The sequence below is a fragment of the Spirochaetia bacterium 38H-sp genome (assembly GCA_039023545.1).
GTDB lineage: Bacteria > Spirochaetota > Spirochaetia > Winmispirales > Winmispiraceae > Rarispira > Rarispira pelagica.
Genome location: JBCHKQ010000003.1, coordinates 173,015 through 230,685, shown reverse-complemented (window position 1 = coordinate 230,685; position 57,671 = coordinate 173,015). Strand labels below are relative to the sequence as shown.

Annotated in this window: 52 protein-coding genes and 1 tRNA gene (2 of these 53 running past the window's edge); 21 read left to right on the top strand and 32 right to left on the bottom strand. The window is 40.6% G+C overall.

Going from position 1 to position 57,671, the window contains the following annotated elements; translation table 11 throughout:
• The 10 genes from WKV44_07815 to WKV44_07770 all read right to left on the bottom strand — a co-directional run.
• Window positions 1–629, bottom strand: the 5' portion of a protein-coding gene (locus WKV44_07815; GenBank protein ID MEM5948449.1) for an IclR family transcriptional regulator C-terminal domain-containing protein. It extends 139 nt beyond the left edge of the window; only the first 629 of its 768 coding nucleotides appear in the window; it begins with the start codon at window positions 627–629; its stop codon lies beyond the left edge, outside the window.
• A gap of 267 nt (window positions 630–896) precedes the next feature.
• The gene (locus tag WKV44_07810) at window positions 897–2,156 is read right to left on the bottom strand and encodes a polysaccharide lyase family 7 protein (protein MEM5948448.1); all 1,260 of its coding nucleotides are present in this window, start codon (window positions 2,154–2,156) and stop codon (window positions 897–899) included.
• A gap of 197 nt (window positions 2,157–2,353) precedes the next feature.
• Entirely contained in the window at window positions 2,354–4,468 is a 2,115-nt protein-coding gene (locus WKV44_07805) for a polysaccharide lyase 6 family protein (protein MEM5948447.1), read from the bottom strand.
• 133 nt (window positions 4,469–4,601) lie between these two features.
• Complete coding sequence (locus WKV44_07800) at window positions 4,602–5,387, bottom strand: hypothetical protein (GenBank protein MEM5948446.1); 786 nt, start codon at window positions 5,385–5,387, stop codon at window positions 4,602–4,604.
• A 132-nt stretch (window positions 5,388–5,519) separates the two neighbouring features.
• Window positions 5,520–6,479: an MBL fold metallo-hydrolase gene (locus WKV44_07795; GenBank protein ID MEM5948445.1), complete on the bottom strand. Its 960-nt coding sequence runs from the start codon at window positions 6,477–6,479 to the stop codon at window positions 5,520–5,522.
• Window positions 6,476–7,648: a DUF1566 domain-containing protein gene (locus WKV44_07790; GenBank protein ID MEM5948444.1), complete on the bottom strand. Its 1,173-nt coding sequence runs from the start codon at window positions 7,646–7,648 to the stop codon at window positions 6,476–6,478. The genes WKV44_07795 and WKV44_07790 overlap by 4 nt, the downstream gene beginning before the upstream one ends.
• Before the next feature lie 79 nt (window positions 7,649–7,727).
• Window positions 7,728–8,849 (bottom strand): hypothetical protein, encoded by a 1,122-nt coding sequence (locus WKV44_07785; GenBank protein ID MEM5948443.1) that lies wholly within the window; start codon window positions 8,847–8,849, stop codon window positions 7,728–7,730.
• Window positions 8,850–9,269: 420 nt separating this feature from the next.
• Window positions 9,270–11,501, bottom strand: a complete 2,232-nt coding sequence (locus WKV44_07780) for a GGDEF domain-containing protein (GenBank protein MEM5948442.1) — start codon at window positions 11,499–11,501, stop codon at window positions 9,270–9,272.
• A gap of 135 nt (window positions 11,502–11,636) precedes the next feature.
• Complete coding sequence (locus tag WKV44_07775; protein MEM5948441.1) at window positions 11,637–12,713, bottom strand: D-alanine--D-alanine ligase family protein; 1,077 nt, start codon at window positions 12,711–12,713, stop codon at window positions 11,637–11,639.
• Between the two features lie 202 nt (window positions 12,714–12,915).
• The gene (locus WKV44_07770; GenBank protein MEM5948440.1) at window positions 12,916–14,418 is read right to left on the bottom strand and encodes a UDP-N-acetylmuramoyl-L-alanyl-D-glutamate--2,6-diaminopimelate ligase; all 1,503 of its coding nucleotides are present in this window, start codon (window positions 14,416–14,418) and stop codon (window positions 12,916–12,918) included.
• Window positions 14,419–14,454: 36 nt separating this feature from the next.
• On the opposite strand from WKV44_07770, the gene queD reads away from it, so the two are divergent.
• The 4 genes from queD to WKV44_07750 all read left to right on the top strand — a co-directional run bounded on the left by queD (window position 14,455) and on the right by WKV44_07750 (window position 17,270).
• A complete protein-coding gene (queD, locus tag WKV44_07765) occupies window positions 14,455–14,838 on the top strand; it encodes a 6-carboxytetrahydropterin synthase QueD (GenBank protein ID MEM5948439.1) in 384 nt (127 codons plus the stop codon).
• Complete coding sequence (locus tag WKV44_07760) at window positions 14,795–16,486, top strand: DNA adenine methylase (GenBank protein ID MEM5948438.1); 1,692 nt, start codon at window positions 14,795–14,797, stop codon at window positions 16,484–16,486. The genes queD and WKV44_07760 overlap by 44 nt, the downstream gene beginning before the upstream one ends.
• 128 nt (window positions 16,487–16,614) lie before the next feature.
• Complete coding sequence (locus tag WKV44_07755) at window positions 16,615–16,773, top strand: hypothetical protein (protein MEM5948437.1); 159 nt, start codon at window positions 16,615–16,617, stop codon at window positions 16,771–16,773.
• Entirely contained in the window at window positions 16,737–17,270 is a 534-nt protein-coding gene (locus WKV44_07750; protein MEM5948436.1) for a hypothetical protein, read from the top strand. The genes WKV44_07755 and WKV44_07750 overlap by 37 nt, the downstream gene beginning before the upstream one ends.
• Window positions 17,271–17,344: 74 nt before the next feature.
• Here the strand turns inward: WKV44_07750 and WKV44_07745 are convergent, their stop codons facing one another.
• Window positions 17,345–18,631, bottom strand: a complete 1,287-nt coding sequence (locus tag WKV44_07745; protein ID MEM5948435.1) for an NAD(P)/FAD-dependent oxidoreductase — start codon at window positions 18,629–18,631, stop codon at window positions 17,345–17,347.
• A 205-nt stretch (window positions 18,632–18,836) separates the two neighbouring features.
• A complete protein-coding gene (locus tag WKV44_07740) occupies window positions 18,837–20,132 on the bottom strand; it encodes a DUF401 family protein (GenBank protein MEM5948434.1) in 1,296 nt (431 codons plus the stop codon).
• Window positions 20,133–20,189: 57 nt separating this feature from the next.
• On the opposite strand from WKV44_07740, the gene ilvB reads away from it, so the two are divergent.
• Both ilvB and ilvN read left to right on the top strand, forming a co-directional pair.
• Window positions 20,190–21,905 carry a biosynthetic-type acetolactate synthase large subunit gene (gene ilvB, locus WKV44_07735; protein ID MEM5948433.1) on the top strand — a complete coding sequence of 572 codons (1,716 nt, stop codon included), beginning with the start codon at window positions 20,190–20,192 and terminating at the stop codon, window positions 21,903–21,905.
• Window position 21,906: 1 nt separating this feature from the next.
• On the top strand, window positions 21,907–22,419 hold the full coding sequence (gene ilvN / locus WKV44_07730; GenBank protein MEM5948432.1) for an acetolactate synthase small subunit: 513 nt from the start codon (window positions 21,907–21,909) through the stop codon (window positions 22,417–22,419).
• 106 nt (window positions 22,420–22,525) lie between these two features.
• Here the strand turns inward: ilvN and WKV44_07725 are convergent.
• The 5 genes from WKV44_07725 to WKV44_07705 form a co-directional block, all read right to left on the bottom strand.
• A tRNA-Val gene (locus tag WKV44_07725) sits at window positions 22,526–22,599 on the bottom strand.
• 2 nt (window positions 22,600–22,601) lie between these two features.
• Complete coding sequence (locus WKV44_07720) at window positions 22,602–23,039, bottom strand: response regulator (protein MEM5948431.1); 438 nt, start codon at window positions 23,037–23,039, stop codon at window positions 22,602–22,604.
• Between the two features lie 3 nt (window positions 23,040–23,042).
• Window positions 23,043–23,507, bottom strand: a complete 465-nt coding sequence (locus WKV44_07715; protein MEM5948430.1) for a chemotaxis protein CheX — start codon at window positions 23,505–23,507, stop codon at window positions 23,043–23,045.
• 3 nt (window positions 23,508–23,510) lie between these two features.
• The gene (locus WKV44_07710; protein MEM5948429.1) at window positions 23,511–24,914 is read right to left on the bottom strand and encodes a CheR family methyltransferase; all 1,404 of its coding nucleotides are present in this window, start codon (window positions 24,912–24,914) and stop codon (window positions 23,511–23,513) included.
• 11 nt (window positions 24,915–24,925) lie between these two features.
• Complete coding sequence (locus tag WKV44_07705) at window positions 24,926–27,319, bottom strand: chemotaxis protein CheA (GenBank protein MEM5948428.1); 2,394 nt, start codon at window positions 27,317–27,319, stop codon at window positions 24,926–24,928.
• Window positions 27,320–27,436: 117 nt separating this feature from the next.
• Between WKV44_07705 and WKV44_07700 the strand changes: the two genes are divergently transcribed.
• Both WKV44_07700 and WKV44_07695 read left to right on the top strand, forming a co-directional pair.
• The gene (locus WKV44_07700; GenBank protein MEM5948427.1) at window positions 27,437–27,919 is read left to right on the top strand and encodes a hypothetical protein; all 483 of its coding nucleotides are present in this window, start codon (window positions 27,437–27,439) and stop codon (window positions 27,917–27,919) included.
• A gap of 282 nt (window positions 27,920–28,201) precedes the next feature.
• On the top strand, window positions 28,202–29,176 hold the full coding sequence (locus WKV44_07695; GenBank protein ID MEM5948426.1) for a dihydroorotate dehydrogenase-like protein: 975 nt from the start codon (window positions 28,202–28,204) through the stop codon (window positions 29,174–29,176).
• A 95-nt stretch (window positions 29,177–29,271) separates the two neighbouring features.
• Here the strand turns inward: WKV44_07695 and WKV44_07690 are convergent, their stop codons facing one another.
• From WKV44_07690 to deoC, 7 genes are all read right to left on the bottom strand, one after another.
• The gene (locus WKV44_07690; protein ID MEM5948425.1) at window positions 29,272–29,847 is read right to left on the bottom strand and encodes an MBL fold metallo-hydrolase; all 576 of its coding nucleotides are present in this window, start codon (window positions 29,845–29,847) and stop codon (window positions 29,272–29,274) included.
• A gap of 81 nt (window positions 29,848–29,928) precedes the next feature.
• A complete protein-coding gene (locus WKV44_07685; protein ID MEM5948424.1) occupies window positions 29,929–31,752 on the bottom strand; it encodes an endo-1,4-beta-xylanase in 1,824 nt (607 codons plus the stop codon).
• 244 nt (window positions 31,753–31,996) lie between these two features.
• A complete protein-coding gene (locus WKV44_07680; protein MEM5948423.1) occupies window positions 31,997–32,941 on the bottom strand; it encodes an ABC transporter permease in 945 nt (314 codons plus the stop codon).
• Window positions 32,938–34,089, bottom strand: coding sequence for an ABC transporter permease (locus tag WKV44_07675; GenBank protein MEM5948422.1), 1,152 nt, complete (start codon window positions 34,087–34,089; stop codon window positions 32,938–32,940). Before WKV44_07675 ends, WKV44_07680 begins: the two co-directional genes overlap by 4 nt.
• Complete coding sequence (locus WKV44_07670) at window positions 34,086–35,612, bottom strand: ABC transporter ATP-binding protein (protein ID MEM5948421.1); 1,527 nt, start codon at window positions 35,610–35,612, stop codon at window positions 34,086–34,088. The genes WKV44_07675 and WKV44_07670 overlap by 4 nt, the downstream gene beginning before the upstream one ends.
• Window positions 35,613–35,750: 138 nt before the next feature.
• On the bottom strand, window positions 35,751–36,740 hold the full coding sequence (locus tag WKV44_07665) for a BMP family ABC transporter substrate-binding protein (GenBank protein ID MEM5948420.1): 990 nt from the start codon (window positions 36,738–36,740) through the stop codon (window positions 35,751–35,753).
• Window positions 36,741–36,970: 230 nt separating this feature from the next.
• On the bottom strand, window positions 36,971–37,642 hold the full coding sequence (gene deoC / locus WKV44_07660) for a deoxyribose-phosphate aldolase (protein ID MEM5948419.1): 672 nt from the start codon (window positions 37,640–37,642) through the stop codon (window positions 36,971–36,973).
• A 97-nt stretch (window positions 37,643–37,739) separates the two neighbouring features.
• Here deoC and WKV44_07655 point away from each other — a divergent pair, with 97 nt between their 5' ends.
• The 3 genes from WKV44_07655 to WKV44_07645 all read left to right on the top strand — a co-directional run bounded on the left by WKV44_07655 (window position 37,740) and on the right by WKV44_07645 (window position 41,547).
• Window positions 37,740–38,573, top strand: a complete 834-nt coding sequence (locus WKV44_07655) for a hypothetical protein (protein MEM5948418.1) — start codon at window positions 37,740–37,742, stop codon at window positions 38,571–38,573.
• A 70-nt stretch (window positions 38,574–38,643) separates the two neighbouring features.
• The gene (locus tag WKV44_07650; protein ID MEM5948417.1) at window positions 38,644–39,675 is read left to right on the top strand and encodes an AI-2E family transporter; all 1,032 of its coding nucleotides are present in this window, start codon (window positions 38,644–38,646) and stop codon (window positions 39,673–39,675) included.
• Between the two features lie 183 nt (window positions 39,676–39,858).
• On the top strand, window positions 39,859–41,547 hold the full coding sequence (locus tag WKV44_07645; protein MEM5948416.1) for a glutamine--tRNA ligase/YqeY domain fusion protein: 1,689 nt from the start codon (window positions 39,859–39,861) through the stop codon (window positions 41,545–41,547).
• A 164-nt stretch (window positions 41,548–41,711) separates the two neighbouring features.
• Here the strand turns inward: WKV44_07645 and WKV44_07640 are convergent, their stop codons facing one another.
• Entirely contained in the window at window positions 41,712–41,978 is a 267-nt protein-coding gene (locus WKV44_07640) for a cupin domain-containing protein (protein ID MEM5948415.1), read from the bottom strand.
• 234 nt (window positions 41,979–42,212) lie between these two features.
• Here WKV44_07640 and WKV44_07635 point away from each other — a divergent pair, with 234 nt between their 5' ends.
• A complete protein-coding gene (locus tag WKV44_07635) occupies window positions 42,213–43,055 on the top strand; it encodes a zinc metalloprotease HtpX (GenBank protein ID MEM5948414.1) in 843 nt (280 codons plus the stop codon).
• Window positions 43,056–43,075: 20 nt separating this feature from the next.
• On the opposite strand, the gene WKV44_07630 is transcribed toward WKV44_07635, so the two are convergent.
• The 4 genes from WKV44_07630 to trpS all read right to left on the bottom strand — a co-directional run bounded on the left by WKV44_07630 (window position 43,076) and on the right by trpS (window position 46,104).
• Window positions 43,076–43,387, bottom strand: a complete 312-nt coding sequence (locus tag WKV44_07630) for a DUF1820 family protein (protein ID MEM5948413.1) — start codon at window positions 43,385–43,387, stop codon at window positions 43,076–43,078.
• Between the two features lie 59 nt (window positions 43,388–43,446).
• Entirely contained in the window at window positions 43,447–44,115 is a 669-nt protein-coding gene (locus WKV44_07625) for an RNA methyltransferase (GenBank protein MEM5948412.1), read from the bottom strand.
• Between the two features lie 210 nt (window positions 44,116–44,325).
• Window positions 44,326–45,042 carry an HAD family phosphatase gene (locus WKV44_07620; GenBank protein MEM5948411.1) on the bottom strand — a complete coding sequence of 239 codons (717 nt, stop codon included), beginning with the start codon at window positions 45,040–45,042 and terminating at the stop codon, window positions 44,326–44,328.
• A gap of 3 nt (window positions 45,043–45,045) precedes the next feature.
• Window positions 45,046–46,104 (bottom strand): tryptophan--tRNA ligase, encoded by a 1,059-nt coding sequence (gene trpS, locus WKV44_07615; protein MEM5948410.1) that lies wholly within the window; start codon window positions 46,102–46,104, stop codon window positions 45,046–45,048.
• Window positions 46,105–46,253: 149 nt separating this feature from the next.
• On the opposite strand from trpS, the gene WKV44_07610 reads away from it, so the two are divergent.
• Window positions 46,254–46,940, top strand: coding sequence for a hypothetical protein (locus tag WKV44_07610; protein MEM5948409.1), 687 nt, complete (start codon window positions 46,254–46,256; stop codon window positions 46,938–46,940).
• A 38-nt stretch (window positions 46,941–46,978) separates the two neighbouring features.
• Here WKV44_07610 and arsB read toward each other — a convergent pair whose 3' ends face one another.
• Window positions 46,979–48,037 (bottom strand): ACR3 family arsenite efflux transporter, encoded by a 1,059-nt coding sequence (gene arsB / locus WKV44_07605; protein MEM5948408.1) that lies wholly within the window; start codon window positions 48,035–48,037, stop codon window positions 46,979–46,981.
• Window positions 48,038–48,107: 70 nt separating this feature from the next.
• Window positions 48,108–48,419, bottom strand: a complete 312-nt coding sequence (locus tag WKV44_07600) for a metalloregulator ArsR/SmtB family transcription factor (protein ID MEM5948407.1) — start codon at window positions 48,417–48,419, stop codon at window positions 48,108–48,110.
• 109 nt (window positions 48,420–48,528) lie between these two features.
• On the opposite strand from WKV44_07600, the gene WKV44_07595 reads away from it, so the two are divergent.
• From WKV44_07595 to WKV44_07585, 3 genes are read left to right on the top strand one after another with little or no spacing between them, the layout of a single operon-like run.
• Window positions 48,529–48,768, top strand: a complete 240-nt coding sequence (locus tag WKV44_07595; GenBank protein ID MEM5948406.1) for a thioredoxin family protein — start codon at window positions 48,529–48,531, stop codon at window positions 48,766–48,768.
• Window positions 48,768–49,148, top strand: a complete 381-nt coding sequence (locus WKV44_07590) for a putative zinc-binding protein (protein ID MEM5948405.1) — start codon at window positions 48,768–48,770, stop codon at window positions 49,146–49,148. Before WKV44_07595 ends, WKV44_07590 begins: the two co-directional genes overlap by 1 nt.
• Window positions 49,141–50,328, top strand: a complete 1,188-nt coding sequence (locus tag WKV44_07585) for a permease (GenBank protein ID MEM5948404.1) — start codon at window positions 49,141–49,143, stop codon at window positions 50,326–50,328. Before WKV44_07590 ends, WKV44_07585 begins: the two co-directional genes overlap by 8 nt.
• A 321-nt stretch (window positions 50,329–50,649) precedes the next feature.
• On the opposite strand, the gene fabV is transcribed toward WKV44_07585, so the two are convergent.
• The gene (gene fabV / locus WKV44_07580) at window positions 50,650–51,822 is read right to left on the bottom strand and encodes an enoyl-ACP reductase FabV (protein ID MEM5948403.1); all 1,173 of its coding nucleotides are present in this window, start codon (window positions 51,820–51,822) and stop codon (window positions 50,650–50,652) included.
• A 313-nt stretch (window positions 51,823–52,135) separates the two neighbouring features.
• Here fabV and WKV44_07575 point away from each other — a divergent pair, with 313 nt between their 5' ends.
• The 5 genes from WKV44_07575 to WKV44_07555 form a co-directional block, all read left to right on the top strand.
• Window positions 52,136–54,007 carry a phage tail tape measure protein gene (locus WKV44_07575; GenBank protein ID MEM5948402.1) on the top strand — a complete coding sequence of 624 codons (1,872 nt, stop codon included), beginning with the start codon at window positions 52,136–52,138 and terminating at the stop codon, window positions 54,005–54,007.
• Window positions 54,008–54,078: 71 nt separating this feature from the next.
• The gene (hflK, locus tag WKV44_07570) at window positions 54,079–55,053 is read left to right on the top strand and encodes an FtsH protease activity modulator HflK (GenBank protein MEM5948401.1); all 975 of its coding nucleotides are present in this window, start codon (window positions 54,079–54,081) and stop codon (window positions 55,051–55,053) included.
• A complete protein-coding gene (gene hflC, locus WKV44_07565; GenBank protein ID MEM5948400.1) occupies window positions 55,050–56,078 on the top strand; it encodes a protease modulator HflC in 1,029 nt (342 codons plus the stop codon). The genes hflK and hflC overlap by 4 nt, the downstream gene beginning before the upstream one ends.
• 69 nt (window positions 56,079–56,147) lie before the next feature.
• Window positions 56,148–56,792 (top strand): hypothetical protein, encoded by a 645-nt coding sequence (locus WKV44_07560; GenBank protein MEM5948399.1) that lies wholly within the window; start codon window positions 56,148–56,150, stop codon window positions 56,790–56,792.
• Window positions 56,793–56,842: 50 nt separating this feature from the next.
• Window positions 56,843–57,671, top strand: partial view of a hypothetical protein gene (locus tag WKV44_07555; protein MEM5948398.1) — the 5' end (the start) only. Its footprint extends 2,021 nt past the window's final position; 829 of the gene's 2,850 nt are visible here — the first part of the coding sequence; its start codon is at window positions 56,843–56,845; the stop codon falls past the right edge of the window.

The window sequence follows — 57,671 nt, the reverse complement described above, 5'->3', positions numbered from 1 at the left end:
TCAAAATCAAATATAGGACAAGAAATACATCTTATTCCTTCTTCATACTCTTCCCTATCTTCGGCATATCCTTTGCTCTTTATATCGTCCAATTCCTGTTTTATAGAATCTATATCTTTCTTTGTATTTACAGTAAAAGATCTTATTTTTATTTTATTTAACATACCTGCAAGGCATTTATCATCCATAAAAGCCAATAAGACCTTACCTATTGCAGTACAATACAGTGGAATATGTTTCCCAACCCTAGAATGCATTCTAAGACTATACTTGGACTCTATTTTAAGAACATAAACAGCTTCTGTACCATCAAGTATCCCTAGATGAACTGTTTCTCCAAGTAGTCTTGATAGTTTCTCACATATCGGTCTCGCCACATTTGTGAGCTCAACATGCTCCAAGCCCCTTGAGCCTACAGAAAACAACTTTAAAGTAAGATACCATAAATCACCATCTCCTTTTTTTACATATCCCAATTGTCTCAATGTCTGCAAAAATCTGTATACTGTAGCTTTTGCCAGTCTTGTTTCTCTTGCAATATCCTCCAGCGTAGCATAGGAAAGCACGGACAATTTTTCCAATATTATAAAAGCCCTATCTACTGCATTTATTTTTTTTATATCACTCATAAATCAAAATACCTCTTAAATTGATTTTGCAACACCCCTTACTCAGCCTGTACCATACTCATTATCACAGACTTATAGTGTCATATTTTATCATTAAAATTTTATAATACATATCAAAAAGATTTTTGTCCATAAAAAATAACTTAAAAATAAGATAAGTAGAGATATAAGGCACTCAAAGATTAAAATAATGTGTAGAATCCCATAGAATTACAGTAATAAGCACTTCCCAGATTCAAATCTAGGAAGTGCAAGATATTACTTTAATCAATCATGAGTTACTTTGAGATATCTTATTCCTACAACACCATAGTCATCAGAAGAATAAGATTTACCTTTCATGGACTGTAGGTAATTACCTGCTTTAAAATAATTACCAGTGGATCCAATACCAGAATAACTTTTAAGCTTTGTAAGAGAACCGCTACTGCTAACCTTATATAAAGTAACTGTCTTGTTTGTAGCTACCAGTTTAAGATGAATCTCATCTCCAAGTGTATAGCTGCCTATATCGTCAGCATTATCGTCTACGACATACCCCATCACATACATTGTAACAGTCCCGGAAGTCTGATCCGCATCACCTCTTACCTGTATGCGGATGATATCATCATAACTGTCATATGTAGAATGTATCTGACCAAAACACAGTTTACCAGAACTTGGCAATCTTGTAATCTTAGCAATCCATTCCATCGTATGTACTTCACTGCTACTTGTAAGATCCCATGAAATTTCATCACTTCCATCACTAGTCATTTCTCTCAATTCTACGCGCGGATTACCTGTTTTGCTAGAAGTGGTAGGATAACCTGCATATGGTCTAAAATAAACCCAAGTCCCATCTGTCCAGAACCAATAAGAACTGGAAAATGTCTGCAAATACGGAGATTTTGTAGTATAATAATCCTGATAATCAGGATCGCTTACAGAGCCAGTAAAACAATTTAATTTCCAATTTTGAAGTCCAAGAACATCATAAGGATATACAGAATCAGAGGTATCACCAGAAGAAGTATCTGAAGAATCCCCAGAAGTACCACTTGAGCTAACCTCAACAAGCTTATAGTAGTTATAAGTCTGACCTCCACTGGAATTTACTCCAACTTCGTCTCCCATATCTTTTAGATAATAAGAGCCGCTCTTTATGTATATCCATCCATCAGAAGCATCGGATTCCACATAGACTGATGCTGTGCTTCCTTCTACTATCCGCTTGCTTGATACAGAAAGATAACTGTCAGAATCCTTTATCTTCCATACATAACCGGACCCTGATGCTATCTTCTCAAACTGCAAAGCCGTAGAAATATCAGATTCTGTAGTCGCAAGCTTACCGCTGGAGTTTAGCTTTGCATACTTACCATCATATGCCTGCAAAACATAATAAGTTGTACCAGAACTAGAACGAGATATCCCTTCTATAATATCATCCGCTACAGAAGAAACACCAATGTTACATCCAACAATAGAAAAAGCTAATAAAATTATACTCGTTATAAGTATTGCATAAAAACCCTTCTTCATGATAATCTCCTTCACTGTTGATATCTATTTTCTCGTAAAGAGAACTCTCTTATTTGACAACAATATAGGCTATATATAAAAGCCTATATGCTGCAGTTTAGATGATTACACATAGCCAAGTTATCTCATATCACATCACCTCCCCTTTCTTTATTTCAAAAATTTCTGTTGGGAAGCAAGATGTAGATCAGAGTACATTATCCCCTTACTCCTACATCATCAGGAGTGAGATATGTTCTATCTCCTGAGACTCCGTATTGATCACATCCGACATCATAAGGAACTGTCCTCATGCCACCTTCTATGTCATCTGTAAGGATAGCACTATAATCACCATAAGCAGAAAAACTATTTGCCAATTTATAAAAAGGAGCAGTCCCCGTAAAAACGGGTTCTATTGTAGTGCTATTATTAGCTGTCGGGATATCTCCTGCACTTGCTCCGGCCTTTGCATATACTATGTTGCCTTCCCAAGTATTAGAAACATCTCCATAGGTGATAGTAACAAGCTGTCCGTTAAAACCCGTAATTATGTTATTGGCAATAGTATTGTTTAGCGGAGGAGCAGAATAATTGACTCCTAGTCCTATTCCCTGAACACAGTCCACAATCGTGTTAAAAGCAATTATGGAGTCCTGCACCTTATAATGATCTCCGCTACCTCCATCTATGATAATAGGCATACGATAGCCTGATGTCCCGGTAAGATTATACATATAGTTGTTATAAACTTTTTGATTAGAGCCATAGATCCTTATACCACCGGTTTCATAGTTGAGTCCATCGGCTTCGGAAGTAGAACCTTCTCCGTAGAAAAAGTTTCCATAGACCTCATGATTGTTACCAAATCTAAGACTAACATTACCATAACAATTTTTAAAAGTATTATACCTAATTGTAACTTTTGATGTTTTTACTGTTATTATCTCATTTTCACCATCACAATCTTCAAAGAGGTTGTATTCCACTATGTTGTTTGTCTCTATATCTCTGGATTCATTATCTCCAAAGGCTATTGCTTCTCTATCGGAGTCAGAACCTGCATATTTTATGTTATAAAAATAGTTATGATGTATCCATGTATTGGTTGCGATACCTGTGCCATCGGATTCGTCATAATATTCTGTTGTTATATATCCGCCCTGACAATCTTTATTTTTAAAATCGTTATAGGCAATCTCAACACTGTCTGTCAAATTTCCTGCAAGAACAATGGTCTTTTTTGCACTTGTTGCAGCAGAATGATCAAAAGAATTATCCAATATCCTTATATTTTTACTCTGAGATATCTTTATAAAAGTATAGGCATCATCTCCTGCAAAATTAAAACCTTGTATTGTAATATACTCACTATTCTTTATGGTAATCCCTTTTGTAAAAGTAGCTCCACCTATAGGATCACACTTTATTATTACCGGGTGCTCTGCAGACGCTATCTTATCAGAAATAGAATATACACTATCAGTAAAAATCCCTGTACCAGTAAAAAGGATTGTGTGTCCTGCCTTCATATTGCTTATTGCAGAATTAAGCTCGGAAACACTAGAAACTATAACTGTAGTATCTTCTATTTCTAACGGTTCCACAGTTGTCGTACCTGATGTGTCATCTGAGCTTGTCCCAGAAGAATCCGAACTACCAGAATCAGAAGGAACACTTCCGTCTCCAGAAGCACTTATGTGGACATCATCAAAATATACAGTATCATTATACATATATAGACCTGCATATTTTGCAATGGGAGAAGAGTCAGTTAGGCTTACATACTCAGTACCATCCACAGATCCCCTGTATTCATCCCCACTGACTATCAACTTTATAGTATAATAGGTATCCTTTGAAAAATTAGCTAACTTATAGCTATCACTTGCTACTTCCGAGTTATTGTATTTTACAAACAGCTTAAGCGTTCCATCAGATTTAAAATGCAAAGCAGCATAGTTTTTAGAATCCATATAACGGGCTATCACTCCGACATAACCGCTAGCTGTTAACTTCACCCTCGCTTCTACCTCAAAGTCCGTAGCAATTATATCATTTCTATATAAAAATGCAGTGCTAGTATCGGTGCCCTGTAAAACCTTGTTATCACCTTCCTCCACAATCTGCCAAGACCCACCAACAGAAGTCCATGTAGAAGGAAGAGAACCAGTAGCATCATCAAAACCATCAGTTATTTCTACCGTATCTCCAGAATCCGATACAACTTCGGACAAAGAGGGATTGTTACAGGAAAAAAATGTAACAAGCATAGCCCACAAGCTCACATAAGCAAACCACCTACTGATTTTGCTATTTTTAAAAAACAACATAATATAACCTCCTAATAAACCTACCCTCCCTGATCAAGCACATTTACAACCAATTTCTAATAACAATGGATTTAGAAAAAATGCGTATGCTCTTAGAGCACACGCATAACCCTTAGGGAGGTATAACTCCACACTAGTTATATATTTCTATATCATCGACATAGGCCTTGGCAGTAGTAACAAGACCACTTTGACCAAACTTAAAGTATGCATTACCAACACCGCCCGTCTGCAAAAGATCGTAGGGGCCATATTGAGTTCCATTAAAAGTTATGTAATACTGACTGTCATCCCACTCAATTTGTATCTCATTCCAATTTTCAAGGTTAAAAACAGCATTAGTCTCATCCACATAGGTAAGATCACCTGTTGGAGCTCCTGTCCTATGCTGCAATTTTAAAGTGCTAGCCTCCAATCGGATGTCTATAACTCTATTGCCACTAGAAGTACCATTATTATACAGTGTAAGATACAGATTCTCCTGTGTCTCATCTTCGGCTGTGTTAGAATTATTTTGCACACCACATTCTGCATCAAGATAAGCATAGAACTTTATCCTTCCTGCAGTATACAGTGTAGCAGTGGATGTGGAGCTTCCCCCATCCAGGATTCTAACGAGCTTGGAGTTACTACTAGCACTAGTATCTCCCAACTGTATGGACTGAGCACCACCATGGGCAGGATAGCCGTCATTGCTAGAGACTACAGTAGCATCAGCAAAACTGCCAGAATAAAAGCCAGTGGGCAAAGTACTTCCCAGAGTATCACTCTCAAAATCAGTACTAAAAGAAAGGGTTAGGCTACTTGTAGTAGTACCAGTAGTATCCGTAGAAGCCTCAGAAGAACCGGTTGTACTGGAACAGGCTGTAAGAAAAAACATTAACAAAGCCATAGAAATAATAAGAATTTTGTGTTTCATAAACACCTCCAAAAATGAAATTATATTTCATTTTAGCACGGATATAGGAGGTGTCAAGTTTTTTGTTTTAAAAAAAGGCCAGGAAAACCCTGGCCTGAGGCTATGGATGATCCGCCGCCGTAGCAGCGAACATTAATATGCACTTTTACTCTTCCCTACATAAAGCTCAAGCATATCTTCTGCAAGCATAATATTGTTTCTAACAGATTCTGGAAAAAGCAGCTTTATATCCTCAAGCTCTACCTTGCGATCAGGAAGATGGGTAAGAACTACTAGCTTTGGAGTTGATTCTTCCACCATACGGACTATTTCTTCACTTGTAGAATGAGACCTGACTTTACTCTCAGGGGACTTTAACTTTTTATTTTTATTAGATTGGTAATTTTTCTTGCTATTGTTTGCCGTGGAGAGAATGCCTCCAGCATCCAAGACCAATATATCAGCATCCTTTGCTAATTGTACAAGACCAGGAGAATAATACAAATCACCGGATATAACCAAGGTTTTTCCATTGGCTTCAAAACGATAAGCAACTGTTTCTATAGTATGGTTAACAGCTGCTGTTTTAATCGTAAAAGACAAGAGAGAAAATTCTTCTCCGCCATGCACTTCTCTGACTTCTGGACGGGATATTTCTTCGATTCTCTGCTTTTTTATAGACGAAAGACGATACAGGAGATCATCCTTGTAAAAAGAAAGAACAAAGTCTACAAGCTCCCCGGTACCTGCTGTCCCTACTACTGCGGAAAGAGAAGATTCTCTACCAAAATAAGAAGAAAGAAAGATAGGAATAAATTCCTGATCATGATCCATATGGTGATGGGTAAAGAAAAAAGCATCTATATCCGAGGTTTTGATACCCAATTTCTTAAGAGTCTCCCAAGTGCCATTACCCATATCAACCAATACAAAATCTGAGCCATTTTCTATAAGCACAGCAGGCTCATTTCTAAACTGGGTTGATCCAGGCCCACCAGAACCAAGTATCCTAAGTTTAAAACCCCCTTCTTCTGCCCAGACACTTAAAGAAGCAAATAGAATAATCAGAAGAGAAACAATCCACCCCCAGTGATTTTTGTCAAATATAATCATCGGATAGTCCTCACACATCTAACATAATTATACACATATTGAACATCACCCTGTGGACCAAAATATTTTGGGTATTCTCTTTTATCACCACTTTTGGGATCACTTCTTACAGCACCGGCACCATGGACATCCATAAGCTGTCCTCTCATCTTACCAAGAGCAGTACCAAAGCAAACATATACTGCCATATTCCCGGGTCTTGGCCCGTCCAATAATGTAGTAGCCGTCCAAAAAAACGGATAATCTCTTTTTCCCCTAGGATCTATAAATGTGGATATATCAAAAACTGGATCTATTGCCGCAGTATTGGTAACAGAAGGGGCTCGGGTATAGTCAACAATACTCTGAAGCTCCTTGGCACTTGGGAGTCTCCAGTCCTTGTAACCTGCGAGCTCAAGTTCCTGTGCATACCTTAGAGCATCTTCCCAGTCCATTCCTCTTCCAGAATCCGCTTTTTGCCACATCAACCCGGTGGCAAGATCGGATATTGTCCCGTCCCCATTGTCAATAAAGCGATTCTTGCCGTAGTCAGGATTTCCTCTGACAAGCCTAAAGTACATCTTATTGGGTTTACCTGTTCTGGGATCATACTTGGGATACCCCTTTATTCTACCATCCACAAAATTTACCCCAAATACGGTCTCAGCTCCTCTCATGGTTTTTCCCACATACTCTGTAGCAGACCAGGTCTGAGCATCTATCTCTCTTTCTCCTTTTTTCACATCCCCTATGGGTTGCTTAAAATATCTTGTATCGATAAACATATCTATAGCTCTGTCCCCCATAACTCTGCCAGAATAGTTTATAAGGGAATACAGCTCTTTTATAGTAGGAATTCTCCAGTCGTCATAGCCACCAAGACGGGATGTTTTTGCTTTTTCTTGAGCTTCATCAAAAGTCATTTTCTCTCCCATATCAGCTTCCCACATAAGACCGGTAACAAGATCCGTAACAGTCCCATCACCGTTATCTTTGTAACGTGGCATATTTTCTCTATAATCCGCATCCTGGCCGTAAAAATCCTTGCCCTGCGAGGGAGCAGAGATCTCTCCTTTATCATCGTACCATTTTGTTATACCTGTATGAACAATAGGATAGTCAAGGGCATATCCATTGCCTACAAGCAAAAACACCACGCTCAACACGGTCATCACTTTTTTTCTTATCATAAATGCTTCCTACCATATGTAAATTAATCATACATAAATAGGCTCCCGAAGCATTGCTTCGGGAGATACAACTATGTCATTAGTTGGAGAACTTAACACGGAACACAACAGGCATGCTTATGGTTGTTGTACTCTCTCCACCGTCAGGAGTCTCAATATCCACTCTGAGAGCAACATCTATTGTTGCATTACTCTGCGCAGTAAATGTAACACCAGGCTTGATTGTGGTTACATTGGTTTTTGTGGAAGCATTGTCACCGGAGAAATTACCATTGGCAATAAGCAGACAGGGCTTTATCATATCGTTGATCTCATAAGCCACGTTGACCATATTGTATATTCTAAGATCCCTGTCCCCTATCGTCACATTATTGTGAGATGTAATGGCAAGCTTATCTATAGCATAGCGGGCGCGAAGCTCTATTGCAGAAAGGCTGTCAGTAGAATCCGCTGCAAGATCAAGCTTACCAGAATAACCAACTACTAGAGTAAGATTATCAACCATAAGAGGCTCTACAAACACACCTAGTCTGGCATTATTCTCTCCATTCATTATGAATGTTGTATTAGTTTTTATAAGACCGTCCTTATTGTATGCTGCTCTTACACCAAAATAATCCCTTATATCATAGTCCGTATAATCATAACCATTGGAATCGGCTGTAGTACCATTTCCTGTAGAAAGGCTGAGTGTAAAATCGCTTATGCTGTAATCTGCAACTGTGGTTATATACCAGGGATTGAGGTGATCTGACTCTGTATCAAGATTAACACCTGCTTCCTTGCCACTACTATATTTTATAGGACCATACTTTAGATCCCAGAGCTGGCCAAAGTTACTTCCATCTTTAGTAACCCTGTTGGCATAGCGATTATCCCAGTTACCTGCTGTAAGTTTAAGATCCCCAAACTTCATCCAACCGTAATAGTCATAGATATAAGGAGCTGTAGTTTTAGAATCAGTTAGAGAGTAGAGATACAACTGGGCATATGCCCCTGCATTCTCATCTTTAAACTCAAATGTCAAAGAATCTGTCCTTGATATGTCACCTAAGCCCATCATTTCTGTTGGTTCCCCATCGACATTCTTGAAAAGCTCGGAACTTGCTCTGGCCTGTAATTTTACCTTGAGATCAGCAGAAAAGCCCAGGGTAGCTACGAGCAACACCAAGATGCCGATACATGCGATTTTTTTTGCCATACACTATCCTCCTAAAAATAAAATATTTCTGTTTCAATAATGAAACATGGTTTCATTATATCACTGATTTTATTCTTGTCAAGGAATTTTAGTTGTTATCTATTTTTATAACTTCCTAATAAAACTAATAAATATGTGATATGAATTATCTCCAGAAGAAAATTGGGATACCACAAAGCAAAGGGAATTTGGGAAACATATAGTTGTACACTTTTATCTGTTTTTGCAATTATACAACTTTGGATTAAATAATATTCTTAAATACAGAAGGTTTTTCAAAATTTACTATGCTTCTTATTTGCCAAAGGCTGGCAGGGCTGCGCCGTTCTCTCCCATCCATCTTAAAGGGCGCAGTCCTGCCGTTCGGTTATTATTTTTTGACATATCCACTTAGTCCCAATATCATGCGTTACAACAAGGCTAATAAGCACTCTTTAGACATGATTGGTATTTTTCTTTAAAAGCTTTTTTGTAAGCATATAGCTCCATGTCTGCTTTATCGATAAGTTCCTCAAGGTCAAAGGCTTTATTGACAAGCATGCTTGCCGTACCATATGAGACAGATAATATGTATGGTTTTCCTGAGTTTCTGTTAAACTCTTCCAGCTTACTGTCAACTCTTTTTGCTATTGCAGAGGCTTCGAATACCTCACAATCAACAGAAAGGACAACAAACTCGTCGCCTCCAAAACGGCCAATTATGTCTGTAGCTCTAAATGTTTTCTTAAGCGTATCGGATACTATCCTTATCGCATAGTCCCCCTCTGCGTGACCAAATGTATCGTTTATATCTTTAAGCCAGTTAAGGTCAAAGAAAAATACTACCACTTGTTTTTTTCTTCTTTTTGCAGAAGCAATAAGATGATCAGATACAGAAAAAAAACCTCTCCTGTTGTATACTCCTGTCTGCTCGTCTGTTATGGATAGTTCTTCAAGTTTTTTATTGGCTTCTATTATCCTTTCTTTTCCCTCATTGACTTCTTTTATGAGCAAACAAGCTTTTATAGCGGAAGAAATGTTTTTATGAATAGAATCAAGAAGTATTTCATCCCGGGGAAGCGGAGAAAAAACAATATAGCCAAAGCACTGGTCACGATATACTATGGGGAAAATAGCCCCTGAAGATCGTACATTATCAAAAAAATGTGAGGGAATATATTCTTCTCTATTAATCAATCTATCTTGAGCAACAATCTGTCCTCTATGATAATCGAATATTACAGTAGCTGTGTCAGGCAAAGTCCATTTTAAATTGCCATCCCATTGCACGGGTCCATTGTAAAGGGCAATAAAACAATCAGATATGGAAAACTCAATAAGCCCCTTTGCCAAAACAGAGCGAAGCTCCGAAAAATCAAGTGAAGCTGCTATATCGTGTACAAAGAAACCAAGACTGACTCTCTCTGTGCGTATCATAAGATTATTTTTATTGGACAATTTCCTATAAAAATCGCTAAAAACAAAGCGGACAATAAATAAGAAAAAATCATATTCCTTAGTGGATAATAAGGAATTTCTTAGCATATCATTTAAAACAGAAAATGTTGCAACTAGAAAAGGCAAAGGGTTTATTTCTCTGGAAAATAAGAACTTCATATACTCTGTCAAAAAATCAGTCATATATTTGCCGGCATTTTCTTTTTGTTTTGCTGCTATTAATGCTTCTTTTAATTCTTTTTTATAAGCATACAGTTCTTCTGGAGAATGACTTGAGAGCGGTTTTATAATAGATATCTCATCTCCCGTTATCCAGTTGGAATCACCTATATATCTTTCTAGTTCTTTATCTTCTCCGCATCCACAAGATTCTCTGGGAATAAAACGCGTTGGGAATACAGAAACTCTCTCCTGTTCTTCTCCTCTGATAAAATTGACAAGTTTGTCAAGAGCAGCATCCATCAATGCTTCAAATGGCTGAGCTACTGTACTCAGTGATGGATAAACATATCTGCTCTCCTCCAGATTATCAAAGCCAATTATTTTTATATCTTCCGGTACTTTTATATCCTTTTCGTATAAAAAGTCCATAACACCAAATGCCATCTCATCATTAGCACAAATTATAGCCTCGGGTTTTAATTTTCTTCTTTCTAAGAGTTCTACTGATGCTTGATATCCACTTTGTCTAAGAAATGTTCCCTGCAACACAAGCTCTTTTCTTGGTTTAAGTCCTGCTTTTTCTATAGTTTCCCAATATGCCTGATATCTTTCTCTTGCTTCAGGATTGGTATCTGGGCCACAAACAAAGGCTATTTCTCTTACATTGTGTTCATAAATAAGATGTTCTACTGCCTGACGTATACCAGCTTTTCCGTCTACCAGGGCAGCAGGATATGGCTCATAAGAGAAGGAAAATGTCGCAATGGGTTTTCCCGATATACTTTTGATAAATTCGGATAAATCTTCTTCCGAGATAAAGGTACCCATACTTGCCCCCAGTAAGATTCCATCTATGTTGGGGCTATTTACCAAAGGGAAAAGCGAATTATACATATACGCATAGGAATAGTTGGGCTTTATTTCATTGGTTATAAAGAAAAGCAAGTTTACATCTTTTTTTTCTGCAGCCTTACAGGCATTTCTCCATATATGATTTTGATAATAATAGTGCAGTTGAGGTATAAAAACAGCTATTGTTAACCTTTTTTTCACTACTATATTATATGTCTACAACTAATTTTTTTCAAAAAGTACATATACTTGCACTTCTTATTTGCCAAAGGCAGGCAGGGCTGCGCCGTTCTCTCCCATTCATCTTAAAGGGCGCAGTCCTGCCGTTCGGTTATTCTATTGGTACTTATAACAAAGATTTTGCTTTTCTGTATGGCGTTTTATGGCAAGTTCTACAAGATGGCTTATGAGGTCTTTGTAGTCCATACCACCTTTTTCTGCCATCATTGCGTACATGCTTCCTGAGGTAAATCCCGGAAGTGTGTTGATTTCGTTTATATAAAAAGCACCGGTCGTCTCGTCAAAGAAGAAATCCACTCTAGCAAACCCGTCTCCCTCTATTGCCCGGTATGCCTTCTTTGCAAGCTGTTGGATAAGACAGTGTTGTTCTTCTGACAAAGCTGCCGGTATCCTGATAGTTACGCTATCCGGGTCATGATACTTGGACTGATAATCATAAAAGGTATGCGTACTTGCTACTTCTCCCGCAGGAAATACTGTTATCTCATCATGCAGCCCCAAGACCGCACATTCTATCTCCCGTCCACTAAGCCCCTGCTCTATCACAAGCTTATCATCATACTTGACAGCCTCCAAACAAGCTTGCTCCAATTCCTGTCTATTGTCTGCTCTAGATATACCCACGGACGAACCACCCCTTGCCGGTTTTACAAAGAGAGGATAGCTTAGCAGCCTCTCTATCTCTATATGCTTTTCCTGCTTAAGCGGCAAATCCTGTTTTCTTATTACCAGATATGGAAGCACAGGAAGTCCCGATTGTATCCACACAGCCTTTGCCCTGTCCTTATCCATACCTATCGCACTGCAAAGGACGCTGGTCCCAACATATGGTATCCCAGAATGTTCCAGAAGCCCCTGCAACGTTCCATCCTCTCCATACGTCCCATGTATCAGGGGAAAGGCACAATACACATCTAAGGCTCTGCTTCCAACATATAGCCCTCTTCCAGGGACAACAGATACCATATTTTCCTCTCTTTCCACTATCGGAAGCTTTTCTGTTTTTCTCTCAGGCTCTTGCTGCAGATACCATACAAGATCATAAGTAACACCTATAAGAACAGGTTCGTATTTTTCTCTATCCAGATGGGCAAGTACTGATGCAGCGGATACGCAGGAAACCTCATGCTCTCCAGAACGTCCGCCGTATATTATTGCAATATTTTGTTTCATGGGCGTATTCTATGAGCTAAAGAAAGGCTTGTCAATCTTTTTTATACCGAACGCAGGGGACGCAGCTGCGTCCCCTGCTGCCTCCGGGCGGAAGAAAATAAAGGCATTTATCCTGTCTGCTTGTCAGGTATTTGCCACAGGCAGGCAAAGCCGTGTCTTTCTACCTGGATTGCCCTGAGAGGCATAGGCTTTGACGTTGGGCTTATATCTTATACCCCATAGAAGCCAGGATTTCTTCTGCGACCTTTGCCTCGTGCCAGGGAATAGTCCCGTCAGCCATTACTATAGATTTCTCATGCCCCTTACCAAGAAGAAGAACAAGGTCGCCCTTTTTCGCAATTCCAAAGGCATGCTCAATAGCCTTCTTTCTATCCGGGATTAGAAACAGGTCTTTACCCTCGCTTTTCTTGGTACAGCCCTCCGCTATGTCGCGCAGTATGCCCATACGGTCTTCCAGTCTAGGGTCCTCATCAGTCAAGATGATGATGTCCGCATAACGGTCCGCAATACTTCCCTGCCAGGGACGCTTTTCTGTATCCCTCTCACCTGCAGAACCAAAGACAGTAATGATTCTGCCGTGCGTAAAACGCTTTACAAAAGGAAACAGGCGCTCAAAAGCTCCAGGAGTATGAGCATAATCAACAATTACGCCAAAGGGTTGTCCACATCTTATCGCCTGCATGCGGCCATCAAGCGACTTAAGCTCCATACTTTTCTCTATGATTGTATCAATAGATTTACCTGTAATCTCCTTACACGCAAGAACAGCTGCCATGACATTATCAGCATTAAACTCCCCAATCAGAGGAAGCCGTATTTTTTTGCTTAGAGAGTTTGTAAGCAGCTCAAGCTCTGTACCCTCAAGACTGCCATGTATATCCTTTGCCCAAAGATCTGCCTTATTATTACCTGAGGCAGAGTAGTACAACCTGCGCGCTTTTGTCTGCTCTGCAAGATATGCAGACTGCTTATCATCCAGGTTGATTATCGCAGCACCATAATCAGGAAGCCGTCTAAAGAGTTCTGCCTTATCAGAAAGATAGTTTTCAAAGCTACCGTGAAACTCAAGATGCTCATGGGTGATATTGGTAAAGACCCCTGCATCAAAGGCAACATCAGCAAGTCTTGCGGTTCTTGGAGAAAGACCATGAGAAGTAGATTCAACAACTGCTATCTCACAACCTTCCAGAAGCATATCATAAAGAGCAGCATGCACAAAAGGCGCCTCCGGTGAGGATTGACGCAGAGGATTGGGCACCGCATCACCTCCCGTGGAGTAGAGCACTGTTGTTATAATCCCACACTTATATCCAAGACTGCGCAGGAGCTGCCATATATAGTAAGAAGTACTACTTTTCCCGTCTGTACCGGTAACACCTATTATTCTGAGCTTCTCAGAAGGCCTGTCATAAAACGCCGCAGAAAACGCAGACATTGCCCGTCTTGCATCAGCAACCTTTATCCAAGCTATTCCTTCTGGAATATTATCCAACCCTCCCTGGTAAACAATAAGAGAAGCACCAGCATCAACTGCAGCACCTATAAAACGCTTGCCATCCGTATGTGTCCCTGGCAGAGCAAAAAAGGCATAGCCTTCCTTTACATCACGGGAGTCATAAGCTATACCTCTTATTACAACAGAACCAGTATTATGTGTCTCAAGCGGATTGAGAACATCAATCAAAGATGATAATAGTTTATGCATGGATATATGCTATCAATACTTTAAAAAGGATACAAGATGAGCGCAATATACCGGGTAAGAGCAGAGGCAAGTTTTGCAGCTGCACATTTTTTGAGCAATTATCACGGCAAGTGCGAGAACTTGCACGGGCATAACTATAAAGTGAGAATATACGCACAGGGAGACAAGCTTGACGAGGGCGGAATGCTCCTTGACTTTGGTATACTCAAGAAAGCCCTGCGAGAAGTAACAGAAGAGCTTGACCACAAAAATCTCAATGACATCGAGTTTTTTAAAGGCAATCCAAGCGCAGAGCTCATTGCAACATATATTTACAATCAAATGGTAATGAAAATTCCCGACACTCCGATATGGAAGGTGGAGGTCTTTGAAACCGATGAAAACCTTGCCATCTACCTTCCTGACGGGGATAAAGAATGAGCCTTACCTTAATACCCAGCTTATAGCATACATAGGCAACAAACGCTCACTGCTTCCATTCCTGGCAAAGATAATATCCCATTATGCCAGAGAAACAGATGCACACAGCTTTATAGATTTTTTTGCAGGAACCGGTGCAGTCTCAAGGCTTGCAAAAAAGATGGGCTTTGTAGTGCATGCCAATGACTGGGAGTTCTACTCATATCTTGCCAACAAAGCATATCTTGAGATAAATACAAGAGAGCTTCCTTATCTTTTTGCAGAAAAAGGCGGTGTAAAGAATGCTATAGATACCATAAACCACATAGCAGAAAAAAAAACACCCGCAGAACCTTATATCAGCAGGCACTATGCACCTGCAAGCATGGAGGCAGATTACAGAACAGAAAGGATGTTCTACACACCCCGCAATGCAAGGTTTATTGATACAGCAAGAGAAATAATAGAAGAATGGTATCCGGGCTGGACTCTGTCGGAAGAACAAAAAAAAGAAAAGAGTCTGTTGATATCACTGCTCAACTATCAAGCGGCAAAACATGCAAACACCTCCGGTGTGTTTAAGGCTTTTCACAAGGGGTTTGGAGGACATGGTAAAGATGCTCTCAGCAGAATTTTGGCTCCCATAAAACTTCCCTATCCCGTATTGGCAGACAGCCCCTACCCCGCATATACATACTGCCAGGATGCAGAGAAACTAGCAGAAAAAATAAGCGCGGACATATGCTACATAGACCCGCCGTATACTATCCACCAGTACGGCAGCAATTATTTTATGCTCAACACAATAGCAAAATGGGACAAACCAGAAGTACCGGAAGAAAAAAAAGAAGACGGAACTCTCAAAGTAAGAGCTGGCATAAGAGAAGACTGGAAAGAAACTCGCTCTGACTACTGCTCCAGAAAAAAAGCAGAAGAAGCTATGGAAAGACTTATAGAAAAAACAGAAGCAAGAACCATCCTCATAAGTTACAATACGGACGGCATAATCCACTACAAAAAGATGCTGGACATACTAGGAAGACACGGAAAAACAGAAATACATCTCACACCTTATGTGAAATACAGAGGAGGAAAACAAAGCATAAACCGCAAAACACATACAACAGAGTACATCTGCGTATTGAGAAAAGGCAGAAAAAGCATAAGCACACCTGATGCAATAGAGAAATATATACTGATGCGGGAAATAAGAGAACTGCTATCCGCAGGTTACAACCCTCAGCTTATCGGACGATTTTTTGACACACAGGAGGATAAGGTGACATTGCACCCCTCATTACCACCAATAAGAACAAAGTCCTTCCACCTGTTTTTGGAAGAACCGGATGACTTATCTTGCCTCAGTATAAAGCAGCTTAAAACAATAAAGAGCAACCTCCAGATATGCATATGTCAGGACAGAGAAGAGGAGCTGTACCATATTATAGATATCTTAAAAAAGGAAACAAAAAAGACAGAGATAACAAAATACACAAGAAGAGCAGCCTGGCTGCTTAAGAAATTTGCATTTAAAAAATATAAAACACAGTTTAAAAATGCGGTAAAACACATAGAAAACCTCATAAAAACAAAACCGGATAAATTTTCAAAGCTCAGCATAATGCTCAAAGAAATAAAAATAACAGCAGAAAAACGCTTTAAAGGCTAGGCTGCCTGTTTATAATCCGATAAACACAAGCTTATCGCCAAAAAAACAACATAGTAGAACCCGTACAAACCGGACAAAATAAAAAAACGTGCTATAATTACTTAATCAAATGAATGCGGAGGTTTGTCATGAAAAAGACAAATCATCTCCTCTGCATCTTGCTAATCCCTATAATTACAACTATAGCGGTATCATGTACCCAAGCAGAATCCAGCACAACAGAAAGCATGTCTTACCCGATAGAAGGCACATGGAAACTCACAACTATAGACAATCATACAACATAGAAACATTTACATACCCAGTAGATATATTTTCAACAGTACCAGGAGCTTCTGACAGCAATAATAACGGGTTTTACGAGTATGATGCGGATGGAGACGGAACGGCAGAAGAACTATGGTATAACATCTTTGTTAAAATTGACAAAGATAGTTTTGATTATTACTTCCAGCTAAACGGCACCGATGAAGGAACAGAAAGTCTTTTTGGCAGCGCAGATCCACTCTCCCTAGTACAAAATGGTTATACATCCTTTGGAGTATACAGAGAGGTAGAAAAAAGCCTAAATGTGGAAAACATATCGGAAAGCGAGCTTGAACTTGTAACACAGGATCAGACATACAAATACAAAATCACCTACCAGGTAACAGCTGGCACACTGACATACGATGAGGAAGAATACGACAGTGCCGGCAATCTTGTGAACGAAATCAGAGTAGAGGGCGTCATGGCAACGGCAGAGGAAAAAGAGGCGATCAAAAATGCTGTTGACCACAATTGATTAGCATTTTCTGCCACAAGGAGGCAGCATAAACCGGCGTTTCTCGCCGGTTTATGCGTTCGGTATAAAGGGTATTACAGTGTTTCCAGAATTCCGCGTGCGGCTCTTATACCGCTTGCCCAAGCAGCTGTTATACCACGACTTGTACCTGCACCGTCACCTGCAAAGAATACGGAGTCTTTTACGCAAAAATATTCGTTCTTAAAGACAGGTCTATTGGCATATAGTTTAATCTCTGGATAGTACATGATTGTACCTGGATGCAAAACTCCAGGGCATATTGTGTCTAGCATTTTGAGAGCCTTCCATATGCTGCGCAAAATCTTTGCAGGCATGGCAAGGCTTATATCTCCGGGTGTACAACCAGCCAATGTAGGTTCAAAGTCATACAAATCGCCGGAAAATGACTCAGCGCGGGAACGCTTTCCCAGCCTAAAATCACCCACGCGCTGCATAATAGGCTTACCTCCCCCAAGCAGCATTGCCTGCTGTCCCAGCATCTCTGCAAAAAGCTGCCCACTCGCAAGAGGCTCCGTGAGGTTTACAGTCCTAAGCATGGCAAAATTGACAAGCCCGTTTTCCCGCGCAACCTTAGTATATGCATGACCGTTAACGCTAAAAAAATCAGAGCCATCCCGTGCCTTATACTTCTCCTTGACAACATACGCCCGCTGGGAATTGGTGCAAAATGTCCGCACCTTCTCAGGAAAGAGAAACTTGGGATCATAATAATCCGCAACAATGGGATAATGCTCCTCTCTAAGCTCCAGTCTAAGCCCTATATCCACAACATTATCGACATACTTAACCCCTATATTATCCATTATATTCTGCAAAAACCTAAACCCCTTGCGACCAGGAGCTACCAGTAGAGAGGAATAATAAAAAGACCTGCCATCTGCTACAACAACCTTCTTTTCATCAGCAGCAATATCCGTAACCTCACATTCTGTAAACACATCAACACCTCTGGCAGAAAGCTCAGATACAAGACGCTTAATAAGCTCAAGCCCTCCATCAGTACCCAGATGAGACTGCCTAACCGTAAGCAAAGAAACACCAAGCTTCTCCGCACGCTTTTTGTACACATCTACATTGCTTATGGTCTTTATCTCCGGCTTGAGATGGGACTCCACAAGAGCAAGATACTCCTCTGCAAGCTCACGATCCCACAACTCTTCCGGAAAACCTATGGGATAAGTAAAGTTCATCTTACAGTCATTCCTGAGCCCGCCAGAAGAAAACTTATCCGCCTCAAGAATAAGAATCCTAAGAGCCGGTCTTTTGTCAGACAGAAAAAAAGCAGCCCCCAGCCCAGCAGGCCCGCTGCCTATAATAACAACATCGTATGTTCCATCCATACCACAATACTAGCCTATAAAAGAAATAAAAGCCATAGGAAAAAGATTACACCGAACGGCGTCCCCGCGACCTGTATGGCAAAAAATAAAAAAGGGTCGCGAGGACTCCTGCCTGCAGCAAAAAAAACACTTAGTAGGGGCAAGCCCTTCTTATGCCGGAGGCAGCGCAAGGATGCTGACGCATCCTTGCGCGTTCGGTTTAAAATTATACCATTGCAAATGCGATTGCAGATATCAGTATGACAGCTGCAGGGCCTATCAGATAACGCAGGTTTTTTATGAGGCTGCTAGAAAAGTATTCGCTACTCACTATAAAACAGATGTGCAGAGGAGAGAGCATCATGCCTATATAACCACTTATATAAGCAAGCATTATGTATGCATCTATTCTATCACCGGGGAGACTGGCTATTATGCCCAAAACAAGAGGAAAGCTTATACCAACAAAGCCAACAGCGATACCCATAACAAGTCCGGAAATCAAAGGTAGAATTATTATGAGAAGATAAGGAGAAATACCAGTCGCAAGGAACTGCTCAGAGATTAGCTGCATAATGCTGCCTTCTCTTGTGGGCACAGCAAGGACAAATCCATATATCTTTATGAGTAAGACAATAAGCATAAAGCTCCAGAGCTTTTTAAACTTGAGTATGCTTTTTATATTGGAGAATCTTATTTTGCTGCGAATTATTAGAATAAGTGCCGACACAATAGTTCCCAGAAGTAAAAAGGCATAGCCCCTGCCGGGAAAAGGCGGAGAAATAAGATATCCTGTGCTGTATGTTGTGATTATTATGATTATTTCCAAGAAGGGGAGCTTGAGCTTATTTGTTTCCTTCAGCATGGAAGAAACAGCTGGTTTTATGCTCTTTCTTACTGGCAGAAGAAGAAATAAAGAACCAGCAAAAACAGATATAAAGGTAAAGACGATATTCTGCCTGCCAAAATCCCATATAGACATGCCGGAGAGGTTTGCCGCAAGCAATACTCCGGGGTATAAAGGAAACCAAAACTCCCATATGTGCCTAAACCAGTAGTTGATTGCAGCTTTCCTTCCGGGGCTTATACTGCTTGCTGCATCAGCTTTTTCTACCATAGGAGCAGAAAAAAGTGCACCTCCAGGCATGGGGAATAAACCTATGCTTGCAGGAAGTATTATAAAACTAGCCAGCCCCGGGAAACTTTTTCTTACAAGAGAAACAAGAGACTCCGCTATACCAGCATCTCTTAACAGATAAGATAAAAACATAACACTAAAAACAGCAGAAAAGAAAAAAAGACTTTCTAGGGAAACCAACTTTTCCGGAATATAAAAGAACAAAAAACCGATAGGACTTATTCTAAACATAAAAATCAATAAAACAATACCAGCAAAAATAGAAACTGTAATATTTTTTAGTAACAAATATATAAATATAATTGCCAAAAAAGAGAGCAATAAAAAAATAGGCGCATAAAATTGATAAAAATTTTCCAAAATAGACCTCTTTTTTGTTGACACATTGATTTTTGATATATATTATTTAGTTTAAACAACACCAGAAAAAAGGACAAGAGTATGGTGACACAACAAAAAACAGGCGCTGAGGTTATTATAGACCTCATTCAGCAACACGGTGTAGAACACATCTTTGGTATTCCGGGTGGTGCGGCAATACCATTGTATGATGCACTTGTGGATTCTTCAATAAAATTTATACTTGCAAGGCATGAGCAGGGTGCAACACACATGGCAGACGGATATGCCAGAGCAAGTGGCAAACCTTCCGTTGCTCTAGTTACATCAGGCCCGGGAGCAACCAATACTGTCACAGGCATACTTACAGCACAGATGGATTCTGTTCCCGTGATAGTGATAAGCGGACAACAGACGAGAGGTAATCTAGGACTGGATGCATTTCAGGAAGCGGATGTATCGGGAATTACCTATCCGGTAGTAAAACATTCTTATCTTATAAAAAATCCCAATGATATTCCAAGAATCGTAAAAGAAGCTTTTCATCTTGCGACAACAGGAAGACCTGGTCCCGTGGTAATAGATGTCCCCAAGGATGTATCAAGCTCTTCTATTGAGCCCAATTATAACGAAGAGCTGCACCTTGCAGGCTACTCCGTACCAGGAGAAGGCGACCTTGATAAAATAGAAGAAGCTGCCAGGCTCATAGAAAAAGCAAGCAGACCTGTTCTTCTGGTAGGTCAGGGAGCCATCATATCAGGAGCAGAAAAAGCCGTAAAATTCCTTGCAGAAAAACTCCAGATACCGGTAACCACTACACTATTGGGAAAAGGAGCATTCCCGGAAACGCATGAGCTAAGTCTTGGGATGCTGGGCATGCACGGTACAGCATACGCCAATATGGCCGTAGATAACTGCGACCTTATCGTATCTATAGGCTCAAGATGGGATGACAGAATAACAGGAGATGTATCAAAATTCTGTGTAGATGCAAAGAAAATCCATATAGACATAGACCCATCTGAAATAAACAAGATAATACAAGTTGACGTTGGGATAGTCGGAGATGCCAAGCACGTTGTAGAAGCGCTTGCAGGACTTGCCAATAAAGGGGATACGTCAACATGGCTGAGGCAGATAAACAGATGGAAAAGACAATACCCTCTCAAATATAAAAAAGAAGGCAAATTAAAGGCACAACACGTCATAGAAGAGCTCTACAAACTTACAGAAGGCAAGGCCATAGTAGCAACAGACGTGGGTCAGCATCAGATGTGGGCAGCACAGTTTTATAAAGTTGACAGTCCCAGAAACTGGCTTTCTTCCGGTGGGGCTGGAACAATGGGTTATGGACTTCCTGCAGCCATAGGAGCACAATTTGCAAGGCCCAACGACACTGTTGTTGCAATAGTAGGAGACGGTGGATTTCAGATGACACTGGCAGAGCTTGCCACAGCCGCAGTAAACAAACTGCCTATAAAAGTCATAATAATCAACAACAAATATCTGGGCATGGTACGCCAATGGCAACATCTTTTTTACGATAACAGACTGTCAGGAGTAGACCTGGAAGGCAATCCTGACTTTGTAAAACTGGCACAAAGCTACGGATGCAAAGCCTTCCGTCTAAAAAGAAGTGGAGATATCAAAAGAGTACTCAAGAGTGCACTGGAGTATAACGACGGCCCATGTGTAATAGATGCACAAGTAGAAAAAGAAGAAAACGTATTTCCAATGATACCAGCAGGTGCAGCACTCAGCGAAATGATACTGAGCCCGCCCAAAAAACGTCTAAAAAAACCAGTAGGGAGTACCTGATATGACAGAAAATAACACAACAGAAAAACATGCAATAAGCCTGTATGTGGCTAACAAACCCGGAGTACTTATAAGAATTGCTCTTGTATTCTCACGCCGCGGATATAACATAGATAGTCTAGTTGTATCGGAGTCCGCAATAGACCCAAACTTCTCCGTTATGAACATAGTAGCAACAGGAGAAAAAAAAGGACTCTCACAGATAATAAAACAGCTCAACAAACTTGTAGATGTAGTACATGCTACAGATCGCACGGGAGAATCCATTCTGCAGAGAGAATTGGTATTGATAAAGATAAAGGCAACCAAGGAAAACAGACAAGAAATTCTACAGACAGCAGAAGCATTTTCTGCAGAGATACTCCATATGTCGGATGATAAAATAGTCATGCAGATAATAGGCGACTCAGAAAAAATAGACTCCAGCCTGGAAGTATTCAAACCCTATGGTATTCTGGAAACCATGCGGACAGGAAAAGTCCTCATGGCAAAAGACACAGAATTCACACCATAACTAATTGATAAAATCGAACGGGGAGCAGCGCCTAGCTGCTCCCCTTTTTTATATACATACATAACAATAAAAAAAAGAGCCCCTCAACTTGGGACTCCCTTGCAACTGGGCGGTAGTGGATTTGAACCACCGACCCCTTGCATGTCAAGCAAGTGCTCTAACCAACTGAGCTAACCGCCCGGCTACCGTTTAACAGCCATAACAACTCGCTCGAGCACCTTTTTTCTATCGAGCGGCTTTACTATATAATTTTTTGCGCCAATAAGCAAGGACTTTTTTACAAGATCTTGCTTTCCAAGCGCACTAATCATAACAATTTTTGCATCTTTATCAAACTCTATAATCTTCTCAAGAGCAGTAACACCATCCATTTTGGGCATAGTGATATCCATGGTAACAAGGTCCACATTGGGATACAGCTCTTTGTATTTCTCAATAGCCTCTTCACCATCTCCTGCTGTTGCAACAACCTCAAAACCCTCAGAAGTAAGAATTTGACTGATCTGTTTGGTTACAAACATGGAGTCATCAACAACAAGAACCCTATAAGGCTTACCATTCTCATCAACACCCTCAGGTTTACGCTCGTTGATATTTGGAAAATCAGCCTTGGTCTTCATAAATCACCTCCGCTCTCTTATTGCTACATTTATCTCCACCTTACCCTGCTCTACCTCCATTGGAACTATAAGCGCCTCCACCTCTGGGTCCGTAACCTCCATATTATCTCCCGTAAAAATAGCAGGAGGAGTAAGGTCAAAACGAAAGCCAAGATCATGAAGCTTGGTAACAGCTTGAGCAGTAATCATATTGGCAAGCTCAGTTATAGTAGCCTTAACAAGCTCATCCATAGTAGTAAGCTCTTCACCATTCATCGTAGAAGCAACCTTAAGAGCAGTCTCTTTGGACATATCAAAAAGAACACGTCCTTCCACATCACCAGCAAGCCCTACAACAGCAGCAACACCAAGAACAGGCATAGAAGTAGACTTTAAAAAGAGCTCTCCCCTATTTACATTGGTATTTAAAACCTCTTTTAGCACCGTATAAGCCGATTCTACAAAAGGATTGATGTATTCAACACGCATAAATTACTCCTCTTCTACAACAGTTGTTTGTTTTATATATAAAGGAATAGAAGAAGCAACCCTCTTCCATCCGGAATAAGAGTCAAGAGACTCATTATCCCCGACCAAAAGCATACCTTTGGGTTTAAGCTTATCAAAAAAATCTTCCAAGACCTCTTCCTGAATAGATACAGGAAGCAGAGAAAGAACATCTCTCGCAACAATCAAATCTATAGAATTAAAAGGGTTTGTATTCCTCACATCATGATACTCAAAAACAATAGAATCCCTTATCTCCTGCTTAAAAGCAAAACCATTTTTCCCCTCTACCACAGAATTCCCAAGCCAAGCCGGGAGCTCTTCTGCCTGTACAGAAAGATTGGGAGCCATTGATACGCTCAGCAAATCCACATCTTGAGCCCATATCTTTATAAGCTTTCCCTGGTATTTTTGTCTCAAAGCAGCAGCCAAAGAATAAGCCTCATATCCCTTTCCGCAACCTACATCCCATACCTTAAAAGCCGTGGATTCTATTTCTGTAGGGAGAAGATTTACAATCCTGTCCATATATCCTTTTTCCCAAAATTTTCCTGTAAAAGCAGACATAAAACCCTTAAGGAATTCTTCCGCATCTTCTGCTTTTACAAGTTGCAGTTTTTTGACATCATCTCCCTTTTCTTTTTTCCATTCCTGTATTCTTTTTTCAATCCAAGAAACATTTATGGGACTGACATAGAAAGAGGCAAGTGAGGCAAGTCCCTCTGCTATAAAATCAAAGTCAGAATCAGAAGGCTCAGCATGAGATTCTTCTTCCTTATCATAAGAAGGAGTAGAAATACCAGTCTTTGTAGCCTGCATAGCAGAAGCATAAGCATCGGAGATAGCTTCTGTATCCAATTCTTCGGCAGACTCTTCCTTGCCAAGAACCTTTTCTATATCAAGGATTATATAAAGCCGTCCTTCGTGTTCTACAACACCACTTATAAACTTGACATTGATATCACCAAAAAGAGGATGTGGAGGCTGTATTATTCTGGAAGGAATAGCAACAACCTTGTCGATTTTATCTACAACAACACCAACAATAGAATCAGGAAGATAAATTATAAGCCCGTTTTCCACTCCATTGGATTTTTCATAAGGAAGATTAAAAAGGATTCTTAGGTCAATAACGGATATGATCTCTCCTCTGAGATTATAAACCCCTTTAACAAATGAAGGACAATTGGGAACATAGGTATAATTGGAAAATTTTGCTATCTCTTTTATCTTAAGGATATCAATTCCATAATCCCTTCCGCCAAGTGAAAAAGTTACCATCCTAAAATCGGCTATCTCTATCTCACGCTCATCCTCGTATTCCTCTGCTTCTGACGGAGTAAGAATAAGCTCATTATCGATATCCTGCATAAGATGCAGATCCTTCATCAAAAATCCTCCTAGATTATGCTTGTTTCTCTCTTCTTTCTTGCTTCTCTTTCCCTCTTAAGTCCAAGCTCCAGAAGCTGAGGAACATCTATGATAAGAGATACTGTTCCTTCTCCTGTTATATTTGCACCTGCAATACCCGGAGAATTTACAAAATGGTCTTTCAACGGTTTTATGACAACATCCTCTTCTCCGATTATGGAGTCCACGATTATGCCCATTTTTTTATCCTCGTTACCGACAATAACAACAAACAGATAATCCCTCTGCTCATCAGTATCTATCTTAAACAACCTGTTAAGTCTGAGTAAGGATACAACGTCATCTCTCACATCAAAGACTTCATAACCATCTATAAAGCGTATTTCATCGGGTTTTATTCTATGGCAGTCTATGACAGAAGTAACAGGAATAGCATACCTTTCTTTCCCAACTTCTACCATAAGTCCCTGAATAATCGCAAGAGTAAGCGGCAGTTTGATTGTAAAATGAGTACCTGCCCCTTTCTCCGACCATACAGATATGGAGCCGTTGAGCTTTTCTATCTGTTTCTTTACAACATCGAGTCCCACACCTCTTCCAGATACATTTGTAACCTTTTTTGCTGTAGAAAAACCAGGCTCAAAGATAAGGTTAAAAGCCTCAACCTGAGATAGAACCTTGTTGGGATGGATAAGTCCTCTGTCAATAGCCCGTTTTCTTACAGCATCTACATCTATGCCTTTTCCATCATCGATTATCTCTATCACAATGAGGTTACCTTCGTTCTTTGCTCGGAGAACAATGGTTCCCTCGGGCGATTTACCTATTTTCTTTCTCTCAGTAGGAGTTTCTATACCATGATCAACGGAGTTTCTTACACAATGGATAAGTGGATCAAGGAGATCTTCTATAACAGATTTATCAAGCTCTGTATCCTGTCCCTCTATTATAAGATTGATATTTTTCTCAAGAGAACGTGATAGATCTCTTACAAGCCTGGGGAAACGGGAAAAAATCTGAGAAATAGGGACCATCCTTATACGCATTACAGCTTCCTGCATCTCTCCCGTTATACGATTAAGTTGCTGCGTGGTCTCTCTGTACTTAGAAAGAATATCCTTAAACTCAGATTCCACGGGATCAAACATGGTAAACAGCTCGGCATATTTTTCCGACAGCATTCTCTTAAGCTGCTTATCCGACATACTGATAACATCAGGAGAGCGGGAAATCTCTATAACATCATCTATAAAAGTTCTAAGCTTATCTGTCATAAGAGACTGAAGTGTTTGAAACTGCGTAAAAGATTCTGAAAACTGAACCGAAATCTGGTTAAACGTGGCTTTGTTGATAACAGATTCGCTAACTAGATTAAGTAAGGCATCTATTCTGCGACTGTCAACTCTGAGAATAGATTCAACAGCTGCAGACTTCTTGGTAGGAGTCTGTTTTCTTTCTACGGTTTTTGCTATCTGATTATTGATACTTTCTATGGTCTCTTCTGTTTCTTTTTCTTCCGGCTCTTGCTCTGTCTTTGAATAAACTTCTTTTTCTGCAGATTCTGTTTTTTCTTTATTTGAAGTATCGGAGGTCTGTTTTTCCTTACTGGAAGAAGCCTTTAACGCATCCGCACTTACTTTGACAACATCGATACTGAGAGCAACGTCGCTTGGTAAAACAGCTTTGCCCTTAAACTCTTCTACAGAAAGAGGAGAAGAAACATAATAAGTAACTACAGGAAAGAACTCATCTTCATAGAGTTTCTCAAACTCCGGCTCCGTCTTAAGCACAGAGCCAAGAGCCTTAAGCATGGCAAAGCCCTGGATTCCTCCTACCGAGTTCATCACATTATCGGGGTCAAAGGATATGTCCACTTTATAAAGATTATTGCTCCTTGGCACTGCATCAAGGAGTTCTCTAAGTTCTTCCTCTGTGACAGCAAGACCTGTTACTTGTTCTTCCTTATCCTCAGTATTTTTCTTATCCTCTTTTTTCTTCTTTTTCCCTTCTTGTTTTTCTTCTGCAGGCTCTCCCTTCATAGCTTTAAGGGCATCTACAACAGAAGAAATATCCTCGGAATAAACATCCCCCTGTTCTCTGGAAGATAACATGGATTTTATAATATCAAGAGCAGAAAGAAGCAGATCCACCCTCTCGCTGTTTATCTCCACTTTTCCACTGCGCACATCATCCAGCACATCCTCAACAACATGTGTAAACTCCGCAAGCTCATCCATCTGCACTGTTGCAGCTCCGCCTTTGAGCGTATGAGCTGCTCTGAAAATCTCATCTATGGCATCGCGGTTGGAAGGATCGTTCTCCAATACCAGAAGGTTTTGCTCTATGGTATCCACCTGCTGGTAGGCTTCTGCAAAGAAATCTTTGAGAAGTTCTTCGTTATTGGGGTCAAGATAATCACTCATGCTAATCTAATTCTTATACAAACATACAATCAAGTCAAGTAAATATTTTTTCCATGGGACTCAAAACAAAAAAATGCAATAATTGTCATAGTATATAAAAATTAATATATTATTACAATGAAGTATATGCTTTTTATAGACTTAGATGGTGTATTGGTCGATTTTGAAAATGGAGTAAAAGACATAACAGGCTTTCTCCCGACAGAACAAAACAAAAGAAGCATGTGGTCGCAGCTTGCAAAAACGCAGAACTTCTATGCTAATCTTGAGTGGACAAGGGATGGGAAAAAGCTCTGGGAATATGTGAAGCATCACAATCCAGTTATACTAACAGGCCTCCCACTAGGCAGTTGGGCAAAACCTCAAAAGCTGGCTTGGTGCAGAAAAAATCTGGGAGAAAATATACCTGTTTTGACCTGCTTTTCAAAAGATAAAGCAAAAACAGCAAAACAAAAAACCCCACAAGACCATATACCGATTCTGATAGATGACAGGGAAGAACTCAGAGAATCGTGGGAAAAAGAAGGTGGAATATTTATTCACCATAAAACTGCAGAAAGCAGCATACAGAAATTAGAAAAAATAGTAAAATTATACTAAGTTAATCTACCAGCTAAAAATATAAGAAATAATAAATACCGAACGCAGAGACTGTGCTTTGCATAGAATATAAAATGCACAGTCTCTGCTGCCTGCAACACAATCTTGCAAGATTCAAGAGCTGTTGCAAGATATGCCGTAGGCAGCAGGGGACGCGGATGTGTCACCTGCGTTCGGTATCACAAGATACATCTTATAGGATAACACATTGTAAAAAATAAGAAATAGGATTAAAACTATATAAGTAAATTCAGATTGTTTTTATTACGGAAAGGAGTTGCTATGAATCTTAAAACAAAATATATGGGGCTTGACCTCAAAACCCCTCTTATAGTAGGAGCATCACCTCTGACCTCGGATGAAAAAAAATTAAAGTCCTGTCAGAACTATGGAGCTGGAGCTGTTGTTCTCCGCTCGCTTTTTCAGGAAGAAATTGAGGGCGGCATAGAGGCTATGCAGGATTATTCTGCTTATATGCATACGGAGGCTGCGGATTATCTTGCTTCTATGGGTACACAGCAGGCTGTTTCTTCTTATCTTGAGCTTATAAAAAAGGCCAAGGACACAGTTAGTATTCCCGTGATTGCAAGTATTAACTGTCATTCTGCTGATTGGTGGACGGATACAGCACAGAAGATAGAAAAGGCAGGTGCGGATGCGCTTGAGCTCAATGTTTCTGTTTTTCCTGTTTACGACAGCCAGACTTCCGAGGAGATAGAAAATAGGGTTCTTGATATAGTGCGTACTGCAAGAGAAGCAGTAAAAATGCCTATTGCAGTAAAGATTGGCCCGTACTTTACTTCCGTGGGGCATCTTATAGCAGAGATAGAGGCTCTGGGAGCAAATGCTGTTGTTATGTTCAACCGCTTTTACAGAGTAGATGTGGATGTGGAAAAAAGAAAGATTATCTCAGGTAAGAGTTCTAGTACGCAGGATGAGCTTGCACCTACTTTGAGATGGATTGCAATAGAGGCTCCCAGAAGAAGATTTGATATTGCGGCTTCATGTGGTATTCATACAGGCCGTGATGCGGCCAAGGCAATTCTGGCAGGTGCAGATGTGTTTCAGATGGTTTCTGCTTTGATAAGACACGGGATACCTCATATAGCAACTGTTCTTGATGAGCTTTCTGACATTATGGATAAACAGGGGTTTGATTCTATAGATCATATGCAGGGGTCTCTTCTCAAAGGCGACGACAAACAAGAGGAAAAGCTTAGCAGGCTACAATACATAATGTCTTTAAAAGGAATATGATAGATACGGAGCAGGCAGATTGTACAAGATAAATAGTTGATGCTTCCTTGTTTTATTCTCAAAAGGTGCGGGCATTTGCCCGTCTTTTTTTATGCTTATAATCTGTATTCCCTTGCATGTGCTGGCAGTATTGTGTTTATTCCTTTTTCAAGAAGCATATCCCAATATTCTATGCCATCTTCTTTTCTCATCATCTGACATGGAAGAGGCATATCTCCCACTAGGCAATTTCCCGTATCAAGTACAAGGCTTATGCTGTCAGAGCTGTGAACAGGTGTGGAGTATATTCTGCCGCTTATGCCATACTGCTCAAGCCAATCGGAAGATTCTTTCTCTGTAAAGATGTCCAACATTTCTGGATTAATTTTTGTGTAGGGCAGGCCTTTCCTGATGCTAAAGGCCTCAAGTATAGATATTGCGTGCTGCTGAGTATTAAGAATTCCTATTTTTATACCATATTCAGTAAGTTCTCCAGCTATCCCTGCATGGTCTATGTGAAAATGGGATACTACAAAGGCTTTAAGCTTCTTTATGTCCTTGCCTGCTCTTTTTATTTCTCTCAGATAATCATGCAGCATTCCCGGCCATGCTACATCAAAACCAAGTATACTGCATTCTGTCTCTATGAGATAATATTTTGTATGCTTGATTCTTATATGTGTTATTTCCATATTATTGCCTAAAAAGGGAGAGCTTGTTTGCCCTCCCTTGTACTTATCATAATAGTTTATTTTATGATTTTTCTGCAACAATCAGTTTATCTCAAGATGTCCCCAACCCACAGAAGATTTGTAGTGTATATACCAGTAACCACCGGAGGGGGGTATACTGTGCTGAGCTACCCAATCATTGGTGTAATCAGTGCCATTTATCTCAAGAATATCCAGATTCCATGAGTTTACAAATCTGTTCCAATTTGTTTGTGTGGAAAAGCCATCTGTTTTCCAGTAGAACTCACCTGCTCCGTTATATGTAAAAGGAAGATTTATTGAGATATAGTTTCCCGGCGTGCTTGGAGTTGGAGTTGCTGTTGGAGTTGCTGTTGGAGTTGCTGTTGGAGTTGCTGTTGGAGTTGCTGTTGGAGTTGCTGTTGGAGTTGCTGTTGGAGTAGGAGTTGGAGTAGAACTTCCACCATTAAATTCTATCCAGTCTAAGTAAATATTTTGACTTGAATTATGGAAGTATAAATAAACTGTATGTGTTCCTGTTATTGCATTAATGGGTACTGTTTGAGTAGTAAATGTTGACCAACCACCTGTACTTGCTAGCGAATCAATTGTTGCTATATTAGCAGAATCATCATTTGAATCAATTCTAACCTTCATATAACCACCATTATTGCCATAAGCATATCTAAAAGTTAATGATGATTCGCCATTAAATGATACATTATCAAATCTTAACCAATGTGAATAACTGATGTTATTTATATATGTTACCCCATTTGCTGTTGTACTAGTTAAATTATAGAAATTAGCATTATTATTTTCTGCTTCTAAGTGAACAGTTCCTGGGGTTGGGGTTGCTGTTGGGGTTGCTGTTGGGGTTGCTGTTGGGGTTGCTGTTGGGGTTGCTGTTGGGGTTGCTGTTGGAGTTGAACTGTTTCCTACATACTGCATCATCCATGACAGAGCAGGTCTCTGAGTACCATCTGCTCTAAGAAGATATCCCTGTGTCTGCCACATGTGGCCTTCTACATATCCCCATAAGGTAATACCTTTTACCCCAGAGTGTTCCCACAACACGGGAAATTTTTCTTTGTAGAGAGCCAGCTGTTTCTGGTCATCTCCTGTCATATCCAGCTCAGACACATATATAGGAAGGCCTGTTGCAGAGAGCATGTCCAGAACCTGGTTCATTGTATTTGTGCTTACAGAGTCCATGTTAAAGGCATGACACTGTATGCCTATTCCATCTATAAGTCCTCTTTCTTTGAGCAGGTTGATTATCGTGAGATAGTTCTGCGTTGCATAGGGGTCTGCTATGATTCCATATTCGTTTATAAGGAGTTTGCTTGTTGGAAAGTATTGTCTTGCCATTTCAAAGGCTTTTATAACCCAGTCCCAGCCCGTAGTTCCGTTGCCTCCTAATGCATCTTTATAGGAAGGTGGTGCGTGCAATGGCTCGTTTACTACGTCTATCATGTCTATATTGGAGTAACGTGCTGCAATGGCAGAATACCATTCTTCTATCTCGCTGAGCTGTTCTGTTTTACTAAGGCCATTAAGCCACGAGGGCTGCTGCGTACCCCACACCAGTACATGAAGCTTAAAGGGCATGTTATTTTGTTTTGCATAGTTGTAGATGTAGTCCAAGGTGCCAAAATCCATGTTGTCGCGGTTTGGTTCTACAGATCCCCATTTGCCTGCATTTTCTGGACTTACTTGGTTCCAATAACTGGAATAGGCAAGAGGTTCTTCTGCTCCGTAGAAAATGTTGCCAAGAAATTTTGTTTGCATGCTTGCCGCACGCTCCGGCATAGTGTAGCTGTCTTCTGTTGTTATACCAAGTTGACAGGAAACAACAAAGAGTCCGAGCATCATTGCGGCGAGCAATGCTTTTGTTAAGGTTTTCATCCTTACCTCCGTCGTGTTTTTTTCATCTTAATTAATAGTCTTTTTTAAGACTGTTTAATAAGATGTTTATGTATGGTAAGGTCGTTTTTCACTGCCGTCAATAAACCAAAAGTCTTATTTTACTGGCTGTTTTTCTAGTTTTGTTCTTGACTGCTGTTCCTTTTGTAGACACAAGGCAGGCAGAAGGTGCGCTGGCTCTATATGCATATCCTCGCATGCGCACCTTCTGCCGTTCGGTATTGTGTTATTTTGAGGGGTCGTATATCTGCCCCACAGCTCTGGGACCTACGGAGCGGCTAGAAAAAGCGATGAGCGCAAGTATGGTAAGTACGTAAGGCAGTGCTTGGAATGCTTCCAAAGGGAGTAGAGATAGAAAGCCTATGTCGCGCGCGTAGAGCGATATGGCCTGCGAAAAGCCAAAAAAGAATGCTGCTCCCAGAACTGTCCAGGGTCTCCACTTGCCAAAGATGAGGGATGCAAGTGCTATAAATCCGGTGCCGTGTATAGAGGTGACTGTGTACTGTATGTCCTGAGTGAGGACCATTGCACTGCCCGCAAGTCCGGCTAATGCTCCGGATATGAGTACGCCTGCGTAGCGCATTTTGTAAACGTCGATTCCCATAGTGGCTGCTGCTTGCGGATGTTCTCCGCAGGCTTTGAGTCTCAGGCCAAATACTGTTTTTTCCATGATAAACCATGTTATAAGAACGAGTGCCAACGCAAGAAAGAATGTTGGGTAGTTGTTTCTAAAAAAAAGAGGACCTAGGAGGGGGATGTTTTCCATGTAGGGGACTGTTATTTTTTTTATGCCTTCCGAGAAGGCAAGTGTTCTTTGCTGTTTAAAGATTATCTGACACAAGTAAACGGTAAGTCCGCCAGCAAGGATGTTGAGAGCAGTACCGGATATTATCTGGTCAGCTCTCAGATTTACGGAGGCAAGGGCGTGCAAAAAAGAGAATATCAAGCCTGCTGCAGCTCCTGCAGTAAGTCCCAACAGGGGTGCAAGAGATGTAACGGGTTCTAAGAAATATGTAAGTGCTGCTGCAGTAAATCCGCCTACCATCATTATTCCTTCCAGGGCTATGTTTACGATGCCGGAGCGCTCGCTAAAGAGACCTCCAAGGGCTGCTATGATTATGGGGCTTGCAAACATGAGTGCTATTGGAAACATGTCTAAAAATAGGCTCATTTTTCTGTCTCCGTTTTTTTGAGTTCTTCTGTGTCATGTAGACTGTTGTCTTCTTTTTTTGTGTCTTCTTCTGCAGAGGATGCGTTTTCTCTTCTGCCAAGCCTGTCCAACACGTATTCTATTCCCAGTTTCATTGCCACAAACATGACTATAAGTGCCTGTATTATGCCAACAACTTCTCTGGGTACCCCCTGTGACTGGAGAAGAGGTTGGGAGGCTTTGAGCATCGCAAAGAGTCCTCCCGAGGCAAGGATACCGGCTGCGCTATTGCCGCCTACAAGGGCAACTGCAATACCATCAAAGCCATAGCCCTCAAAAGCAGACAAGACTCTCCCAAAGCCAAAGGTGCCCATGGCAACAGCAGCTCCACCCAGAGCTGCAAATGCACCAGATATGGCCATGCTTAACACCATATTACGCTCAACAGGCATACCAGCATGTCTTGCAGCATGGCTATTAAAGCCTACTGCACGAAGGCCAAAGCCAAAGCTTGTTTTTTCTATTAGAAACCAATATAGCAAAACAGCCACAAGCACTATGATTATTCCCCAATTGAGTCTGGAAAACCGCGTTATATTACTCAGAAACTCGCTTTTTAACAAAGCTGTCTCGGGGAAAGGTGCTGTTTTTACCTTATCCAATGTTTTTACAATATTTAGAAGCACCCAGTTGGATACATAGAGAGCTATGTAGTTAAACATTATGGTTACAACGACTTCATGGACATTAAACTTTGCCTTGAGAAAACCGGGAATAGCCCCCCAAATTGCTCCCATAAGGGCTGCTCCGGCAAGGCAAAGTATTGCATGGACAAAAAAAGGAGCCTTTACCATAAGGGCAACCATAGTGGCACCCATGGCTCCCATCATAAACTGCCCCTCCGCTCCTATGTTAAAAAGCCCTGTTCTAAAGGCAAAGCCAACAGATAGACCTGCAAGGGTTATAGGTATGAGTTGAACAAAAAACTCGCCTAAATATCGCGGATTAAAGGACATATGAGAGAAATCAATACCGGAGAGACCTTTAATAAAAACATTAAACATAATAAGAGGAGAACGCCCGCTAAATAGCAATATTACAGTCCCGGCTAGAAAACCAAAAACAACTGCCATAACAGGAACTGCCATTTTTTTTACTCTGATATTCATACTGTTTTTTCCTTTATGGTAGAACCAGACATCATAAGACCAAGCTCATTAGCATTGGTTTCCGAAGCAGATACTATACCAACTATATGGCCATTATGTATTACTGCAATTCTATCTGAAAGATCCATAACCTCATCCAACTCAAATGATACAAGAAGAATAGCTCTCCCCTTATCCCTTTCTGCAACAATTCTAGAGTGGATATACTCTATGGCACCCACATCAAGACCGCGTGTAGGCTGTACAACAACAAGCACAGAAGGAGAGCGGTTAATCTCCCTTGCAAGTATAGCCTTCTGCTGATTACCTCCAGAAAGGTTTGCAGCAAGGGATGCCGGTCCTTCCCCAGCACGCACATCGAACTCCTGCATAAGCTTTTCTGCATGCCTGTACATCTCATCTGGCTGCAAGATACCATATAGGGAAAAAGGACGCCTGTTATAATCATGAAGAACCATGTTTTCGTCTATACGAAAATCAAGGACAAGACCATGTTTCTGCCTGTCCTCGGGAATAAAGCCTATACCAGCATTAAGCCTTTCTATAACTGGAAGCTTGGAAATTTCCGTCCCATTAAGCCGTATGCTGCCATACTCCACAGGCAGAAGACCTGCAAGCGCATATACAAGCTCCCTCTGGCCGTTACCATCAACACCGCAAAGTCCCACAATCTCCCCTGCCCTTACATAAAGGCTAAGACCATCAACAGCAAAAACACCTCTCTCATCTTTGACCCTTAGATTATCAATCTCAAGCCTAACAGCACCTGGAGACGATTCCTCCTTATCAACAGAAAAAGAGACCTCCCGTCCAACCATCATCTTAGCCATATCCGACTCCGAAACATCGGATACGAAAAACGTATCAATAACCCTACCGCGCCTTAGAACCGTACAACGCTTGGCTACAGCCTTTATCTCCTTGAGCTTGTGAGTGATGAGGAGAACAGTCTTTCCGGAAGCAGCCAGTTTTTTTATAATATCCATGAGCTCGTCAATTTCCTGAGGAGTAAGAACAGCAGTAGGCTCGTCAAAAACAAGGATATCCGCATCACGATAAAGCATCTTAAGAATCTCTACCCTCTGCTGCATTCCTACAGAAATATCCTCTATAACAGCATCAGGATCTACTGCAAGCCCATAAGCCTCAGAAAGCTCGACCACACGCGTACGTGCAGCACTGATATCCAATAGCCCCATCCTCCGAGGCTCCATACCAAGAACTATATTCTGAGTAACTGTAAAATTATGCACCAGCTTAAAATGCTGATGGACCATACCAATACCAAGAGACGTAGCGACATTGGGATTAGCAATAACAACATCACGCCCCTTAACCCTTATATGCCCTGCATCCGGCCTATATAGACCAAAAAGCACACTCATAAGAGTGGATTTACCCGCTCCGTTTTCCCCCAAGATAGCATGAACAGAGCCTTCCTCCACAACAAAACTTACATGATCATTAGCCCTGACTCCCGGAAAATCCTTGACAATATCTATAAACTCTACAGCAGCACCCACAAAGCCTCCGCAAGACAAAGATTAACTCCCTCTTATTATAAGAGAAGAAAAATAAAAAAACAAATATTTTTAAAACACAAAACCGAACGGGGCACCTTACGGTGCCCCTTTGTTAAAGATAAAAAACGATTAGAAAACTTACGGCTTATCCGGTACAACAATCTCACCGGAAGCAATCTTTGCAGCATAATCCTTAATAGTATTTACAATATCAGTAGAAAGATTAGGATTATTCTCAGGAATACCCACACCCTTATTCTTGAGAGAGAACACAAGGACCTTACCACCAGGGAACTTACCCTCGTAAGCCATCTTGGCAACACTGTAAGCTGCTATATCCACACGCTTTACCATAGAAGTAAGAATGGCGGACTTATCCCCATCATAGATACCATCCTGATACTGGTCCTTATCAACACCTATAGCCCATACAATATCGCCCTTCTTTGAGCGTTCCTTAGCTTCTTTGATAAGGCCGTTACCGGTCGCACCAGCAGCATGGAAAATAACATAAGCACCGGCATTATACTGCTTGATAGCAAGAGCCTGTCCCTTATCTGGAGCAGCAAAATCACCCGCATAATCCACAAGAATATTACACTCAGGATACACAGCCTTGACACCCGCAGTATAACCCGCTTCAAACTTCTCTATAAGAGGAAACTTCATACCACCAATAAAGCCAACAGTATCCTTACCGTCTGCCTTTGCCTTAAGAGCAGCTGCAACACCTACAAGGAAAGACCCCTCATGCTCGGCAAAAACAGCGGACACCACATTGGGAAGCTCTACAAAAGTATCTATTATAAGAAAATGCTTATCAGGATTCTGCTGAGCAACCTGAGTCATGGCATCAGTAAAAAGGAAACCAGGCGCAGCAATGAGATCCAATCCCTCATCAGCAAAAGTAGAAAGATTGGGCACATAATCGGCCTCAGAAGAAGACTGGAGATACTTATAACCCACACCTTCCTTGAGCCCTAGCTCTTTGCCAAATCTCACAATCCCTTCCCATGTCCCCTGATTAAAAGAACGATCATCTATACCACCAACATCAGTCACAAGACCAACCTTAAAATCGGGAGCATTAGAAGCTTCCTGCTGCTTCTTACCGGAACAGGAAACAATAAGAGCAAAAGCAATAAACACAAAAGCAGTAACTGCAAAAATCTTTTTCACAATCCCTCCAAAAACTATAAAAATAACAGGTCTGACAGACCCTTTTTTACTATAGTAGGCTTTGACCAGCAGGTCAATAAAAAATTAGTAACAAAAAACCAAACAAATCTTAGAATAACCCGTGTATAAACAAAAACACCTCATACAAAACAATACAATTTACCTTGTAATCACAACTATTATAAGGAAGAAATTATATTAACACCAGAAGATGTCCCCAGTCTGCTAGAACCTGCCCTGATCATGTCCAGGGCATCCTCAAGACTCCTTATACCACCGGAAGCCTTAACACCAAGCCTGTTGCCTACAGTTTTTCTCATGAGCGCAACATCTTCTTTAGAAGCGCCCGACGTACCAAAGCCCGTAGAAGTCTTTACATAATCAGCACCAGCTTCCTCTGCAAGAATGCAAGCAGTAACCTTCTCTTCATCTGTAAGAAAGCATGTCTCTATTATGACCTTGACAAGAGCATCTCCAGAAGAACCAACAACAGCCCCAATATCGTCTCGTACCAGATTATAATCCCCCTGCTTTAAGGCACCAATGTTTATAACCATATCCACCTCCCTGGCACCTTGAGATACAGCAATCTCTGTTTCTCTTCTTTTAACATCGCTTATATTTGCCCCCAGAGGAAAACCTATAACAGTACAGACCCTTACATCGCTTCCTTTAAGAAAAGATGCACAGTAAGGTACCCACACGGGATTTACGCACACAGAGGCAAAAAAATACTCTACAGCCTCCTCGCACAGCTTTTTTATTTCTTTTTGAGTTGCAAAGGGTTTTAATAAAGTATGATCAATATAAGAAGCAAGCTCTTTTTTGTCAGGTTTATCGTAATCTACCATAAAAACTCCTTTGGTTATTATCTTATAGTATAATAAACTTATTGATGATTTTTAACAAAACCTGCATAATTATTTTATAAAAAGCCTGGGGGTAAGTATGAGAAGCCATAAAGTTATGATATTGATAATTATAACAATATTTTTTTCTGTTTTTATAATATCATGTGATAAGATAGAGCAGATTACAGGCAAAAAAGACACGAAAGCCATAGAAAAAGCAGAAGGCTCAGAGGAAGCTGCATCCATATCTGTAAGAAAAGAAAACATAGAAGCAGGCTCCGGAGTTGTTATGGAAGATATCACTTTATGGAGTAGCCTTGGAGAAGACAGAGCAAGAGTGGCTGTCCTCAGCAAAGGAGAAGCAGTAGAGCTCTCAGGAGAAACGGATTACAGACCTACGGATAAAAACAAAACATATGCTTATTATAAGGTAAAACGATCCGATGGCAGCGAAGGCTGGGTGCACTCCTATTATGTGGCTCCATCTTCAACAGTAGGAGTGATAACAAAAGAAACTGACTTTTACTCTGCACCAGCAGAGCTTATATCAAAAGGCAGCTTATCAGCCTTTACTATCATAGGAATTAGCACTGAGCCGGAAAAAAGCGGCAAACATAAAATCTACTATTTTCATAACTACGGTGACTGGGGACAGGTAGAATCCGTATGGGTATCCGGAAATTATTCCGACAGGCAGGATGATCTTGTCTTCTGGGCAAAGTATACAGAAGCTAAGACAAAGTATCAGGATGATAAAAAAGAGCTGTATACTGCTCTGACAGAAGTCTTGTCCGATTTTCAGTCAAAGCCTGTTACGGCTGACCTTGTTGACAGTCTCAACAAAGAACTGGACGAGCTTTCTCAAAGCCTTATGGCAGAACCCAAAACAATGGAAAACACAGAAACTTCTTCCGAAAACAGTGGCCAATAGGCACATTTTTTTATAATTGATTTACAAGCGGGTATCGTTTTGCCCGCTTTTTTTTTATATTTATGTACATATGGAAAGATTTACAAGGCTTCAAACCGTTTTACTTTCTATCATGACTCTGCTTGCTTTGGGTGCTGTTTTGCACTTTACTCAGCAGGTAGTTTTGCCTCTTGTTATTGCTATTCTTCTTACTTTTATCTTTGTGCCCTTTGTCGACAGGATGAGAAGAGCAAGGATTCCTGTTGCTATTGGTATAATAGTGGTAATGTTTATACTGCTTATGGTGATAATGGTTCTGGCAGGGCTTCTTTCTTCCAGTGTATATGCTCTTGCAAAGGAATATCCCAGGTATCAGACCAGGTTTACAGAGCTGTACTCACTTCTTAAAGAACGCTTCAAGCTTGATTTGTGGCTGTTTAACGATCTTTCATGGCTTAGGACTCTTGGTTCTTATGTAGTAAGTTTGTCCGGTAAGCTGGTAAGTGTTATTACTTATACTCTGCTTGTAGTCCTATTTTTACTCTTCCTTCTTATGGAGCAGAGGCATCTTCCCAGAAAGATGATACGGGCTTTACGACGTGGTATGACTGCCAGGATTGCCCGTGTTATGGAGCATATTGCAGAGCAGATATCCAGATATCTTCTTATAAAGTTTTTTATAAGTCTGACAACGGGATTGGTAGTATGGTTTGTCTATTCTCTTATAGGTCTTGATTTTGCCTTTATTTGGGGGCTTATGGCTTTTCTTTTTAATTTTATCCCCAATATAGGGTCTACTGTTGTTTGGGCAGCTTCAAGTGTCTTTGCGGTTATTCAATTTTATCCCAGCTGGCATCTTCCTATTGCTGTTTCTGCCTCCATGCTTGTGATACAGATAACTATAGGCAATGTTATAGAACCCAAGCTGACAGGTGAGAGTCTCAACCTGAGTCCGGTTATAGTCCTGTTCTCTCTCCTTATGTGGGGTTGGATATGGGGTATTGCCGGGATGTTTATTGCTGTTCCTCTTACTGTGATTATAAAGATTATATGCGAGAATATTCCCGCTCTAAAAGCGGTGAGCATTTTTATGGGTACTGCTCCTCCAAGACCAAAGAGATAATCCTCCCTACTCCGGGATGTATGCAAGGCCATGCTGTTGTGTGCCGAAGGCAGGCCTTGCCCGCACTTTTTATGACCTTATGCCGGCTATTGTACGGGTAAGGACGTTCGGTATTTTTTTATTGTGTGCTATTGAAAAAGTGTTGTCTGCGGTATATGCTTGTTTTGATTTTACGGGGGTTTTATGAGTACTAATGTTTATCCTGATAATTTTATAGATGATGCGATCAGATCGGACATTGAGAAGGGTCGTTTTACTTCTGTGCATACGCGTTTCCCACCAGAGCCCAACGGGTATCTTCATATAGGTCATGCCAAATCTATAGTGCTTAATTTTTCTATAGCAAAGAAATATAATGGTAAATGCAATTTGCGTTTTGACGATACCAATCCAGAGAAGGAGACCGATGAGTTTGTTAACTCCATAATAGAGGATGTTAGGTGGCTGGGCTTTGACTGGGAGGACCGGTTGTTCTTTGCATCCGATTACTATGAGAGGATGTACGAGCTTGCCGTGCGGCTGATTAAGGCGGGGAAGGCATATGTAGATCATAGCTCTGCCGAGGAAATTAGTAGAATGCGTGGTGTGCCTACGGAGCCTGGTATAGAGAGTCCATACAGAAATCGCAGCATAAAAGAAAATCTGGAACTTTTTGAGAAGATGAGGAAGGGTGAGTTTGCAGAGGGAGAGTGTGTACTGAGGGCTAAGATTGATATGAGTTCTCCCAATATGCATCTGCGTGATCCTATTATGTACAGGATAAGAAAGGTTTCCCACTTTAGGCAGGGTGATAAGTGGTGTATTTATCCTACTTATGATTGGGCTCATGGACTTGAGGATTCTTTTGAGGGGATAAGTCACTCAATTTGTACTATGGAGTTTGAGGTGCATAGGCCTCTTTATGACTGGTTTCTCAATCAGTTTGAGGACTTACACCATCCGCGACAGATTGAGTTTGCTAGGCTCAACCTTAGCCATACTGTTATGAGCAAGCGTCTTCTTACTCAGCTGGTTACAGAGGGACATGTGGATGGATGGGACGATCCTAGGCTGCCTACTATAGCAGGTCTAAGACGCAGGGGGTTTACCCCATCCAGCATACGCAATTTTTGCCACAGAATAGGTGTCTCCAAGGTTGACAGTACTGTGGATATGGCTTTTCTTGAGGCTGTGATAAGAGAAGAGCTCAACAAAACAGCAGAACGGAGGATGGCTGTTCTCAATCCTGTAAAACTGGTTATTACCAACTATCCAGAGGATAAGGTAGAGATGCTCATCTCTGAGAACAATCCTGAGGATGATAGCGCAGGCACAAGGGAGATTCCGTTCTGTCGTGAGCTTTACATAGAAGCGGACGATTTTATGGAAGACCCGCCCAAGAAGTTCTTCCGACTTGCACCGGGACGTGAGGTAAGGCTTAAACATGCATACATAGTAAAATGTCAAGAAGTCATAAAGGATGCTCAAGGGAATATAACGGAGCTCAGATGCACTTACGATCCAGAAACAAAAAGCGGCGGGCCTGAGGCAAACCGAAAGGTAAAAGCAACTCTACACTGGGTTTCCGCTCGCCATGCCGTAAACGCAGAAGTAAGGCTGTATGAGAGACTCTTTACACGCGAAAACCCACTGGATACAGAAGAAGACAAAACATTCCTAGACTATATAAACCCCAACTCTCTTACAATATGCACGGATGCCAAGCTGGAACCGGCACTTAAAGACGCGCAACCAGGCAAAAACTACCAATTTCTGCGCAAAGGATACTTCTGCCTTGACAGCAAGTATTCTACACCACAAAAACCAGTCTTTAACCGTACGGTAACACTCAAAGACGAATGGGAAAAACTCAAAAAGAAAATGTCACAATAAACCGAACGGAGGGAAGCACACAATAACAGCAAAAAAACAAAGCAGGTGCACTTCCCTCCTGCCTACGGCAAATATAGAGAAAAGACATAAGCACATCATAAAAATACTGTGCATCAATTGCTTATATATTTAGAAAAACAAAATACTCCAAGCAAGCTGTTGAGTCAAAAAAAGCTGTAATGTTTTTTTACTGGCTTCTTAACATCCCAGGTACACACAAGCCCCTCAGGAAAAATGACATAATCCCCCGCCTTTAACTCAACACTTCCATCATCGGTCTCTACAACCACATGCCCCTCCAAAATAAGACAGTGCTCTTCCGAATCATATTTCCAGGGAAATCTCTCCACACCGCAACTCCATACAGGCCAGCTTCTTATACCCCTTTCCTCTATCTCGCTATCTTTCAAGACAAGCTTTTTTATCTCCATAAAACCCTCCAAAAATAAATTTTACCAGTAAAAAATAAAAAGTCCATATAATGACACATAAAATCTTGTTTTTTGTATCTTTTTTACACAAAGATTGTTATAGTATACAGAAAAGCGGATAAGCAAAATATACCATGTATAACTCAAACCATCACAAATACTTATAACAGAGAATAAAAAACAGATTATATAGAAATATGGCATGGATATTGCTTTTAACAAAATGGAGGTCTTATGAATAGAGACAATATACTTAGAGAAAAATTTATTCTCATGGGGAAAACAATGTTCTGGCTTGCGTTGCTTATTCTTCTAACATACATGGCAGCCAGGACAGTACTCGGAGGAGTAGGAGTCCTGCTTGTTCTATCTAGTTTTGCAATCTATGCACTATTGAGAGTAGAAAGTATCACAAACATGCTTCCTTTTGAAGCCATACGCATATCACGCTGGGATTATCCCCATACATGGGATATTACAGGAGACATAGCACAGGAAGCAGGCCTCAATAAAATGCCGGAACTCTACATGATGCCCTCACAAATGCTCAACGCCATGACACTAGGAACAGAAGAAAATCCCAGGATAGTCCTGACAAGTGCACTTATTGCCAACCTAAATCCCAGAGAACTTGCAGGTGTGATTGCCCATGAGATAGCACATATAAAGAACAGAGACCTGCGATTATTCCGCTTTGCTTTTATGCTGCAGGAGTTTACATCCTTTGTTGCACAGCTTGGATGGCTGATAGTCCTCTTTACACCCTTCTGGCTATTTTCCTACAATCCTCTTGTCATGTTTTTCCCACTATTTCTGCTTAGTCTGCCTATAATAAGCAATCTCGTAAGCCTTGCACTCCAGAGAACAAGGGAGTTTGGCGCAGACCTTGTAGCAGCAGAACTTACCCATGACCCGGAAGGCCTTGCCAGTGCACTTTACAAGATAAGTATACCTACCAGAAGACTGATGTCTGTTTTATTCCCCTTTGGACGTACAGAAGAAGATAAGTTTTCTATCTTTATGAGCCATCCATCCACAAGAGAAAGAATAAAAAAGCTTATGGAACTCAAACAATAAAAACTGCAAAAGAAGCAAAATCAGTCTCCAGGGGGAGTATCCTTTGCTCCCCCCTCTTCTACCTTAAAGGACCTCACACGGGATGCAGAAGCATGTTCCTCTTCTGACAGTTCTTCTATGAGCGCCACTTTTTGAAAGGGAATCATGATATGGTTAGCATTTCCAACCAGCTTTCTCACGTCATCATCTTGCGGATTTATAATAAGACTGCTCTTTTGAGGAAGAATAATGTCCTTAATTGATACAAAATACGGGTGAGTCATGTCCAGGCTCTTAGCCTCCACAACCAGCTCTTTATCCTTCCAATTAACATGAATCCTGTATACAGACACAATCAACCTCTATACCAACAATATATATTAAAAATATATAAAGAAAGCAAAAACTCCAATCAGGAAATACCGTAAAACCTTTTTTCTATTGCATCAACATTCCTGATACTCTTCCTTAGCCAATCCAGGAGAAGTTCCTCTCTCTCATAATCAGAAAGTCTCCAGTCCACAGAGCTTTTTCTAAGCTTAGAAACAACAGACTGCAGAACCATACCAGCAGACACGGAGATATTAAGACTCTCGACAAAGCCGTACATAGGAATAGCAAGATACTCATCCGCATTATCCAGAACAACCTCTCTGAGACCGGAAACCTCCCCGCCAAAGAAAAATACACAGGGACCAGCCTCAATATCCACCTCTTCAAGCGGAGTAGGATTATGGTGGGGAGTTGTCGCAATAATCCTGTATCCTGATTTCCTAAGCTCTGCAATAGCTGTTTCTGCAGATTTGTAGCGATAAAGGCTCAGCCATTTGGAAGTACCCAGGGCAACCCCATCAGAAGGAGAAAATCTATTGGCATCCTCTATGATATGAATATCCTGCACACCCATTGCATCACATGTCCTGAGAACAGCATTAGCATTATGAGGATGATAGATGTTTTCCAGCCCAAGCACAATATAGCGTGTCCTGAGAGACAAGATTTCTTCCATCCTTGCCAGCCTCTCGGACGTAACATATTGCTTAAGATACTCTGTCAGCGCAAGTATTTCTGTCCTTTCCATATTTTGACAGAGTATACAGATAAAAACAAAAAAGGTAAACATGACAGTATTTTCATACCAAACGTCGGAATTCCAAAAATAAGCAAAATAATAAAGAATAAAGTAGTCCCTCCTGCCTGCGGCAAAGAGTGTAGTAGTCTACTGCCAGAGGCAGTACTAAGGCGGGCTTACAGCACGCCTTAGTACGTTCGGTATAAAGTTTTTATCCCTTTATTTTGCAGAACAGAGACTGAGTCCAAGCCAGTCCAAAACGATATTGTAGTCAAACTCCTCTGCGCCATTTTCAAAGAGTATATGGGCATCGTAAAACTCAGGAGCATATTTTTCTTTTTTTATAGTGGGGATAGCAATGCACATCATACCAGCATCCAGCGCTGCTTTTACACCGGGAAGAGAGTCCTCAAAGACAACACAATGAGACGGGGATACTCCCAACCGCTTTGCCGTCTCAAGAAAGACGTCAGGATATGGCTTTGGACGCTCCACATTCTCGGAAGACACAAGTGCAGAAAAATAGTCTCTGATGCCTGTTTTTTCCGTAAGGATTTCTATCACATTGAGAGATGAGCCGGAAGCTATTGCGCAGGGAATACCGGATTCTGCAAAAGCTTTGAGAAGCGGAAGCATGTGGTCAAAGACTTGCGCATTGTCAATTGCACAGTCAAGAAATATCTTTTCTTTAAGTGCTGCAAGTTCCTGGTAGCTATACGGGATATCAGGCTTTTGCTCTAAAGTCCAATCAAGAAAGCCCTTTACCCCCTTGCCTATCATATACTCGTGTGTCTGAGAAGTATACTCTATGCCAAACAACTCCAGAAAATTTTTATCAGCTTGGTAATATATATCTTCTGTATTGAGTAAAGTGCCATCCATGTCAAATATGGCTGCTTCCAACTTAAAGGGAGATTTTTCTGTTTTTTTAAGCATGCTCTACTTCTCTTTTTCTGCGTTTTTTCTGTATTTTTCCGCCTTACGGGAGATTCTGTTCCATACTCCTGTAAGCCCCATGGCTTTGCGTACTGTCACTAGGGTCTTCCTGGCTTCTTCTCTCATTCTTAAGGTACCCTGATAGAGAACCTCATCAACATAACCTGTTATACTGCTGTATTTTTCTCTTCTTTCTCTTATGGGCTCAAGAAAATTGTTGAGAGCTTTAGCCAATTTTTGCTTGACTTCCACATCGCCTACTCTGCCCTCTCTGTAACGCATCTTGAGATCCTCTACTTCTTCTTTGTCACTGTTAAATATGTCATGGTATATAAATACGGGGTTTCCCTCAACCTGCCCGGGAACATCCGCACTGACTCGGTTGGGATCCGTATACATCTTGTAAACCTTCTTCTCTACTGTTTTTGCATCGTCGGAGAGCATTATTGCGTTGTTGAGAGACTTGGACATCTTAGCCTTACCGTCTATTCCCACAAGTGTGGGAACATCACCTACTAGAGGCTCTGGTATGGGGAAGACTTCTCCGTAAAGATTGTTAAATCGTCTTGCTATCTCCCTTGTAAGCTCCACATGTGCAAGATTGTCCTTTCCCACAGGAACCAAGTGTGCCATTGGCAAAAGGATATCTCCTGCCTGAAGAACAGGATATCCCAATAGACCAAAAGGCATCTCATCAAGATGTGCAGCTTTTGCCATATCTTTAAGAGAAGGAAGCCGCTGAAGCCGTGGAACAGTCACAAGCATTTCAAAAAAGAGATTAAGCTCATATATCTCGGGCACTGCAGATTGAAGATATATTACGGATTTTTCCGGGTCTATGCCGCAGGCAAGATAGTCCAGTACCATATCTCTTGCATTATCAGAAATCGCTTCTATATCTTCTTTACCAGGCTTGGTTGTAAGCATATGCAGGTCTGCTATTATAAAAAAGCATTCGTATTTATCCTGCAATTTTACACGGTTGGATATAGAACCAACATAATGTCCCAGATGAAGTTTTCCTGTTGGTCTGTCTCCGGTAAGAATTCTTTTTTTCTCCATAATAAAATCATCCTGTGTATTATTATATCAAATCTGGCATAGTATAAAGGTTAAAAAAACAAGGTGCAAGACCTCTTATCTCTGGAAAAAAAATCATAAAGCTATATACTCTAAATATATTGCAAGATTTGCAAAATAAGGAAGGTATTATGAAAATACGTATTATCACTGCCCTATTTCTTTTTTGTTTTCTTATAAACAATGCGTTTTCCAATGATATCACAAGTAAAACATATGTATATAAAGTAGAAAACAAAAAAGACAATTCGATAGAAAGGACTGTTTACAAGGTAAGAAATAAGAACGGTCATCTGATAATAGAGCTTGAGAGCAAAGATAATACATGGACAGCAATACAGGACGGCATGTTTACAATAGCATGGGACTTTAACAGCGATAAGGCAAAAATCCACCTTGAAGCAGATAGGAAAAAGAAAACTCTTAGCAGCATAACTACAGATAAAGGAAAAAACAAAACCAAGGAAAAAAACATTGATATAAAAGAAAATATCCCTTTTATGAATTGTTTTGAGTTTGGCTTTATTCCTTTTATAAAGAACCAGAAACTGGACAAGATGGAGTTTTATGTCTTCCGTGCGGATACCGGAGAGCTTATAAAGATGGTTGCAACAAAAAAAGATGTGGAAAAAATCAACATAATGGGTAAAGATATCTTAGCCATAAGAGTTGAGATAACACTAGCAGGCTGGATGGGAGCTTTTTGGAATAGTACTTACTGGTATGATAAAGACACCGGTATTCTTGTGCAGTTTAAGGGAACACTAGGGCCACCAGGTTCTCCAGAATTATTCAGCGTGTTGGAAAAAATAGAATAAAAAAGGCAGGCTATCCCTGCCTTTTTTGTATTGTATATTTACGCCGCTTCTTTTAAGTTTTCTTTATAAAAAGAGTTTCTCATGGAAAGTGCTATCTTTACTAGACTGAGCATCACTGGTACCTCAACAAGAACCCCTACAACAGTTGCAAGAGTAGCACCAGAAGAAAGTCCAAACAGGCTAATTGCCACTGCAACAGCCAGCTCAAAGAAGTTGGAAGCTCCTATCATAGAGGCGGGAGCTGCAATATTATAAGGGACATTGAGGAGTTTTGCTCCGACTATTCCAAGAAAGAATATAAAGAAGGTCTGTATAATAAGAGGTATGGCTATAAGAAGAATAGAAACAGGATTGGAAAGTATTGTCCTACCCTGAAAAGAAAAAATAATTACCAAAGTAAGCAAAAGCCCGACCTCTGTTATACCGTCAAACTTCTTACAAAAAACATTGTCAAACCATTCTTTTCCCTTGTTCCTGATTATAAGGTTTCTGCTTATAAATCCTGCTGCAAGAGGTATGAGCACAAAAAGGACAACTGATAGTAAAAGCGTATCCATGGGGACATTAACATCACTTACCCCCAGCAAAAAAGCCACAATGGGAGCAAATGCTACAAGAATAACAAGGTCGTTTACAGCAACCTGAACAACCGTATACCCGGGATCTCCATCAGAGAGATAACTCCATACAAAAACCATAGCTGTACAGGGTGCAGCTCCCAGAAGTACAGCTCCCGCTATATATTCCGTAGAAAGCTCTCCAGGTATAAAAGCTGCAAAGACAACCTTAAGGAAAAACCATGCAAAAAGATACATGGTAAAAGGCTTTACAAGCCAGTTTATAACCAGAGTCAGAAAAAGCCCCTTGGGCTTTTTCCCTGCATTGACTATGCTCTTAAAGTCAACTTTGAGCATCATGGGGTATATCATAAGCCATATGAGAACAGCCACCGGTATAGATACATTGGCATACTGCATTCTTTCAAGAGCCGCAGGTACAGAAGGAAAAGCAGTGCCTATAGCAACACCCAGTGCGATACAAAGTAAAACCCACAAAGAAAGATATCTTGCAAAAAAACCAATCTTTTTGTCGCCCATAAAGCCTCCAAACATTATAAAAAAACTATGAAATGTATAATCATAAAAAAATATTATTTCGGTCAAGACACTATCTAAGATTCTTCTTTATATTATCAACAACAGAAGAATCTAGACAGGCTATAAGATTTATCACACAGGGAGCTATCAGACTGTATTCCACCTCTGTCCCGCTTTTTTTTCTGTCCAGAAGTCCTACGGACTTTAACTGAGACAAATATCTTGATGCTATGGATTTGGAAATGCCTGCTTCATTTGCAAGCTCACATACACATTTGGGACCTGCTGCAAGTCTTTCTATAAAAAAGAGACGCACAGGATGTGCTAATGCTTTAAAAATATCCGCCTTTCTGTATAGAGCTTGTGTTATTTTTTCTTTCATACAATCAATGTTACAAAATAACGAAACTTTGTCAACAAGATACTTGACATAACAGGATTAAAGTTGCAAATTAATGTAACAATGAAACATTTTATTTTACGGAGGCATTATGAAAATACAAATCCTTGGTTCTGGTTGCCCTAAGTGCCAGACACTTGAGAGATTAGCAAGGGAAGCTATATCCGAGGCAGGTATAAATGCTGAGATAGAGAAGATAACGGATATAGACCAAATTATGAGTATGGGAGTTATGATGACACCTGCGCTTGCAATAGATGGTAAGGTAAAATCCGTAGGAAAGATTCTTCCCAAAGAACAAATTATAGAAAAAATCAAGGAGGAACTGTAATGTCCTGTTGTTGTGGTACAGAAAAAAAACTCAGATTGGTATACTCATGCTCCGGTGCTGCCAACACAGGATTTCTTGCGGACAGAGTGTACAGAAAGCTTATGCAGGAAGAAGGCATTGACGGCACCTGTCTTGCTGCCATGGGTGCCAATTTCTCAGGCTTTGTAATCTCCGCACAGGAAGCATGTGATAACATCGTAATAGATGGATGCCCTGTTGCCTGCGGCAAAAAAATCTTTGACGATAAGGGACTTTCTTATACTCATTTTGTTATGACAGACTTTAGCGTCGAGAAAGGAAAAACAGAGATAACAGATGATATAGTAGAAAGGATTAGCAAAGAAATTGCAAATAAAATCAGGGAGAAGGTTGATGGCTGATAAAAAGATGTCTCCCAACAGGGCCCTTGCCATAATGACAGGGGTCTTTATTGTTGCTTATTTTGTCAATTTTGAGTCACCTGTTATTGCGCGGTCTATCCAGGAAGCATTTCTGATGCTATCGGAGTACGCAAGGCAACACGTAATACTATGCCTTGTGCCAGCCATGTTTATAGCCGGTGCTATCACTGTTTTTCTCAATCAACAGGCAGTAATAAAATATCTTGGACCGGACGCAAAAAAACCTGTTGCATACGGTGTTGCCTCTGTATCCGGAGCCATTCTTGCAGTATGTTCCTGCACGGTTCTTCCACTGTTTAAAGGTATATACAAAAAGGGAGCAGGATTGGGCCCTGCAGTAAGCTTTCTCTACTCCGGACCCGCCATAAATATTCTGGCAATAGTACTTTCTTACAAGGTATTTGGCTGGGAACTGGGGCTTGCAAGGATGATAGGAGCCGTAGTTTTTTCTATAGTTATCGGCCTTATCATGCATCTTATCTTTAAAAAAGATGACGAACAGAGACTCAAAGATTCTGCTATGTTTTCTGCTATGGATGAGGGAGAAGGAAGAAGCCTTGGACAGATGGCCATATACATGTTTTCTATGGTCGGCATACTCGTCTTTATCAACTGGGCATCCTCTTCTGGCCAAAGCCCCATATGGGATGCAATATACCACAGCAAGTACTATATAACAGGTTTTTTTGCAGTTGTTCTTATATATTCTCTTATTAAGTGGTTTAAAAGCTATGAGCTCAAAGAATGGGTTATAGAGACCCGCGATTTTTCCCTGCAAATTATACCATATCTTTTTGCTGGCGTGCTTATTGCAGGATTCCTTCTCGGTAGGCCAGGACATGATGCACTCATCCCTTCATCATGGATTGCCTCTCTTGTAGGCACAAACTCGCTTGCAAGCAACATTCTGGCTTCTGTTTCCGGTGCGCTTATGTATTTTGCAACTCTAACAGAAATACCAATTTTGCAAGGACTCATGGGCGCAGGCATGGCCAAGGGACCGGCTCTTGCCCTCCTTCTTGCAGGACCATCCCTCTCTCTTCCGTCAATGCTTGTAATAGGCGGCGAGCTAGGAATCAAGAAAACACTTGTATATATACTTCTTGTCGTTATTCTATCTACTCTTGCAGGCTGGGGATTTGGAATGATTACTTCCTAACATTCTGGGAAGACTGTGGATACTCCGGGAGGAAATACACAGTCTTCCTTATTATAATTTGTTCTCAAAATTAGAAAGTCCATAACCTTTTTAAATAAAGATAAATCTGTTATGCATACCGAACGTCGGGAGCGCGCTGTAGAGCAAGCAGAAAAAACGCGCTCCCTCCTGCCTGCGGCAGATATGAGGCAAATAAACATGACACCAACCCGCCATTCTTACGCCCGGAGGCAGCCTGGAACGCAAAGCGGGACAGGCGTTCGGTATAAAAAAATCCCCGAAACCTTGTGCTCCGGGGACATAACCTTATTGCAATATCAATCAGTCCAAAGGGTCTACATCTGCATCATAATCCACACCATCAAAGCCAAACCCGTTGATATTGAGAAAGCTCTGCCAGTATCCATCAGGATCAGCAAGTTCCTCAAGATTTGCTGTCTCTACCTTGTTCCATGCATCCAGGACTTCGTTTTGGACATCCTCGCGCATTTCCCAATCATCTATCCTTATTCTGCCAAGCTCATCCACTTCTACTTCCGTGCCTTTGTAAAGCCTGTCTCTGTAGAGCCTGTAGATCTGCTCTATACAGTCCTCATGGAGACCTTTTTGCTTCATAACCTTAAAAAGAATGGAGATATACAGAGGAACAGCAGGGATTACCGCACTTGCACGCGTCACAACTGCCTTGTTGACAGACACATAAGCCTTTCCGCCAAGGGAAGAAAGCTTGTCTGTAAGTACGGAAGCAGTAGACTCAAGATGCTCCTTTGCTTTTCCTATAGTGCCATCACGATAAACAGGATATGTAATCTTGGGACCTATGTAAGAATAGGCAACAGTAATCGCACCTTCTGCAAGAACTCCAGCCTCCACAAGAGCATCGACCCACAACTGCCAGTCTTCTCCACCCATTACCTTGACAGTAGCAGCAATTTCTTCCTCTGTTGCAGGCTCCATGGTGGCAGTGGTAACCTCACGCTTTGCCGGATCAAGGGACTTGGAAGTGTAAGCCGAACCTATGGGCTTAAGAGCAGAGCGATAAAGCTCACCAGTATCCGGATCAGGCCTTACACCCGATGCAAGACTGTATACAAAAAGGTCAATCTTTCCATACTCCTTTTTGATTAGCTCTATAACCTGCCGCTTCATATCATGAGAAAAGGCATCACCGTTAAAATCATGAGCTTTGAGCCCAGCCTCCTCTGCTCGCTTTAAAAAGTGACGCGCATTATACCAGCCAGCAGTACCCGGACGCTTGGCAGAACCCTCTTTCTCAAAATAAACACCAATAGTAGATGCACCGCAGCCAAAAGCGGATACAATCCTGGATGCAAGTCCATAGCCCGTAGAAGAACCTACAACAAGCACATTCTTAGGACCATCAAGCTTCCCCTGAGACTTTACATAATCTATCTGCAAATCCACAAACTTTTTGCAGCCCGCAGGATGGGAATTCATACAGATATTGTTTCTAATCATTGGCTTTACAACCATAGAAAACTCCTTTTACATGTTTTGACAAGTTTAGAATTATGAAGCGTGCAAGTCAAGCAGCAATCGGCCAATAACCGAAAATTATACCTAACGGCTTTTCCGCAGCCTGATTGTGTAAAACATGCAGATGCTGCAGAAAAGTCTGCCTGTGCAAAATAGTCTGGACAAAACAAGAACGGCTTTGACAGCTACGCCAAAAGGCAGCACGCAACGCGATAGCGTGAGTGCGTTCGGTATAAGTTATGTTTTCGTAAACATTTGTAAACAAATATTTTTTTTATTACAATATATTAATACTTCTACAGGAGAAAAAATGACAATACGACAGAAGCTTTTTTCTGCGGTTATTATATTTGCAGGGACCGTTATTCTTGCAATCGCAGGACTGCTTATAAGGAACACAATAGTAAATGATATAGAAGAAGTCCGCGTACTGGCTCTTAAGACAAGGTTGTCGGGAGAACGTTTTATCGTTAAAAGCACAGATCTTATAACATATGAAACTGAGCTGGGAACAGCGGATTTCCTAAAGCCTTCTTTAGAGGCATGGAAAGAAGAAGCAGATGTTTTGGAAACACTTTTACACCTTCTTGACTCTCATCCAGGTAAAAAATTCCTGGGAAAAGAACTGGAAGATAGAATAAAAAAAGCTAATAATTTCTGGACAGAAAACAAGCTCAAAGTTACCCAGATACAGACCGCTATCCTCACACTGGAAAAAAGTCCCGATGTTCCTCTCGATTTTAAACACGGATTGCAACAAATGCAGCAATACATACTTGCCAATCAACAAAACAATGTATCGCCTCTTCTTATGCTTAAGATAAGAGAAGCAATGGAAAAGCTAAAAACTCTAAACAGCATATCCCGGGATTTTGTTGGACTTCAGTTGGACAAACTGGTAGACGCAGTGGAAAAGCAAGTAAAATTTCTCACGGTTCTTACCCAGAGGATTCTAATAATAACACTTCTTATTCTCACTATTATATCCGCCGTGATAATAATCAGAATATCAACGAGTCTTGCTTCAAGAATTTACCATATAGAAGGAGTTATGGAGCAGGTAAAAAACAGAAACCTGACTGTTTTATGCAAAGATACCAACACAAAAGATGAGATAGGAGAATTGTCAGAACACATAAACAGTGTACTGGCGACACTCCATGATTTTCTATCGGAAGTAAATATCGCAGCTGACAAGATAAGTGAGCTAAAAGACAATCTCGCAGGAGGAGCATCCCAGTCAGCATCCGCTCTCAATGAGATAAGCCAAAACATAAGTTCGGTACAAAATATTGTAAATAAACTGGATGATAACATAGCTACGACAACAACGGAAATTGCAGAAATAACTTCTGACATAGCAAAAATAGCAGAAGATATAGAAGCAGAAAACAATGAGCTTGAGAACAGCACTGCAGCAATAGAAGAAATGAATGCTTCTGTACATCATGTAAAAACCTTATCGGAAGACAGACTGGATAGGATACAGAATATACTAGAAACAATAAGAGAAAGCGGAGAAAAAATTGCCGCCACGAATGAGATAGTTACTGCAATATATAAGGAAATCTCACAAATACAGGAAATAATAGAAATTATAGATAATGTTGCAGAACAGACCAACATACTGTCCATGAATGCCGCAATAGAAAGCGCTCATGCAGGTGATGCCGGCCGCGGTTTTGCAGTTGTTGCGGAAGAGATAAGAAAACTAGCAGAATCCACGGGAGAACATGCAAGCAGGATAGGACAGTCACTTACCAATATGACGCGACGTATACAAGAAGCACTAGAGGCAAGCGATGCCAGTTCTTCTTCCTTTGAAAATATTACCAGGGATATAAGAGATTTTGAAGTTGCTCTAAGAGAAATAACAGGAAATATGGACGAACTCACAAAGGCAAGCACAGATGTCCTAGAAAGCACGCATAGACTAACGGATATAAGCATAAGAATAGATCAAGCTGCTAGAAAGATTAGAACAAGAGCGGAAAAGATATACCAAGCATCAGAGAGTTCTGCAGGAATATCTAGAGATGTGAAAAACAGTTTCTCAGAGATAGACAAAGGCTCAAAGGAAATATTACAGGCAGTCAACCAGATAAGCAGCCTGGCACAGGAAAGCAAAAGCAGAATGGAAGGTCTGAGGGGAACTGTATCTACTTTTAAACTAAAGGAGTAAATTATCAAGCATTTGACATTATATTTTTTTAGACTTACTATACAAGTATATAATTAAAAAAAGGAGAAATTATGGGAGAATATGTAAACATATCTGGAAGAGAGTTCCCTATCAAAATAATTGTATATGTGATTCTTATTTTGCTTGTAATTATAGCTATTTTCACCAGCTTCTTTACGGTTGATGCAAAGGAAGAATCTGTAATAACCAGGTTGGGTAGATACAACAGAACAGTAGGAGCAGGATTCCACTGGAAACTGCCTCTTGGCATAGAAAAAAATTACAATGTGCCCACTCAGGAAATACAGAATATGACATTTGGTTTCAGAACCGAAAAAGCAGGTATTGTAACTGTGTACTCTGATAGGGACTATTCGTCAGAATCCATAATGCTCACAGGGGACCTAAACATCGTCGATGTGGAGTGGATAATCCAGTATAGAATCAACGATCCAAGAGCATGGTTATTTAACGTGGAGGATAGGACCAAGACAATACGGGACATATCACAATCAGTTATCAACCAGCTTGTAGGAGACAGGGCTATATTGGATGTCATAAGCACTGACAGACCTGAGATAGAAATACAGGCACAGGAGCTTATGAACGATATTTTTACTCAATACAATCTTGGAATACGTATAACAACAGTCAAGCTGCAAAATGTAGGACCTCCTTCTGGAGAAGTAAAAGATGCTTTTGAAGATGTCAACAAGGCAGAACAGGACATGAACCGTCTTATCAACGAGGGTAAAGAAGCATATAACAAAGAAATTCCCAAGGCAGAAGGAGAAGCTCAGAGAATAATACAAGAAGCAGAAGGATATAAGGCAGAAAGGATAAATAGAGCAAAAGGAGAAGCCAACAGGTTCTTGTCCGTACTCACAGAGTATAGAAAAGCACCGGATATAACACGGGCAAGACTCTATTATGAAACTCTGGAAAAAATCCTTGCCAACAGAGATACTTTGGACATAATAGATAGCAACCTTGAAAATTTTCTGCCCCTTAAGGAAGTTGGAAAGAATATAGGGGGTACCAGATGAGCACAGTACAGAGAATCATTGCAGTAACAGCAATAATCATAGGAATATTGGTTTTTATCGTACTAGTAGCCGGTCCTTTTTATATCGTGCAAGAAGGAGAGCAAGCGGTTATATTGCGATTTGGTCAAATAGTTAAGACAGAAAAAGAAGCAGGGCTAAAATTTAAAACTCCTTTTATAGATAATGTAAAGATATATTCTAAGAAGATATTATCATGGGACGGAGAACCTCAAAGAATACCCACATCAGAGCAGCAATTTATCTGGGTGGATACCACAGCAAGATGGAAGATAACAGATCCTGCAAAATTTTACTCCAGGATTCAGACAATGAATACTGCATATTCTAGACTTGACGATATCATAGATAGCGCAGTAAGAACTGTGATATCCTCAAATCCTCTACGAGAAGCGGTAAGAAACTCCAATATAATAAACGAGAAACAAAGAGCAAACGATAAAAAAGCTGCTATAGATGCAGAATACAAAGCATCAATTACTAATGAGATAGAATCGGTATCAGACAGCGTAAAACAATATACAAGCGTATCTTCCCAGCAGGCAGAGATAGAAAAGGGACGTAAAGAGCTATCGGAAGAAATGCTAAAGCTTGTAAAAGGAATAACAGAATCTTTTGGAGTGGAAGTTATAGACGTTGTCATGAGGCAGATAAGATACTCAGAAGACCTTACTCAGAGTGTATACCAGAGAATGATAAAGGAAAGAAACCAGATTGCCCAGGCATACCGATCTTATGGTGAAGGTAAAAAAGAAGAATGGCTTGGTAAACTGCAAAAAGACAAACAAAAGATAATATCGGAAGCCCAGAAAACAGCAGATGAGATAAAAGGTCAAGCCGATGCAGAAGCTACAAAAATATATGCAGAAGCTTTTAGCAAGGATCCTTCTTTCTTTAAGTTCTGGAGAGCTTTGCAGTCATATGAGATAACCCTACCGGATATACAGAAAGTTATGTCCACCAATCCCGATTACTTTGATTATCTTTTTAACCCCAACACGAGATAGATACATGGCCGCCTTAAGGCGGCTTTTTTTATGGTATAAAGACTAAAAATAGGTTATACTTAACCTTGTATGATAAAAAGACTTCTTGCCGGTATATTGTCTATCTTTGTTACAGTTTCCATATTTGCGGATATATCCTTTGCAATAGGTGGAGATTATAGACTTGGAAATACCGGTGCAGGTAAACAGCATGATTTGCCATACGATATATTCTCACCTTTCCCAACCAGTGTTTTTTTTGCATCCGCAGATATAGATGTGGGAATCATAGTCAACAACAGGTGGGGGTTTTATATCAATGCAGTGATATACAATCAGATAAGCACGTGGACAGAAAAAAAAATAGACCTGTATAGTATGTATCCCATAAGGTTGGCGGTAGGCTACAATCTGCCTTTGTATAAAGAAAAATATTTTTCTGCAGGCTTTTTATTTAAAGCAGGCGCAGGGCTAATATATTTTTCTTCATTCTCCTATGATTTAAACACAATCCTACCTATAAGTTCCAACTGGTCTTTTATGCCAGGATTTAGCATTTTTGCAGAAATTGCTCCCAAGTTTGGTATGGATGTGTTGTACTTGGAACTTCCTATCGGCTACGAACTCAATGCAGCTTTTGTATATCCTTCTTATGTGCTTATGGAAGGACATAACATATATGTGGGAGTTCGCCTTATGATAGAGATACCCATAATAGAGGAAAAGGCCTATTAACTTTCTTTTTATAACAACAAAAATATGTTATATTGTACTTAGAGCTGCGGATGAGACATAGTAGAAACCAAGATACAATAATAAGTCCCATTATTAATACGGGTAGAAAATCCTTGTGGCAGCTTGTAAACTCATCAGCATGCAAGCAATCACACAGCGTGCCATTTTTATCTGCAGTGCAGCTAGACAATCTCAAAGCAGAAGGCGAAAAACTAGGGCTTGAAAAACTCTTTACTGCATATGTGCAGCATGGCTCGGAGGCATGGCTCAATCCGTATCCTCTCATAAAAAAACTCGATAAAAATCTGCAAAAATATCTTGGGCAATCATCTGCTCTTTCTCCTCTGATAGATATCCTGACAGATCTTGCAAAAAACGATATATCACCTCATTCTTTTATGTTATATGTAGTTATTCCACGCATGCAGGATGATTTTTCATGGAGAGAATGGAGGAAGACACACTATAGGGCACTCAAAGTCATTGCTGATATGCTTATAGAACTTAGAAAGACTTCCCCTTTTGAAAAACAATTTCTGGGTGACAAGCATATAAGACTCAATCGTGACATTGTTCTTGCCAAGTATGCAGGCCAACCGTTATCCCTACTTGGACATAAAGAATTAGAAAAAAGAGATGCCATAGTAGAATACATTGCAATATGGAAAAATATAAAGATTGTATCGGGTTCTTTTATAAGGTTTATAAGAAACAGTGTTCTCGGTTTGCTATATAACTTGAGAGGGAAATACAATCTAGAGCATGTTATACAGCTTCTATCCGTTTTGCCTGAGTTGGAGGGGTGTTTATCCAATCTTCCACCAGACAAAATAGACAGCATAAGCCTGTATAATGCAAGCAGCAACAACCTGTTGGACT

Bases quoted from the DNA above. Each gene is read 5' to 3' on its own strand.
- WKV44_07810 (MEM5948448.1), bottom strand. From the start codon at position 2,156: ATGAAGAAGGGTTTTTATGCAATACTTATAACGAGTATAATTTTATTA.
- WKV44_07805 (MEM5948447.1), bottom strand. From the start codon at position 4,468: ATGTTGTTTTTTAAAAATAGCAAAATCAGTAGGTGGTTTGCTTATGTG.
- WKV44_07800 (MEM5948446.1), bottom strand. From the start codon at position 5,387: ATGAAACACAAAATTCTTATTATTTCTATGGCTTTGTTAATGTTTTTT.
- WKV44_07795 (MEM5948445.1), bottom strand. From the start codon at position 6,479: ATGATTATATTTGACAAAAATCACTGGGGGTGGATTGTTTCTCTTCTG.
- WKV44_07790 (MEM5948444.1), bottom strand. From the start codon at position 7,648: ATGATAAGAAAAAAAGTGATGACCGTGTTGAGCGTGGTGTTTTTGCTT.
- WKV44_07785 (MEM5948443.1), bottom strand. From the start codon at position 8,849: ATGGCAAAAAAAATCGCATGTATCGGCATCTTGGTGTTGCTCGTAGCT.
- WKV44_07775 (MEM5948441.1), bottom strand. From the start codon at position 12,713: ATGAAACAAAATATTGCAATAATATACGGCGGACGTTCTGGAGAGCAT.
- WKV44_07770 (MEM5948440.1), bottom strand. From the start codon at position 14,418: ATGCATAAACTATTATCATCTTTGATTGATGTTCTCAATCCGCTTGAG.
- queD (MEM5948439.1), top strand. From the start codon at position 14,455: ATGAGCGCAATATACCGGGTAAGAGCAGAGGCAAGTTTTGCAGCTGCA.
- WKV44_07760 (MEM5948438.1), top strand. From the start codon at position 14,795: ATGAAAACCTTGCCATCTACCTTCCTGACGGGGATAAAGAATGAGCCT.
- WKV44_07755 (MEM5948437.1), top strand. From the start codon at position 16,615: ATGAAAAAGACAAATCATCTCCTCTGCATCTTGCTAATCCCTATAATT.
- WKV44_07750 (MEM5948436.1), top strand. From the start codon at position 16,737: ATGGAAACTCACAACTATAGACAATCATACAACATAGAAACATTTACA.
- WKV44_07745 (MEM5948435.1), bottom strand. From the start codon at position 18,631: ATGGATGGAACATACGATGTTGTTATTATAGGCAGCGGGCCTGCTGGG.
- ilvB (MEM5948433.1), top strand. From the start codon at position 20,190: ATGGTGACACAACAAAAAACAGGCGCTGAGGTTATTATAGACCTCATT.
- ilvN (MEM5948432.1), top strand. From the start codon at position 21,907: ATGACAGAAAATAACACAACAGAAAAACATGCAATAAGCCTGTATGTG.
- WKV44_07720 (MEM5948431.1), bottom strand. From the start codon at position 23,039: ATGAAGACCAAGGCTGATTTTCCAAATATCAACGAGCGTAAACCTGAG.
- WKV44_07715 (MEM5948430.1), bottom strand. From the start codon at position 23,507: ATGCGTGTTGAATACATCAATCCTTTTGTAGAATCGGCTTATACGGTG.
- WKV44_07710 (MEM5948429.1), bottom strand. From the start codon at position 24,914: ATGAAGGATCTGCATCTTATGCAGGATATCGATAATGAGCTTATTCTT.
- WKV44_07705 (MEM5948428.1), bottom strand. From the start codon at position 27,319: ATGAGTGATTATCTTGACCCCAATAACGAAGAACTTCTCAAAGATTTC.
- WKV44_07700 (MEM5948427.1), top strand. From the start codon at position 27,437: ATGAAGTATATGCTTTTTATAGACTTAGATGGTGTATTGGTCGATTTT.
- WKV44_07695 (MEM5948426.1), top strand. From the start codon at position 28,202: ATGAATCTTAAAACAAAATATATGGGGCTTGACCTCAAAACCCCTCTT.
- WKV44_07690 (MEM5948425.1), bottom strand. From the start codon at position 29,847: ATGGAAATAACACATATAAGAATCAAGCATACAAAATATTATCTCATA.
- WKV44_07685 (MEM5948424.1), bottom strand. From the start codon at position 31,752: ATGAAAACCTTAACAAAAGCATTGCTCGCCGCAATGATGCTCGGACTC.
- WKV44_07680 (MEM5948423.1), bottom strand. From the start codon at position 32,941: ATGAGCCTATTTTTAGACATGTTTCCAATAGCACTCATGTTTGCAAGC.
- WKV44_07675 (MEM5948422.1), bottom strand. From the start codon at position 34,089: ATGAATATCAGAGTAAAAAAAATGGCAGTTCCTGTTATGGCAGTTGTT.
- deoC (MEM5948419.1), bottom strand. From the start codon at position 37,642: ATGGTAGATTACGATAAACCTGACAAAAAAGAGCTTGCTTCTTATATT.
- WKV44_07655 (MEM5948418.1), top strand. From the start codon at position 37,740: ATGAGAAGCCATAAAGTTATGATATTGATAATTATAACAATATTTTTT.
- WKV44_07650 (MEM5948417.1), top strand. From the start codon at position 38,644: ATGGAAAGATTTACAAGGCTTCAAACCGTTTTACTTTCTATCATGACT.
- WKV44_07645 (MEM5948416.1), top strand. From the start codon at position 39,859: ATGAGTACTAATGTTTATCCTGATAATTTTATAGATGATGCGATCAGA.
- WKV44_07640 (MEM5948415.1), bottom strand. From the start codon at position 41,978: ATGGAGATAAAAAAGCTTGTCTTGAAAGATAGCGAGATAGAGGAAAGG.
- WKV44_07635 (MEM5948414.1), top strand. From the start codon at position 42,213: ATGAATAGAGACAATATACTTAGAGAAAAATTTATTCTCATGGGGAAA.
- WKV44_07625 (MEM5948412.1), bottom strand. From the start codon at position 44,115: ATGGAAAGGACAGAAATACTTGCGCTGACAGAGTATCTTAAGCAATAT.
- WKV44_07620 (MEM5948411.1), bottom strand. From the start codon at position 45,042: ATGCTTAAAAAAACAGAAAAATCTCCCTTTAAGTTGGAAGCAGCCATA.
- trpS (MEM5948410.1), bottom strand. From the start codon at position 46,104: ATGGAGAAAAAAAGAATTCTTACCGGAGACAGACCAACAGGAAAACTT.
- WKV44_07610 (MEM5948409.1), top strand. From the start codon at position 46,254: ATGAAAATACGTATTATCACTGCCCTATTTCTTTTTTGTTTTCTTATA.
- arsB (MEM5948408.1), bottom strand. From the start codon at position 48,037: ATGGGCGACAAAAAGATTGGTTTTTTTGCAAGATATCTTTCTTTGTGG.
- WKV44_07600 (MEM5948407.1), bottom strand. From the start codon at position 48,419: ATGAAAGAAAAAATAACACAAGCTCTATACAGAAAGGCGGATATTTTT.
- WKV44_07595 (MEM5948406.1), top strand. From the start codon at position 48,529: ATGAAAATACAAATCCTTGGTTCTGGTTGCCCTAAGTGCCAGACACTT.
- WKV44_07590 (MEM5948405.1), top strand. From the start codon at position 48,768: ATGTCCTGTTGTTGTGGTACAGAAAAAAAACTCAGATTGGTATACTCA.
- WKV44_07585 (MEM5948404.1), top strand. From the start codon at position 49,141: ATGGCTGATAAAAAGATGTCTCCCAACAGGGCCCTTGCCATAATGACA.
- fabV (MEM5948403.1), bottom strand. From the start codon at position 51,822: ATGGTTGTAAAGCCAATGATTAGAAACAATATCTGTATGAATTCCCAT.
- WKV44_07575 (MEM5948402.1), top strand. From the start codon at position 52,136: ATGACAATACGACAGAAGCTTTTTTCTGCGGTTATTATATTTGCAGGG.
- hflK (MEM5948401.1), top strand. From the start codon at position 54,079: ATGGGAGAATATGTAAACATATCTGGAAGAGAGTTCCCTATCAAAATA.
- hflC (MEM5948400.1), top strand. From the start codon at position 55,050: ATGAGCACAGTACAGAGAATCATTGCAGTAACAGCAATAATCATAGGA.
- WKV44_07560 (MEM5948399.1), top strand. From the start codon at position 56,148: ATGATAAAAAGACTTCTTGCCGGTATATTGTCTATCTTTGTTACAGTT.